This is a genomic window from Romboutsia sp. D33t1_170424_H2 (genome assembly GCF_015669105.1).
Classification (GTDB): Bacteria; Bacillota; Clostridia; order Peptostreptococcales; family Peptostreptococcaceae; genus Romboutsia_C; species Romboutsia_C hominis.
The window spans coordinates 1-57348 of sequence record NZ_JADOZQ010000015.1; the positions used below are offsets into that span (position 1 = coordinate 1).

Below are 57348 nucleotides of genomic sequence, written 5' to 3' on the forward strand. Positions count from 1 at the left end.
TTAAGATTTAATTAAATTTTTTAATATTTTTTTATAAAAAATAGAGGAATATAATAAAAGTTGTAGTATTATATAAATATGTGATAAATTAAAAATTTGTATTTTAGGTTTTTTTAATTAAAATTAATAGGGAAAGAGGTTAGATTCCTCTGCAGCCCCCGCTACTGTAAAGCTGATGAAACTTTCAAAACCACTGTAATTTATTATGGGAAGGGAAAGTAGTAAAATGAAGCTAAGCCAGGAGACCTGCCTATAATACTTAAATTATATTCTTCGGGGTGAAGGAAAATAATAAAGAATAATACCTTATTTTTAATAAATAGGTATTAATTAGAAAGTTATTTAAATCCTAATCCAATGATTAGGATTTTTTAGTTCGTGACAAAATCTATTTAATTTTGAATGTATATAGTTTTGATAACTTAATTTAAAATTAAATATATCTAATCAAACTAATCTAATTTTTGATTATGAATAATATAAATTTTAGACATCTAGTTAAAGCAAATCAAATTTCGTCTTTACCCATTATATACTTACATTAATTTATCACATAAAAATTTAATAAACTTTGAAAGTGAGGTATAAAGATGAATTTTTTACCACTATCATTAGTAGCAGGTGTGCTACTTATCATTTTAAATCCATTAAATGCTAGTGCTATGCATATTATGGAAGGATATTTACCCGCAAAATGGTCTATACTTTGGACAATAGTATTTATTCCATTTTTCATATATGGGTTAAAATCTATTAATACCATAGTAAAGCAAGATCCTAAAAAGAAGGTTTTATTAGCCTTAGCAGGAGCTTTTGTATTTGTGTTATCAGCACTAAAAATACCGTCTTTAACAGGTAGTTGTTCACATCCTACAGGAGTAGGTCTTGGTGCAATATTATTTGGACCAGCTGTTATGGCAGTAATAGGAACAATAGCTTTATTATTTCAAGCATTATTACTTGCACATGGAGGATTAACTACTTTAGGCGCTAATGCATTTTCAATGGCAATAGTTGGACCAATAGTGTCATATTTTATATTTAAACTTTGTAGAAAAAGAAATGTAAACGTTGGAATGAGTGTATTTTTAGCAGCAGCCTTAGGTGATTTAGCTACATATACAGTAACAGCAACTCAATTGGCACTAGCATTCCCTGACCCTAGTGGAGGAGTTATGATGTCTTTAGTTAAATTTTTAGGAGTATTTTTCACGACTCAAATACCAATAGCTATAGCAGAAGGATTATTAACTACTTTAGTATATAATTTAATAACACAAAATGAAGAAGGAGTTGAAATTAATGAGTACAAATTCTAAAACTAAAAACAAACTTAGAAATAAAAATTTAATATTATTAGCTTTAACCATAATACTTATAATAACTCCTTTATTATTAAATTCATCAGCTGAATATGGTGGTGCTGATGGAGAGGCAGAGGGCCTAATAACAGAGATAAATCCTGATTATAAACCTTGGTTTAGTAGCTTATACGAGCCACCTAGTGGAGAAATAGAAAGCTTACTATTCTCTACTCAAGCTGCCATAGGAGCTGGATTTGTAGGCTACTATCTAGGAAGAAAAAAAGGTGAAAAAAAATAAATGCTGGAAATTGATAAATGTGCATATACAAATGCTTTAAGAAATACTAACCCTATGGCTAAATTGCTTATTAGCTTTTTAGCCTTAACTATTTCTGTAATTATAAATAATATAATGCTTCATTTTTTGGTAATGTTAATAGTAAGCTTTTTAATCATTTTTATAGCAAAAGTTAATATTAAACTATATATAAAATGTTTAAGGATACCTATATATTTTTTAATTATAGGAACTATACTTAATATGATTAACATATCATTTGAAAATCAAGGCTTTATATTTAACATCAAAGTTTTTAACTTATATATAGGAACAACTTTATTTTCAGTTAAAAACTCAATTTATATATTACTAAGAGCTATAAGTTCAGTTATATCTATTTATTTTTTAATACTTACTACACCATTTAACCAATTAATAATTATATTAAAAAAATTACATATCCCAGATACATTAGTAGAACTTATGGTTTTGACATATAGATTCATATTCATATTTTTAGAAGAAATAAAAGATATTTATAAATCTCAAGAATTAAGATTTGGTTATATAAATCTAAAAAATTCTTATAACTCAACAGCACTACTTATAAAAATCTTATTCTTTAGAATGATGAGAAAATATGAAGATATGAGTATAACCTTAGATATGAAGTTGTATGATGGGAAATTTCATATATAGGAGATTATCATGTTTAAGGTAAATAATTTAACATATAAATATGAAAAAGAAAATAAAGCAATAAACAATATAAATTTAGATTTTTCAAAAGGAAATATGATTGGGATAATTGGAGCTAATGGTTCTGGTAAGTCTACTTTATTTATGAATCTAGTAGGTATATTAAAGCCCTCTGAAGGAAGTATATTTTATAACAATAAAGAACTTTCATATAAAAAGAAAGATTTGTACAATTTAAGAAAAGAAGTAGGTATAGTATTTCAAGATCCAGATAAGCAAATATTTTATTCAAGAGTATATGATGATGTTGCTTTTTCACTAAGAAATATAGGTGTACCCGAAGATAAAATAAAAGAAAAAGTACATAATGCATTAAAATTAGTCAATGCTTTAGATTTAATAGATAAACCAGTCCACTTTTTAAGTTATGGTCAGAAAAAAAGAGTAGCTATAGCTTCTGTTATAGCTATGGAAAATAAAGTGGTTCTTTTAGATGAACCTACAGCAGGACTTGACCCTAAAAGCACAAAAGCTATAGTAAATATTTTAAAAAATTTATGCGATAATGGAATTAAAGTAGTTATTTCAAGTCATGATATGGATTTAATATATGAGATTTGTGATTATATATATGTTTTAAATAAAGGTAGTATTGTTATTGAAGGTAATTGTATGGAAGTTTTTAAAGAAGCTAAGATTATTGAGGAAGTAGGATTAAATATCCCTTGGCTTGTAAAAGTTCATAAAAATATGAATCTGCCTTTATTCAAAAAAGAAGAAGATTTGTATAATTACTTTAATCAATGTGTAAATACTAATCAACTTACATCTCTTGTATAACATGTTTTATTTTAAACTTAATAAATAATTAAATGCTGGATAAGGCCCATTACCTTATCCAGCATTTTTATTATTTAATATTTTTTTCTATTGTACTTACTATATACTCTCTATTAAAAGTAAAGTATTTAACTAGCCCATCATAAAACATATAAGAAATATTTAACATACCTTGAATATTTTCTAAGTTGTTATCAAACTCTTCTTTGCTTAAGTATCCCACTATATAACTTATAAGCTTTTCAACTAAGCTATTAGCAATTATAGCCACATCTTTATTATCTTTAAGTTCTAATTGAACATAAGGTATTAAACTTGTGTAAGTTGCTATTTCACCTACTTCTACTTCATCACAGTTTTTTATATTTTCTTTTGTTTCTTTTTTTAATTCTTCCCCCATAGGTATAAAGTTTACTAAATCACATATAACGCTACAAACATAATTATTTAAATTTACTTCACTATCTTTAGTCATTCTTTTGAAGATATTCTTATCAAAATCATTTAATATGTAATTGTTTAAATCTACTAATTTCATATTTGCCCTCCATGAATTTCATATTAATAATTTTATCATACACAATTGTTATTTATTTTACAAGTTTTGTAAAACCATTGGCAAAATGGACAAATCAACCTTTTTGTTATTGAAACATAAATTAATAATAGCTATTTTAATCTATTTAAGTATATAATTTAATGTTTTATAGATTATTTTTTTATCTTTTGTCAATAATCTAATTATAATATATTCTAAGGAGGAATTATATGGATGACTATATAAATTATCTAGAAAAAAACTTAAATCTATATGACTATACCTTAATAAAAACTACTAGTACTAAAGCAGTAATTATTAAAACCTACTTTAAATATACTAAATGTATATATATAAGTTATATTGATGATTTTATAGAAATAAGAATAGATAAAATATTTGATTTTTATACTGTTGGCAATAATATAGAAAGACTTATAATACCTAGAAAAACATTTAATAATTTAGATGATTCTTTAAATTATATACAAAAAAATATAGCTACTTAAGTTAAACTTAAATAGCTATATTTTAAAAGTTTCAAACATGAAATTTATTTTACTAATCAGTTATATTCTAGCTTGCTTTTTTTGTACTATTTTTGCTTAAATGATTCTTTTCATATCTACTATATAATAAGAACGCTATTAAACCAAATAATGTTGGTCCTAATATCATCATTATTGTATCAAAGAACTTTCCATCTATTGCAGGTTGTACTATTGAGAATAAGTTAGCAAATCCAACCATTATTCCTATTATCCAAGCAGCAAGTGTTGCAGCACCTTGTTTCTTGTAAGCTACGAATGCTTTATCAACTTCACCATTTAATTGCTTTTTCTTGAAAGCTGGGAATGCTGATGATAAGAATAAGTATGGTATAGTCATAGCTACGTTAGTCATAAGAACTAATATATTAAAGAAGTCAGCTGCTCCTTTACCACCAAATGCTACTACTAATATTATAACTATAACTATTATAGCTTGAACTTTCATAGCGTTTACTGGCATACCATTTTTCATCTCAGCAAACTTACCTGGCCATATTTCTTTAGGTGAACCAGATATTAAAGTTTTAAGTGGTGAATATGTTAATGTGAAGAATGCTCCCATGAATGCTAAGAACATTGATAAACCAACGAATCTAGCTGTCCAAGCACCCATTTGCATAGCTACAGCATCAGTAGTTCCCATAGCATGTCCTAATTGGTATCCTAAGTTTTGCATTAAAACATATGCAACGTTACCCATGTGAACGCTCTTGTCTGATAGTATATCAGCCCAGTTAGTGAACATACCACATGCAAATATACCAATAGCATATCCTATAGATATAACTATAGCAGATATAGCAAGACCTTTAGGGAATGTTTTCTCAGCATTTTCAGTTTGGTCAACTAATCCTCCTAAAACTTCAAGTCCTCCAAATGCAAATATTGCAAATGTAACAAATGATAATACCATTAATGGACTTTGGTAAGCAGGGTTTGGAGAAGTTAAAAATGCATCTGCAAAATTGTTTACTGGTTGAGCTAATTCTCCACCGTTAAATATAACTACAGCTAATGCTCCAACTAATAATACTATGTTTAATAAGGCAACAAATGTACCACCTATAGAAGTAACCTTTGTTATCTTTTCAACACCTTTACTTGCTACTACTGTAACAAATACTATCCATAAAGCACCAAGTATTCCTATAGTTTGAGTTGAACTTAATCCAAATAAACTCCAACTTTGAGTTATATCTGCTCCAAATATGGCATTCGAAAACGGTATCCATATACCTGAAGATACGTTAACCATCCATATTATATAAGAAGCATACCACATGAATGTTCCTATGAATGCATACTTAGGTCCTACAGATTTTTCCATCCATGAATACATACCACCACTTTCATTTTTGAAAGATGATCCGTATTCTGCCATCATGAATGCATAAGGTATGAAGAATACTAATGCACTTAGTATATACCAAGGTATAGCTCCATATCCCATTAAGTAGTATGATCTTGGCATGTTAGCAAAACCAAACACTGATGTAAATATCATTAATATTAATGACATTAAAGTAAGTTTCTTTGCACTACTTGTGTTGTTTCCCATTTTTGCACCTCATAATATTTATTTTTGATTATTCCTTTTGTAATTTCATCTGTATTACTTAAGGGATGATAAAATTATAACATTCGACAAGCTATTTCGACAATACTCTGTAGTGTTTTCACAATATTTTCTATTTTCTAACTTATTTTATTTTTCTAAAAATTAATTTTTTATTAATTTTAATTTTCATTTTTATATATTTTTTCTTTGCATAAGTATTTGCCTTTTCAAAATTAACATATACTAATGCTACATTTTTCAATGTGTTTACTTTATTTTGATACTAGTATTTTCAAATCTTTTAATCATTTAATTCATTAATTATTTTTAATAACTTTTCAATTTTTGACTTTTTTGAATAATTGATTAAATTTTATTCAAACGAAAGATTAATAAGAAGATTTTAAAAAAATAATTTTTCTTTTATTTTTATTATTGTGATTACTTAATTTCTAAATTGATAAACTTTTAACTATAAATTTGCAATTGTTTTCTTCTTTAAAAATATAAAGTTCAATTTAAAATTACTCAATATTTTTATTATATATTAAACCACTGAAAATAGTTAAAAGGTTAAAAGTATAAGTGATATATAAAAAAAGATATAGAGGCTTTTACTAGCTTCTATATCTTTTATTTTACATATATTTGTTTATATTGTATTGTTTAAAGTTTTGTTTTTTGTATAAAATAGCATTAGTAGGACATCTATGTATACACTTTAAACATCCTATGCACTGATTTTTAAATGTCAATTGCTTATTATTCATAGATATATTATTAGTAGGACAATTTTTTTCACACATATTACAGTCTATACACTTATCTTTATCCAATGAAAATTTCTTTTTAGGAAATTTTTTAGTATATAATAAAAACATATCATAAACTATTTTACTGCTAAATACCTTTTTACTATAATTTATAATTTTTAAATTTTCTTCTAAAAACTTATTTACTATAGCCTCTACCTTTGGTTTTGCATTTACTATGCTTTGTTTTATTTCTTCTTCACTATCTCTTTTAAAGAAAGCTACATAGTAATTATTTGGCATAGAAATAGCTTCATCCACTAATACTTCAAATCCTTTTTTACTAACTACTTTACCAAGATATTTTCTTCCTTGTTTGTCTTCTTTATCTGCAAGTGTTGAATATATTATACATTTTTTATTTGTATCTTTTATATTTTTTATCCAGTCTATTAAAATATCAGGTATCATATCAGCATGTATTGGTCCACCAAATATATAAAAATCATACTCTCTATCTAATTTATTATGCTTTTGTATATCTATAAGATCTATACTTATATTTCTTAACTCAAAATTTTCCTTAAATAATTTTGCTACGTACTCTGTATTTCCTGTTCCTGAAAAATAAATTACTGCCCCTTGTTTATACAAATAATCGCCTCCTTTTTATAACTCATATAACCCTAATACAAAGCTTTATTTTGACTCTTTTAGCATTATATTTTCTAAGTTTATTATCATATCAATATTAAGTCCTTTAGAGTTTAATTTAATCTTTTCTAATTTTATATCTTTGAAGTTTTCTTTATGTACTATCACATTTCCTTCATTAAAATCTACTAATATACCTTTTTCCTTTGGGAACCAATCTTTTATAAAACTATTTAATCCCATATCTACTATAAAATTAGCTATCTTTAAATCAAGTAATTTTACTTCTTCTATATTTAATACTAAATCTTTATCCTTATTTAAAGATGGTATAACTTTAACTTCTATTGGAGTGGTTATATTTTTCATTATTTCATAATTTACTCTTGCTTTTATATATCCATCTTCTATATTTATACTTAATTTATTTATTTTATTATTTTTAGTTTTTTCTAGAAAATAATTAACTCCATTTAAAATAGCTTCTTTAGGTACTATAAATTCACCTTTTATACCTACTGGATTTTTTATTATCTCTACGTTATTTGCTTTAATTCCAGCCACTGACTCTAAAAATTCTATGCTTTCTGTTTTATTTGATACATTTTCTTCTTTTTTAGTAGGGGTTATAGTAACTTCTTTTTCTTCTTTCTTATTAAATATAAAAAAGCCACTTATGATTAAAACTCCTACTATGGTGCTTATTATAATTTTTTTTCTTTTGTCCATACCATGTGCTCCTCATTTTTTATTTGTCTATATTTAATATTCTACTACAATTTAAAATTATATAAACAAATTTATATTACATCTATATATAAATTTGCTTATATAAAAAGCTATCATTAATAGATAGCTTTTTATATTTCTATTGTTTTATTTTATATTAAATATCTCATAAACTAGATCTCTTATAAGTTTTGGAGCGACCTCATAAGAATAGTCTACTAATATTCTTTCAGTAAACTTATGAGGATCTCTTCCATGAGGTCCATAGTTTATAACAGGAAGATTTAATTTTTTAATATCTTCTAGCGGTAACTTATACTTATACCCAAGTGAAGGCATATTAGGTTTTAAAAAGTCTATAACATCATCTGCATCTTGTAGTGCAAAATAACTTAAATCAGATAGCCCTTGGAAGTATTTTTGTTTTTTAATATCTACGTTATACTCCTTCTTACCTTTTTCTATTATTTTATCAGCTACTTTGATAAGCTTTTTATCAAATTCTCTGCTCTCATCAAGTCCTACATGCGGATAATATGGTGGTGCAAAGAATATTATTATCATAGGATTTCTGTCTTTTGAAAACTTATGAACCTCTTTAACAATATTTGTACTAACATCTCTCTCATCTAAAGTTTCATCTTCTATCCATATATTTATCATTTCATCTAAGTGACTTTTAAAATCCTCACCATTATCTTTTAATACTTGACTATAAAATTCATCAAAAGTAAGAACTTTAACATCTAAATCCATGTCTTTTACTGGCAACTTACTTTTATTTTTGTATATTTCTTGATATTTCTTAACTTTATTATAAGCTTCATTTATAGATTCTTCACACACATCCCTAAATTTATCTATGGCTTCTTTAGGATTCATTTTGAATGTTTGTAAATTATAATATATTATAGAAGATATTGGAGTTTGGACATTATATAAATCCTTAGTGTCTTTATATTTTAGACAAGTTGGAGGCATAGTAACTTCACCGCTTACGTCTTCACAAAAATCTGTATTTACATCTAATCTACTTATAAGCTCACTAGCTATTAAGTTAGCATTTATTCCAGATAAACTTTCTCCAACATGAGTTTCTTTTCCTACTACATAAAAACCTGGAAGTAGTTTACCGCAAGTTCCTAGATATATATATTTATTGTCATCACCTGGATAAGATGCAAAATCTGGTTCACAATTAAGTACTGTTATAGCTTCTAAATTTTCTTTTTCTAATATTTTATTAGCAAAAGGAATGGCACTTATTGCACCTTCTGAGTTTGTTTCTTCATCTGGTACAGCAAGCAGCATTATATTTCCTTCAAAATCCTCTAATTTGCTAAAATACTCTATTAAAGACATTTGTATAGAAAGACCTGTCTTCATATCCATTATACCTCTACCAAATAACCATTCCCCAGATAGTAAATCTTTTTTGGAATCTTCGTCTAGATTATCTATATTATCTTTTAATCTTTTAGTATACTCATATGGTTTTAGTATATATTCCTTTAAATTACCTGCATCTTCTATTCCTACTGTATCCATGTGCGCTACTGTAAGTAATGTTTTTTTAGTCGGCTTTTTAGATTTCATAAGTGCACACACAAAATATCTATTTAAACTATCATTTAAAGGAACTAAGTGTAGATGATTTGGATTTTCTTTGTAATAGTCTAGTTCTGATAATTTTTTATACACTAACTTTGCCATATTTTCTTCGTTATTAGTTCCTGATACACTATTTTGACCTACTAACTCAATAGCCAAACTTTTAAGTTCTTCACTACTTAACCACATAAAAATTCCCCCTAATTTTATATATAAAAATTATAGTAATGCATTTAAAAATAAATCAGTTAATAACATTTAATCTAAACTTATTTATAATAACTATTTATTCATTAACTCTTTATTGTTAAAAAAGCTATCAGACTCTTTTTTAACTTCTTTTCTAAGTAGTAAAACTCCTATCATATTAGTAACTATTACTCCAGCTAAAGTAAAGTCTAATAATACAATTACACTTCTTAAATCTACTAAAGCACCTACCATTATAAATGCCAAGTAAACTATTCTCATAACCTTAGCAAACTTACTTCCAAATAAATATTCAGCTTGTTTTTCTCCGTAAAATATTATTACTATCATAGTTGAGAATACAAATAAAAGCATACAAATAGTTAACATTCCTCCACCAAAACTACTTCCAAATACAGTTTGCATTGCCATAGCTGGCATAGCTGCTGCCTTACTAGCACCAACTTGCGTCCATATATCTGTTGTTAATACTAAAAATCCTGACATAGTACATATTATTAATGTAGCTACTATTATTTCAAATACTCCCCATAAACCTTGTCTTGCAGGATGGTCAGTTATTGCTGCACTATGTGCTATAGTAGATGTACCCATACCAGCTTCATTTGAATAAGCTCCTCTTGCTGCTCCTGCTTTTATGGTAGATGCTACTGCTGAACCCGCGAATCCACCAAAGGCTGCTACAGGTGTAAAAGCACTCTCTATTATTAGCATAAATGCTCTAGGTATTTCAGTAAAATTAAGACCAATAACTATTAAAGCCATAACTATGTATAGACATGCCATTATAGGAACTAACTTTTCTGTTATCTTTCCTATTCTTTTTATACCACCATATACTACAAAACCTACAAATGCCACTAATAATATTCCAGATACAATAGGTGCTATATTTATGGTTTCTGCACTTTGAACAAAAGATGCTGATTGCGTTGCTATTGAAGGAGCTATTTCTATCATTAAGAAAAATGCAAATAAACTACCAAGCCAAGGCAATTTTAATCCATCTCTTATATAATACATTGGTCCACCTACATACTCTCCTTCTTCATTTTTCACCCTATACTTTATACCAAGTATTATTTCTGAGTACTTAAGGGCGCATCCAAATAATGCTATAAGCCACATCCAAAAAATAGCCCCAGGGCCTCCAGTAGCTACCGCAAGTGGAACTCCTATTATGTTTGATGCTCCTATAGTAGATGCAAGCGCTGAAGTCGCTGCTTGAAATGGACTTATAGTCCCATCACCATCAGTTTTAGCGAACATCTTCCCGAAAGTCTGTTTTAGTATAAATGGTAACTTAGTAAATTGAAAAAACTTAAGTGTGAAAGTCATTACTATACCACCACCTACTAATATAACTAAAACAGGATATGTCCATAGCCAATTAGTAAAACTTTCAAATAATTCAAACATTATACCAACTCCATAAATTTATTAAATAGAGAAGTTTCTATTTATTAAACAATATTCCTATACTATCTAATAAATGTATAAAGTTATTATTTTTAATATAATAAAAAACACTAATGTATAAGAATTTATAATTACCTATACATTAGTGTTTTTGTTTGATTAAATATTAATTTACCTTTATAGCTAAATCCTTTTTGTCTTCTCTAATACCCATGTTAGCAGATATTAAAGCTATGATATTCATAGCTATAAATATCACAAATCCTATTTTATACCCAAGTACTACATTACTAGCATTCATATCTATAGTAAAAGCTATAAATAAATTTATTATACCGCTACCGATAAATTCACAAGTATTTACAACGCTAGTAGATAATCCTGAGTATTTTTCTTCATTTTTATATTGAACATCATTAAATGCTTGTATATGACTCATATTTATAGTTCCCACTATAAAAAATAATACTGGAAGAGTGAAAATAGGTGGCTTGACATTACTTATAAGTATTATATAAGACCATATGAATATATTTATTATGTTGCCAAATTTTATAACATTAAATTTATTAGTTTTTATTCTAGCAAATACATAATCCATAAATAAAGCACCAAATACAAGACCATAAGTCAAAAATGATGCAATAAAAGCTGCTACACTCTTTTTAACTTCATAAACATCTGTAATATACGATACTATCCACAAACTACTAAATGCGGTAGTTATACCAACCATAGAAAACATAATTAAAGAATTATACCAAGTCGCTTTATTTCTAAATACAGACTTTAATCCTTTAAATAAATTTAATTTTTCTTCTTCTATAACTTCTATATCAACTTTAAATCCATATTCTTTTGGGGTATCTCTAACTACTAAATATATTACTATCCCACATAAAACTCCTATAATACCTATTAATATAAAAGAATTTCTCCAACCTATAATATCATTTAGAAATACTAATGGAAATGTTGCAAATACACCACCTAAGCACCCTATAAAAGAAAACTTAGCTGTAGCTGATGTAAACTCTTCTTTTTTAAACCAACTTCCTTGAAACTTTAACACAGAAAGTAAAGTTACAGATACTCCCGCACCTATCATTACTCTAGATAGATAAGCTACTTTTATCCCTTCTATAAATCCAAACAATATAGAACCAATTCCACCTATAAGCATACCTATACTACATACTTTTCTAGGTCCATATCTATCAAGAAGTATTCCCCCTGGTATTTGCATAAGTGCATATGCATATAAAGTAAATGATGCAATATTAGATATTTCTATATTACTAAATCCTAATTCTAAGGATAAATTATCAGATATAACTGCCGTAGATAACCTTAGAAAATAAGCTATTACAAAAGAAAATGTAAGTACAGACCATATACCCCATTTAGTTTTATTATAGTTTTTCATCTTACTCCCCTATCCTTTTACTATTTTTAATTATTTTACCTTACTATTTCAGTATACAAATATTTTACTTGTTAATAAACTATAATTTTTATAAAAGACTTTTTATTTTGCTAAAATGTAATTTTAATTATGCTTTTTTATTAAAACTACCTTTATAATAAATGTACTCTAAATATTTATAAAAAAAATGCCATATAAATGGCATTTATCTTAAAGAATTTATTCTTATTTTATCAAGTTCATCTTCATTAAATATATGATTATTATAAAGCACTAAATACTCTTCACTTACAGTGGAATCAAATACTATTAAATCATCAGTGTTTATACTTATATTTATATTTTTATCATATATTTTTCTAACTGGATGATTTTTTATATCATCTACTGCCCCTAGATATATATTACTAGTAGGGCATATATTTAATCTTATATTTCTTTCTTTTATCATGTCCAATACATAATCACTTTCAACTGCTCTAAATCCATGTTGAAGTTCATCTATATTAAGAGTTTCTATAGCTTCTTTAACATTTTCTGCACCTAAAAACTCTCCTGCATGTACTTTTAATTTTAGTCCATTTTTTTTAGCATAATCATAGTATATTTTATATCTATCAAATCCAACTATTTCTTCATCTCCATATAAATCTATAGACTTAAACACTTTACTATCTATAATTTTAGGTATTAGTTTTTCAAGATTTTCATCACTTATACTTTTAGCTATACCTATTTCTGGTCTAAAATCTATTTTATCCTTGTACTTATCAACTAAGCTTCCTATACAATCAAAAAAATCTTTATCATTTTCAAATCTTAATATATCATGACAGTCTACACTAGCTTCAAGTATTACTATATTATCATCTATAGCATCTTTAATAGTTGCTTCTATTGTCCATAGAAAATCTTCTTTAGTTTTTATATGATTCATATATTCATTAAATATAAAATCATCTAATCCTTTTATTCCCTTCATCTCTTTAGAAGGTCTTTTTATTTTACCTTTTGTATAGCTATGTATATTATCAAATTTCATACCTAAGCCACAATGATTGTGAAGTTCTGATTTTTTTATAGTTTTTAATCCTTTTAAGTCATTTTCTTTTAGATATCTCTTAAAGTTTTGGCTATTTGTCATATTTTCCTCCTTAGGCGTTTTAATCCATTATAACATATCATAGTTATTTTTCTTACTATATTAATTTTTTAATAGAATTTATTACTAAATCTATATCACAAAAATCATGAGTTGCCATTAGTGTAACTCTAAGTATAGCTTCTCCTTTTTTTACTGTTGGATATCTTATTGCTGGTATATGTATACCTTCTTCTAGTAAACTTTCACTTATTTTAATTGCCTTTTTTTCATCTCCTATTAATATAGGTATAATTGGTGTTTCTCTATTAATATCAAATCCAATATTTTTAAGACCTTTACATAGATATTCTACATTTTCTTTTAGCTTTTTGACTAAGTATGGATTATTTTCAATAATTTCAAAACTTTTAATTGATGCCCCTATAACTGCTGGAGAAAGTGCTGTTGAGAATATAAAGCTTCTTGATTTATTTCTTAAATAATCAATAATATCACTATTAGCACATACAAATCCTCCTTCACTTCCTATTGCCTTAGAAAGTGTTCCTATTGTTATGTCTGGTTTTATATTAAAATACTCACTACTTCCTCTTCCAGTTTTTCCTATTACTCCTGTAGCATGTGCATCATCTACTATAGATATAAGGTTATGTTTTTTAGCTATTTTAACTATTTCATCTAGTTTACATATATCTCCATCCATACTAAATACACTATCAGTAACTATTATTCCATGCTTTGGATTTATTTCTTTTATCTTGTTAGTTAAATCTTTAATATCATTATGTTTATATACTATAGTTTTTCCTTTTGATAATCTACACCCATCTATTATAGATGCATGGTTTAATTCATCACTAAATATATAATAATCTTCATCACATATAGCTGAGATTACTCCTATATTTGCCATATACCCAGTATTAAATATTATTGCATCTTCATACCCTTTAAACTTTGCTATTTTTTCTTCTAATTTTTTGTGTAAATCATAGCTACCTGTAGTTAATCTTGAACCTCCAGAACCTAATCCATATTTGTTAATAGATTCTATTGCGCTTTTTTTAACCTCTTCATTATTGCAAAGCCCAAGATAATTATTAGAAGACATTAAAAGTACTTTTTTGTTATTTATAGTTGTATATTTATCTTGTGGTTTATTTAAATATTTTATCTTTCTATAAAGATTATTCTCTTTTATTTGTTGTAGTTTTGCTTTTATTTTATCCATTATATCTCCTTATTTATTATTTAAATATGACTTTGTCTTTAACTATTACTTTGGTATTTTCTAGATATTTTATAGTATCTTCAAGTGTATATTTAGAATCTATAGTAGAGTCATATAAAAATATTCTTCCCCCTCTATCCTCACCTATGTCTTTCATATGTTTAACTCTTATATATCCAAATTTTTTACTTGCTATATATCCTGTTGTATAATTTTTATCATCAGAACAACATATTTCACCTACTATATTAGGAGCATTGCATACCTTAGATGATAAGCATAACGCTTCTATAAAATGTGTATTTTGAAGTAGCTTTTCATTTTTATTTAAGTTGTCAGTACATTCATATTGTTTATCTAACATATCTACTTTTGAATCTTCAAAATCCATATAAGTGGCTCTTATTCCTCTTAACTTATCTTTTTCTAGTCTTTTAAGATTATTAACATCAAGAAGTACTGCACCTCTCATATTTTTTATACTTTTAAATAAATCTATAATATATATAGCATTTTTACTATTTATATTTAATTTTAGTAAATTATTATATAGAAACTCATAGCTTTCTTTTTTATTTTTGGTATTTAAAGTTGTAACATAAAGTGGATCTATATATTTTAATTCTTCTTTTTTAACCTCTTCTATTTTTATATTAATATAATCACTTTTTCCTTTTGAATGAGTTAATGCTCTTTTTATTAAAACACTAACTGCATTTTGTAAATCTTTTTCACTTACTATACTTTCAGCTCCAGATATATGATTATGCTCTTTTGACCCTCTCATCTTTATACTATATAAATTCATTTGTTATCATCCTTTATATGATTTTATAGTTATAATTAAAATGCTATATTCAGATAAAATATTACTTCTGAATATAGCATTTTATATTTTAGTTTATGATTTACTAATCTCTAATTTATTTTTATAGGTTTATACTAATTCTTCTTTAATATTTACTACTGCATTTTCTTTTTTATCATACTTTTTTATAAATGACTTATAAGGCGTTACTTTTACTATTTTTTCTATTGTTTTATATACAAAATATGAAGACAGTAATGTGTAAATCATCCCGGGTAGTGCTGATAAAATTAATGCTTTAAACGGTGTACCTGTAATACTTGCCATTACTACTCTACCTACTGCTGTACCTACTATACCGGCTGTTGATACTACTATTATATTACTACCTAAAATACCTATTAGTGAACCTGCTACTACTCTAAATGTCATAGCTACTATTACATTTAAAATTGTATGAGTTCCCATAATAAGGTTTATCATACTAGCTATTATTCCTGCACTTATATATCTTTTAAATCCAAAAGTAGAACATATACCTATAGCAATTGGTGCTGACATTTGAAATTCTGTTCCTGGTATAATTCCTGGTAATTTAAAGGTTCCTGATATTGCTATTATTACTGATAATAATGCTACTAGTGTTATTTCTCTAGTTTTATTGTTCATATTATATCTCCTTATCAATAACTGGATTTTCCTTAAAGTATTTTATTATACTATCTCTAGCTACTTCTACCATAAAGTCTATTTCTTCTTTGCTTATAACATATGGTGGCATAAAGTATATTATATTTCCTAAAGCTCTAAGTAAAACTCCCTTTTCTAAGGCATTTTGATATATGTTGTACCCTACTCTTTTTTCACTTTCAAATAGCTCTTTAGTATCTTTATTTTTAACTAATTCTATAGCACCTATCATACCTATTTGTCTGTACTCACCAACATATGGTATATCATTTAATACACTTTCCACCTTTTTTCTTAAATAATCACTTTTATCTTTATTTTTATCTAATACATTCTCTTCTTCAAATATTTTTAAGGTCTCAACTGCTACACTACATCCTAGTGCATTTCCTGAATAACTATGACTGTGTAAAAATGCCTTCATTGTATTATATTCATCATAAAAAGCATTATATATTTTGTTACTCATTAAAACTAATGATAGTGGCATATAACCTGCTGTAAGTCCTTTTGATAAACACATTATATCTGGTGAAATATCACTATGCTCACAAGCAAACATTTTACCAGTACGCCCAAAACCTACTGCTATTTCATCAGCTATTAGATTTATATCATACTTATCGCATAATTTTCTTAGATGAACTAAATACTTAGGTGAATATATCTTCATTCCTGCCGCACATTGAACTATAGGTTCTACTATTATTGCACTTACTTCTTCATGAATTTCTTTTATAGTGTTTTCCATATTTATAAAACACTCTGCATTACAGGTGTCTCTATTTTTATCAAACTTACATCTAAAGCAATCTGGTCCTTCTACTTTTACAGTATCAAGTAACATTGGTTTATATATTTTACTGTATAAATCCATATCAGAAACTGCTAAAGCTCCTGTTGTTTCTCCATGGTAAGCATCACTAATTTTTACAAACTTTGTTTTTTTGCACTTTCCTATCTGTTGATGATATTGAAAGCTTAGTTTTAAAGCTATCTCTATAGCTGAAGATCCATTATCTCCAAAAAATACTTTATCTAATCTATCTGGAGTTATATTTATAATTTTTTCACATAGATTTATGGCTGGTTTATGGCTAAAGTTTGCAAATATAGTATGTTCTAAAGTATTTGCTTGATTGTATAAGGCCTTATTTATTCTTTCGTTTGAGTGACCAAATAAATTTACCCACCAAGATGAAACTGCATCTAAATATTTTTTTCCATTGACATCTTCTAAAAATACACCTTTACCTTTTTCTATTACTATAGGTTTAAAAGTTTCATAGTCCTTCATCTGAGAGCAAGGATGCCATATATATTTTAAATCTTTTTCTTGAAGTTTTTTCATACTCATACTTTTTCTCCCTTACTTTTATAAAAATCATCTATGTTTAATACAATTTTTACTCAAACAATGAAAGTATATTTTCTAAATCAAGTTTGTCGTATTCTTTACATATACTTTCTTTATTAAACTCTTTAATTTTATTTAAAACACCTAGTACCTTAAGGTTGGTTATTTTTTCTATCATTTTTATATTGTCATCTTCATAAAACTGATTATTGTAATTATTTATAAATATTCCTCTACATTTTATATTCTTAGACTTTAAAAACTCATAGGTTAATACACTATGGTTTATAGTTCCAACAGATGCACTTGCTACTATTACTACATCCATATTTAAGTCTTTTATAAGGTCATATAAAAAATAATCATTAGTTATTGGAACAACTATACCTCCAGCACCTTCAACTACAACATAATCATATGTTTTTAAAAGTTTGTTATAATGATTTATTATATTTTCTTTATTTATATATACATTTTCTATATTACACGCTAAATGAGGGGATACTTCTGTTTTTAGGCAGTAAGTATTCATAGTTTTATAATCTATTTCTAAATCACAAATATCTTTAATATATTTAATATCTGGCGGTATTATTTTTATATTTTCTTCTATACCTCCACTTTGTATTGGCTTATATGTTATTACATTTTTATTATGTTTTTTTAATTTATAAGTTATAGCTCCACTTACAAAAGTCTTTCCTATGTCTGTGTTAGTTCCTATTACAAATATACCTTTTCCCATATTTATCATCCAATCTTTTAAATTATCTAACTTCAAATCCTAATTTTTCTATCATTTTTATATCATCAGCTATGCTATTTCCACAAGTTGTCAATAAATCACCACTTATAGTAGCATTAGCACCACATTTAAAAGCTAATTCTCCATAGTTTGTTAGTAAATTTCTACCACCTGCTAATCTTATTTGAGCACTTGGGTTTATAAATCTATATATGGCTACCATCTTTAAAAAGTCTTCTTCCTTAATAGATTTACTATCTATTTTTGTTCCTTTTATATAATCTAGTGCATTAAGTGGTATCGACTTTATCCCTAAATCTCTAATCTCAAAAGCCATATCAATTCTATCTATTTCACTTTCTCCAAGACCAAATATACCGCCACTACAAACTTCTAGTCCTACACTTTGTGCGTCTTTTATAGTTTTTATTTTTTCATCATAAGTGTGTGTTGTGCATATATTGTCAAAGTAATTTCTTGATGTTTCTAAATTATTATGATATCTTTTGACACCAGCTTTTTTAAGTTTTCTTAAATCTTCTTTACTAAGTAAACCATGTGATGCGCATGTTTTTATGTCTACATATTTGTTTATAGCCTTATAGGAGTTTACTATTTTATCTATTTCTATATTGCTTAATTTTTTTCCTGATGTTACTATTGAATATCTTTTTATACCTCTATCTTTATGATATTTTGCATCTTCTACAAAGTAGTCTGTATCTTTTAATGGGTAAACTTCTATATCTGTAGTATGATAAGATGACTGTGCACAGAACTTACAGTCCTCACTACATTTTCCACTTTTACCATTAACTATTGAGCAAATATCAAATTCATTTTGTAAAAAATATTCTCTTATTTCATTTGCAAACTTTCCTAAAATTTCAAAGTCATAGTCTAATAGTTTTATTGCTTCTTTTCTATTTATTAAATGTCCATTTTTTATTTTATTTGTCATTTCATATAACATTTTGTACTCTCCTTTTATTACCTGGTACTAATTATATAGTAGTTTACTTTTTTATTTACGTCAACCTATTTTTTATTTTAGGTTTACATTAAATATATTTCTTATATAACTTAATTTTTTTATATAACTATTTTTTCATATTGACAAATTTGAAATTTATTAATACCATAATATAAATAAATATTAATCCATTGATAAGGGGTAGTAGTTAAGTTTAGGTTCGTTATAGAGAGCTAAGGATGGTGGAATCTTAGTATGAAAAAACTTAATGAATGGGCCTTTGAGGAGTAAAGGGAAATCTATTTAGAGAGTACTATTTACCGTGTCCTTCACGTTATAGAAGGTAGAGTATGTTAGTACTTGATTTAAGAGGCATTTTTATATTTAGTGTTATGTTAAATATATTTATATTTGATATCACACTGTATATAAATTGCAATTTAGGTGGCATCGCGGAGAAAACTTCGTCCTATTTATTTAGGACGGAGTTTTTTTATTTTATAAAATAAAATTTTATATACAAATACATTTAAGGAGGTGATTTCTATGGTATGAAAGATTGATTGTGATAATAACACTCATTGGTTAGATTTTATTAAAATATCAAAATTTAGGAGGTTTTTCGTTTATGAAAACAAAAAAAATAACAACAAATTCAATACTTTTAGCTATAGGTTTAATACTTCATCAAATCACCCCTACTTTAGGTTTACCTATGCAACCTGATTTTGCACTTGCTATGTTATTTATAGTAATGATGCTTAATAAAGATGATTATAAAACTTGTGTAATATCTGCAATTGTCACTGGAATATTTACAGCTTTAACTACAAAGTTTCCAGGTGGCCAAATACCAAATTTATTAGATAAAGTTATAACTGCTAATTTTATATATTTACTAATGTTTATGTTTTATAAAATAAAGCTTTTAGATAAATTTCTTAAAAGTAAAAAAGAAAGTGTATTAGCTATGATTATACTACCTTTTGGTACTTTAGTTAGTGGTACAATATTTTTAATCTCTGCTAAAGCTATCGTAGGACTTCCTGCTCCATTTTTACCTTTATTTTTAACAGTAGTACTACCTACTTGTATTATAAACTTATTTGTGGGTATATTTTTATATAATATTGTCAATTTATCTTTAAAAAGAAGTTTTAGAGCTTAAAATAAACAATAAATAAAGCTACCTATAATTTAGCTAATATTAGGTAGCTTTATTTATAATTTATACACTTATTTATCTTTTTTATCTAATTCTTCTCTTAACTTCTCCTCTGTCAAAACATAAGCATTTGCAATTATCTTATTGCAGAACCTGCAACTATATTCGGCTCCTCCTCAACAAGTTTTTACTTGTAGTCTGTTTTTACAGTAAGGACAATAATATGCTTTTGTCATATCTTCACCCCTTACTATACTATTGCATCTATCTACAAATCGTTCTTATTTATAACTTATATATCTGTAATTATTTTATTTATTTTAACTTTTTAATTAAGTTAGATGTATATTCTAATAAGTTCGTACATATATTAAGAGTTTCATTGTTTTCATCTAATATTGGATTAAATTCTACAAAATCCATAGATTTAACAAGTCCACTATTTATAAGTTCTTTTAATATAAGTTTTGTATCCTCTATGTTATATCCATCACTAACTCTTGTTCCTGTTCCTTTAACTATATCTTTATCCATAAAATCTATATCTAAACTTATATGGATTGCATCTACATTTTGTTTTTTACATTTTTCAATTATTTCATGTATTATCTTTTCAATTCCTAACTTATTAATTCTATTTTTGTCATACATACTAACTTTAGTATTGTCTAACAATTTTCTCTCTTCTATATCTATATCTCTTCCACCTATATGAAATACATTCTCTTCATGTAGTTTAGTTTTATGCCTATATAAGTTTACTAATCTTTCATCTCCATAACCACATAAGAAAGCTAAAGGCATACCATGAGAATTTTTGCTTTCTGATATTATTTCTGTGTTAAAGTCTCCATGTGCATCTATCCAAACTACCCCTAAATTTTTAAAGTATGAACTTGAACCTGATATACTTCCTAATGCTATACTATGATCCCCACCTATTATAATTGGAAAGTCTTTATTATTTAGAGATGTATATACCATGTGTGCTAAATTTAGATTAACATTATATATGCTATTATAGTACTTTATATTTTTATCGCTTAAAAATTTATCTTTCTCTCTAATATCTTCTACATAGATATCTCCCATATCATATATACTTAGTTCGCTTTTTTTCATTATGTTTACTATATTAGCTTCTCTAAGCTTTTTAGGCCCGTATTGAGCTCCATTTCTGTCACATCCATGATTTGTAGGTACACCTATTAAATTTACATTCATAAAAAATCCCCCTTGTAGAAATTACTTATTATAGTTAAAAATCTATCTTTACTAGTAATTATTTTATGATACATTTTTTAAGTTATTCTTAAGCTATTTTTATTAATTACTATTTAGCTTGTCCTTTTATCGTCTTATTTTTTAATAATAATCTAAATCCATCCATGTTATATAAAAATAGGGAGCTAGTTTTTAGCTCCCTATTTTTATATTATAATATTTATAAGCTACATCAAAGCCCTCTAATATTCTGATTAAACTTTAATGACCCAATCTTTTGGTCCTTGTATATCTTTATATTGTATTCCTCTTAATATATCATAAAGTTCATTAGTAACAGGTCCAATCTTATTATTTTGCACTATATACTCTTTATCTTCATATATAATACTTTTTATAGGCTTTATCATGTATTTAGTAGAACAAGTTCCAATTTCACAAAAGTTATCTATTTCATCTAAATATATATCTCTTTCTTCTACCTTCATATTTAAATAGGTTTTAGCAATATACATAAGAGAATTTTTTGTTATACTAGGTAGTCCTGTTGAAGATTTTAAACTTATAAACACATCATTTTTTGTTATAACAAAAAGATTTGTATTATTTATATCTTCAAGTTTATTATTTTTATTTATATATATAAGTTCTTTATCTTTTAAGCTTTTAGTACTATTACTGACTTCATCTATTCTTTTCCTATCTTTGGTTATTATAATATTTGAAAGATCCATATGTGTAGGTCCTACTGGCGTTACATATATAGAAAATATGTATTCTTTTGGTATTTTAAGGTTTGATTGGTTTGATACTTCACTTATAAATGGTCTTATATATAAGCTAGCTTTGCTATCATATGGTGGTACAAATCTTTCATTAGCTCTCACTACATCTTTTAATGCTTTTATAAACTTTTCTTTTGGTATATTTGGGATTAATAGCTTTTCACAATTTCTATTTAATCTCACTATATTTTCATAAGGTCTAAATAAGTATATATCTCCTTCTTTACTTCTATATGCTTTTAGTTCCTCGAAACACTGTTTTATAGAATTAACATCTAATTTTTTTTCATCTATACTTAGTCTATCTTTTTTTACTTTACCTTCATCCCAATCATTAGCTATATATCTAGATATATAACTATAATCTGTTTCTCTATATTTAAATCCTAGGTTTTTCCAGTCTAAATCAGCATACTCCATAGATTATCCCCCCTAGTTTTATATTTAATTATATATATGTTATTATTTTATTTTTAATACAAAACATATAAATTATAATCTATATATTCCTACAAGGAAATTTTTTGTTTTAAGTTTATAAGTAAAGAGGAACGAAACGTTCCTCTTTGTATTTAATATGTTATATTTGAATTGATTATATTTCTAACTTGTACTTCACTTATCCCAAACTTTCTCGATAGCTCTTTATAGTTACCATTAAAAGATTTTCTAATTATCTTATTTCTAATAGGTTTTAATACACTATTTTCACTAGGTATATAAACACTACTTCCACCAGCTAATTTTATAAGTTCCTTAACATTATCAAGTCCTATTACTTCTTCAATATCAATTAAAGACTCTGGTAAATCTTCTTTAGTTAAATACTTAAGCATAATATCCCTCCATATAATAGATATAGATTGTAATACTTATAATTATTTTACCACTTATATATACCTATATAAACGTTATTTATTCTGCTTATTTCAACATAATATTTATTTTAATCATATTCTCTATGCTTCACTATTATATTCAATTAGGTCTAGCTACATATTTCATTTATGACTAATAATTATCATATTTTCCCAACAATATTAAGTTTTGATGAAGATGGAATATCAGTTGAGTTTCCTGATTTACCAGATTATTTAACTAGTGGTGATTCTACTGAAGAAGCTATTAGTAGAGCAAAAGAAGGCCTTGAACTTCATCTATATGGTATGGAAGAGGATAATGATTTAATACCTGAACCTACTAATATAAAAAATTTACATTTAGAGTCTGATCAGATTCCTGTATTAATAGATGTAGTTATGTCTATTCATAGAAAAGATATAGAGAATCAAGCAGTGAAAAAGACTCTTACAATTCCTCGATGGTTAAATAAAGAAGCTCTTAAACATGATGTTAATTTTTCTCAAATATTACAAGATGCTCTTATGGATGGTCTTGGTTTAAATAAAAATTAAGCTCCTAATTATGCTAGGAGCTATTTTTATTTAAACTAAAAAATTATAGTTTACTATTAAACGTATTTACTATATCACTATAAGATTTAGGTAATGCATTTGCTATCATTCTATCAGATATATAAATTATATTTTTATCCATCTTCATATCCTTTACATTCCACATTGATGGATGAATGTAAACCTTCTTTTTGACTTTATCTTTCTCAACTACTATAAATTCTTCTTTACTTTCCAACATATTGCAACTATAACCGTCTAACTTCAATAACTCTTCAAGTGGATTAAATAACCTTAATTGTTCATCCATATCTAGTTTATTTGCTATTTTCCCACTTTGTCCCCATTCTAAGAGTTGTATTGCTAGCTTTCTATCTAGTTTATTTTGTACTCTTTGATTCCAAAAGTGATTCAAGCACTTATGACATGATTGTTCACAGTCACATGATTGTAATATTTTTAGTGTATATTCTAACAATTCATTAGTTTTGTTTGCAAGTTCTGAGCTGTATCCCGCTCCACTTGATAAACTATCAAATAAGAATATATCTACATATACACAATCTTCTCCTGCTCTTAAACGATATCCACTTCTTATTTCATTAAATTCAATATCTAGTAATCTTCCTGCAGCTAAAACCATTGCTTCTGCTAAAGTTATTGATGCTGAGTTTATCCATAGATCTTCTATATTTGTATTTATTTTTTTATTATCTAGTTTAAATTCAAATATAACCATGTCTGTCATAAATGAATGTCCAAGTACAACATTTTCATGTTCTCTATGGCTACATTTTATATTATTTCTTCTTGGATGCTTATATGGTCTTCCTATTTTACTATTTAATTCTTCTGAACCTACTACTGCAGCACCACAATCTTTACATACATTAAAGCCTTCGCCTTTCGGTCCTTTATTTAAAACTATTAAAGTTTGGTCTGCTCTTTTTGCTTTTCTTATATAACTATAGCCTGAGTTTTCCATGTCATCTTTCGATGGTGTAGTTGAATAACAAGGCTGTTCTGCATAAGATACTTCATTTTCTGCTTCTGATTCTGGTATACTTGTTGCATTCAGCGGTGCAAATCCCCATGGTTTAAGTAAGTTGTCTGTGCTTATGTCATTTCCTTTACAGAATGGACATTTATTATCTTCTGGTAGTTCTAGCCCAAACCATCCACAGGATTTATTTTTACAGTAATATAAGGTTTTAAAGTACTCATTACTCTCAAAATATGGCCTTGCTGGTTTTTCATAGAAGCCTGGCTTGAACTTAGAATGGTGAGTATATATACCACCTGATTTGTAAGTTTTCTTATCTACTACAACTACTCTTCCTGGTGCAAATTCACTTATAGCCATATCTAAGGCTCTATCTGGTTTTTGTTCTATTTTTTCTCCTTTTTTATCTTCTATATACAATCCAACTACATTCTTTGGGAAGGAGTATGTAGGTAAAATACTTTCATCGTACAATACATCTAACAACACCTTTGGGGTATCTTTTTCACTAGTGTATGCTTCCGGCATCTTTAAAACCTTTTCTCTTACTTTTGTTATTTGATTTATTAACGAATCTTTTAATGTTTCTATATTCACAGAAATTATATTTGGTATTAGAATATTTAATTTTTCTTCTGTGTATTGATAATTTTCTATAAATTTAATAAATTGATTATAATCATTTTCAAAAAACTCAACAGCACTTATCTTATCTATACTTTGGTTAATAATAGATAGATATTCTGTAATTAAAATCATGTTAAGATGTCTATAAATTAATTTTTTATTTTCTACATCTATCCATGGTGCTCTCACTTCTCCAGATATTATTTCTTTTGGATTTAAGAAGTAATGAGTATCATGTGGTCCATTATCTGTAAAAGTAACTATAGTTGATATTGCTGCACTTCTTCTTCCTGCTCTACCTGCCCTTTGTTGATAGTTTTCTCTCATTGGTGGTATATTTCTAAGTCCCACCGCTGTTAATGATCCTATATCTATACCAACTTCCATAGTTGTAGTACAACTTAAAATATCAATTGGCATTTCATCATTAACATGTACATCTTGGAATCTCATTTCATAATTCTCCGTGGTTGACCACATTTTTTGTCTTTGGTCTTTATGTGATAACTGAGCTGTATGCTCTTCTGTATTTATAGTTGTTATTAACTCATCACTTTCTAATGATTCTAATACTGGCTCTCTCCAGAATCTAAATCTTTCTAATTCTTTTTCATTCATTTCTTCTACTTTTTCATTTCCGCAGTGAGCACAATAATTCCATAATGTTGTAAAGAATACACCTGAACACTTTTTACAATGATACCAATTTTGATTTTCATTATATTTAAGTGTAATTAAATTTAAATTTAAGTACCTTTTATCACTACCTGTTGGTTTTTCCGTATATTTTAATAAGCACTTATGTATAACTTCTATAGCTTCCTTTGAGTAACTTTTCTTTAATATTTTTTGTATTACTTTAGGGATGTTCTTCTTGTCTTCTATTCCAAAACGTTCAAACTTGCTAGAGCTTACATTTCTTCTTACTTCATCATCTATTTGTTCACCTAATGCAAAGGTATCTTTCATTATAAAGTTTGCCCATGCTGAAAATACCATACAAAATTCATTCCAAGACATATTAATGTCTTCTTCTTCTAATTCATCTTCTATTTCATATTGTAAACTTCTATCACAAGGTTCAATATAACAAAGACCTATATCCGTTAATGAACGATAACTACTACACATTAATTTTAAAATTTGCTCATTATACAGATTAACACTCTCATTTATTCTTCTTTTTAAGGAATCATATTCAACTTCTCTTCCTCTTCTTAAAGCTCTTTCTAGTGCATTTTCAATCTGACTTATATGCTCCTTAAACACTTTACCTTCTTCACCATAGAATAATTGTAAATTATTTTTGTAGGCAATTTCTAAAAATACTATATATAATAAATCCATTGTTGGATTTTTTCTACTTTCTTCTGCCCAATCAGTTAATTGTTTACAAGCCATTACTACTATCTTTCTAGCTGCATCATCATCTGCTGCTCGTGTTAAGTCTTTTGCAAGACCTGCTGCACGCTGTCTACTATCTGAAAATAATAGTACTTTTCTTCCTGCATTTGGAGTTTTCTTAATTTGTTCTTCATCAAATACACTTGGTGGCTGCATCCTTAATTGTTCTGATACAAGGTTATAAAAAGGCTCATTTCCTTTAGTTACAAAGTCACTTACATTCAAGTGAGATTTACTACATTTAGGACAGTTATAGTAAGTTAATACACCTGGTCTTCCTTTTTGTTCCTTATCCTCATAGGAAACATATATAAATCCTTCTTTATCTCTATATCTATCATCTTCATATAATCTACCTGTTATTGAGTTTAAGTATCCCACCTTAGTGCTAGTAGATTTTTCTAACTCTCTGCTCTCTGGTATAATATATAAATGTACTTCTTTCATAGTGTTATCAAACTGTTCACCAATACTATTCCATATAAATCTAGGTTCACTATCATTTTGATCCATGTATGCTTTGAAGAATAGTGCTCCACATCTTCTATCATTTACTAATTCGTAAACTCTACTTCCACAGCATTCACAAGTACTTAGATTTTGATTTAAATATATTTTCCCTAAGGTAATTCCATCATAAGATACTATTTCTTTGCAGTTAGGATTACTACAAGCATATATTCCTTGTAATCCTCTAAACATCATATGTAGTCTTGCAGGGAACAATACTTGACCTTCTTTATTTTTAGCCAATGGTGCTATTCCCAATAATACTTGAGTAGCTTTTTGTGCTACTTCTGTATCTTCCTTTGGAAATACTTTTTGTGCCAGATTAGAGTACGATATTCCATTCCCTCTACAAGTTTTCATAATCTCTATCATAGGTTCTAATTTACTTAAGAATTCATATAGCTTTTCTTGTGCATCTTCAAAGGTTTTAATTTGATTTAAATCTATATTACTAAATCTATTTATAAAAGCTATTATAGCTTCTATTTTTATTGATTCTTCTTTTTGAAACTCATCTATATCTACTAAACTTAATTCTTTTGGATTAACTTTAATAATATTGTTGGTATCTACATTTTGCATACTTCCATGAACTATTTTAAAGTTACTATTATCACTATTTTGAGCTGTGAGATTACAGGCAAAATTTATGATATCATCTTCTTTATTTTTAGGAACACTGGCACTAGTTAGTATGAATCTTACTTTATCTCTTGTAATGTTTAATTTATGAAGTAGTCTTCTTATTAATAAAGAAACTTCTCCACCTGAAGCTCCTCTATACATGTGTGCTTCATCTATGATAATTAATAACTTATTATCCTCAGACTTATCTAACCATTTTTTAGTTTCTTGCCAGATACTTTGTTCTATAGGTCTCATTAACATATACTCTAGCATGGAATAGTTGGTGATTAGTATATCTGGACACATTTGTTGCATTTCTTGTCTTGTGATTAACTCAGCATCATAATCATGAGTTGTATGCCTACCTTGTTTTAAATTATCTATATATTCCTCTAAGTTATACTTAGCAGGATACTTTCCTATTTCTATCAATTTTGATTTAATTACTTCTTCTTTATTTACTAAGTCTTTATAAAGAGTTTGAGCAAGCTCTTTATCTTCCTTTTCATCTTTTTCCCCTGGATAAGGTGTTCTGCCTGTGTACATACCAAATTTAGGTATTCTAGCATTCTTAGATCCAACATTTTTATAAAACATATTTCTGAACTTACCTTCTGTATCCCCAATCATACGCCTAAGTCTTCCAAGTTGGTCAGATACTAGTGCATTCATAGGATATAACATTAAAGCTCTTACACCTTTTTGCTCCCATGTATTTGAACTACTTACAGCTTCACTTACTATACTACTTATCATAGGCCACATAAAACATTCTGTTTTTCCTGAACCTGTACCCGTAGCTATAAATAAATCCTTACCTTCATAAAATCCTTCTAAAGCATTCACCTGATGCTTAAATGGATTTTTAAATACACCTAGTCTATTATTAGACATTTGTGATAATATATCTTTTACTTCTTTTGGTACATTGGAATTTATTATTCCATCTTCCACTACTTCATAGGCTGGATTTGCCTCTATGTATGGCTCTTGAAATAATATTCCTTGTGCCTCTATAGAATTTTCACATGCTTCTATTAATAATTGATTTTCTGCTAAGTACTGAGCCTTAATATAATCTATTAATTTATTTTTTATAGCACTATGAATTTTTGATACTCCGTATTTATTCATTAGTCAATCTCCCTCACTACAATATTCAACTTTTCTAAAATAAGTTTTATTAAGTCCCATATATGTATGCTAAATATTAAATTCATACTATCTGCGATTGAAGTTTTAGGCCATCCTAATGATAGTAGTATATTTTCCTCCTGACTAGGAAGTGCACATTTTAGGTTTAATTCTACACAATCACTTCTATCAATAAATTTATAGTATGCCATGACACTGTTATTTACTTCAGACTTTAAACCATACATAAATCTTCTTACTTCATTATTTTCTACTAAATAAGTATTAAATTGACTTGTATATATTTCTCCATTAACTTTTTTTATTAAGCCATAATCATTGAAATTTTCTCTATATACAGAAATTTCACCTTCTTTTAATTTGTAGTTATTTTCCCAACTATTATAAAAACTCACCTTGCTATATTTATTAAAAATATCACAAGTAATATTCTTTCTATTTTTCCATTGAGAATTAACTACATATTGTTTTAAGATTTCCTTTGCTGTAAAGTTATCTAATCCATGAAACTGTAATATATCCTCATTATTTATTTCCTGTTCTGCATTAACCAGTTCAATTTGAGTTAGGCCTGAATGTATTTTTATATTTCTTGAATTAATGCCTCTAGTTGATTTTACTCCTCTATTTACCAAACATTCTTCGTATAATGGAATCGCTAGATTAGTATTGAAACCTGACTTTATTAACTCCCCAGATTTTATTAGTCTTTCTAGTATAATATCTTGTGGATTTTTATTTGCTTCTTGAGAGTAAAACCAAGGTTTTAGGCCAGGATATAATTCCAGTATATTTTCTAAAAATACTTTCCCTACTATAGATAAATGTTTTCTACTTTGGCCTATTCCTTTTTTATCATCCTCTAAAATATCACCATCAAGAGTAGATATCTTCATCCATAAAGCTAGGGCTGAATAAACAACTCTAGCTTTATAAGTTACATCATCTTCTTCACTATACTTTGATATCTTTAAATCGTTAATAATTTCTTTGAATACTTCATCTTTAATATGCATATTCTTCTTCCATTTCTATAAATATTTCTAAATTCTTAAGTTTGTCGTTATCAAAGTTTTGCTTATTTATAAACTCTTCTAATTTATCTAGCTTTTCTTGACCTTTACAGATCATTCCTAGTGAAAATAGTATCATATAATAAATTCCTATATCTCTATTTGAATCATTGTCTATGTTATTAATAATATTTATAACTTCTAACATTTTAAGCTTTGAGATATTTCCTAAATCTACAAGCTTGTTTAAGCTATTTGATAGTTTAGATTTTCTAACTTCTCTTGTTTCTGTATTTTCTAGTAAATCATCAGATACCCTACAAGGATAAAGTTCATCTATAGGCTCACTTTCTAAAATTGAATCTAAATCTACAGCCATAACATAATTGAATATAGCTTTAGGTAATATATTTATGTTTTCACTTGATTCCATTGAGAATATTAATATTTTATCTTTATTTTCCTTTATTAATGGCATATATACACTATCAGCTATGTTATCTATTGCATTTTCAATTAGCACAACCTTGCTTTCTAAGCTACTTATCTTATCAATAAGTTCTACAACATTAGAGTGTCCAGGTGGGATTACAATTTTATCTGCTGTTGAATTATTTACAGTATAAGATATTGCATCTGCAATTATTCTCGCATTATATCCCACTGCTAGTAAGCCCATATTATTTTTAATAGTTGCATAAGTATATTTTGCAAAATCATAGGCATAATCCTTACCTACTCCAGCACATTCAAAATTATCAGCTAATTCATTTATAAACTCTGATACATCATATATTTCATCAATTTTACCTTCAGTCTGTTTACTAGGTGTGTGATAAATACTGCTATTACTTTCTTTTGGTACTTCAACATTTATCATTGATTGTGTAGCTTCACTTTTTCCTATTCTATTCATAACATAAGTTATGTGATTTATAAAAGCCTCTGACTTATCTTCTAAGGTAGTAATTGATGTTTCAATTTTTTCCTTTTCTTCTGTTATAGAATTTATTTCTTCTTCTAGCTCTATTTTATTAATCTTTAATTCATTTATATTGTTTTCAAGTTCTTTAATTTGTGTATGAAGGTTTTGATTTTCTTCATCCCACTTTTCTTTTGCAAACTTATCAAAGCTGCTACATTTATTTTCTAATAGATTTAATAATCTTTTATTTTCTTGTTCTCTTTTATCATATAAATCTAGTATCCTATTTTTATCCGTGATATAGCTTTCAATCTTTTGGTTTAATTCACTTATTTTAGAATTTGATTTTTCTACCTCTCGTGTGAATTTCATCTCTATGCAAATCTTATCTTCATTTAAGTTAGCTATTTTCTGATCTTTTTTTATTACAATATCATTTAATTCACTACTAAGATCTTCTATTTTAGTATTAAGTTCTTTAATAGCTTTATCTTTAGATTTTATTTCCTCTGCATGTTGTTTTTGTATTAATTTTATCTTTTCATTGTATTTTGTTATAATTTCTTCTTCTAATTTTAATAGTTCTTCTTTTATTGCTTTTTTTATCTTTATTTTTTCTTCTATATAAAGCTTAATTTCTTCACTTAATTCTATATCTATAGCTTTAAAGTATATTATAATATTTTCCTCGAAAGGAGTATTTAATAGTAAAGCTAATAGTTTATCTAATTTTTCATGATTATAATTTGTTAAATTAACTTTTAAATCTTCTATATCAAATTCTGACCTTATTATATTATTTGTTTCAGCTAAGTTAAATTGAATTAACTTAATTAAATATTTACCTAATAAAAAATCTTTTCTTTTATATATTCCTTTATAATAGATTTCTTTAAGTTTATTCTTGTCTAATTTATCTATTCTCCAACCTTTAGTATCTTTGCTAAATTGTTTACTATTTTTCTTAATAAATTGAATTAGTTCTTTATTATCTATTAAATTAATTATACTATAGAATTCTTCTTCACTATATTTTTCAAATTCCTTTTCAATTAAGTCTGTATTATTAATTGGTTTCATTTTTCCTCCTACTTGCTATTTGATTTTCTTTAAAATTCCCTTTGCTCCTATCGGTATCTTATTAGTTACTATATAAGATTTTAACAGACTATACGTTTTTGGGTATCGTTTTATATTTTTTAAGATTGATTTTGTATATGCATCTACTGGCTCATAATAACATTTAAGATTTCTTAGCCTTCTATATATTTCAAAATCATCAAAGGTTTGATTAGATTCTATTTTGTTTTTTTCATATTCTAAAATAGTTTTATTTTTTAAGCCTATTTTTATTGATAATCTATCCCCAAATTTAATATCTTCTATTACGGTTTCTAAACTTTTAATTTTATAGTTTCTAAATAATATATCATTTCTATAGTGTAATAACTCTATTTCAGAATTAGAGTATAATTTCAACTTTCCATCTATAGGAAGTTTTTGATATTTTCCTTGTTCTATTACCTTTTCATCTATATCTTTAATTAAAATTTCATTATTGAAACCTTTTATCTCTTCATTATGTTTAGATACAAATAAATATTTTGAGTTGTATTCATCATTTATGTTAATAGCTTTTTCAATAGAGCTTGGTAACATCTTTATTAAATATTTGTTTTTATCTATATTTTCAATAAGCATTTCTACATAGCTATTCTTTTGGTGCCTAAAGGCTCTTGTATTTTTTTCAGTAGAGTTTATTAGTAATAGATTATACCTTTCATAAAACATTTCTACTTTATTGTTCTTTTTTACCATCGGAGGCCATAATGATACTATATATGATGGTTTATTAACTAAACTCACTTTAAAGCTTTCTCTACAAAATTCAGATATTAATTTCGCTTGTTTTCCTATTAAGCTAAATCTTATTTTATATACCTTATAGCTTCCATTGGAGAATACAATATCACCATATTCTTCGTACGTTATACCATCATAGTATCCAAACATATTACCATATTTATAAATACAAAGGTAATCTGTATCTGCTTCAATTTCTTCATTAATCCTTATTTTTCGTCCACCATTTTCACCATATTTAAATAATGCTCCATTTGTATTTATACCTTCTATTTCTTCTCCCCATTTTTCATTGACTAAAGCCTTTGTTTCTTTTGAGGAATATTCTAGGTTATATTTCGATGATATAAAGTTTATTGGTTTTAGAGTGGTAGTATTTGAGAAGAAATTTATTTTATCTATATAGTATTCCTTTTGATAACTAGATAAATTTTTTGCAGGTTTTATAGTTATCTTTGATTGTTTTTCTCTTAAGTCATTTATTGTTTTATCTCCTAATGAATAAAATCCTATATATAGTTGGTATTTGTTATTATTTTCTTTCTTTAGATATAATGGTAAACCTACTCTTTGATACACTGATAGTTGACCTTGTGAATCTATTCTAAGTTCACATTGTTTAGTTTCTTCAGTAGTATTAGTGTGTCTAAAAAAAGTTTTTCCTTTATTTCTGTAGACATAGGTAACATACTCTCCACAGTTAGTGCAAAAGAATTTTTTTTCTTCAAATGATATAGATCTTTTATATGTATCTTTTATATAGTCTGCGGATACTATTCTTACTTCTCCTATTTTATAATTTTCCTTAGCTCTATCCATACATCTCCTTAAGCATTGCTATTATTATTTATATATTTTTCATAATTAATTTTATCACACTAAATAACTAATTTTTCTATTTTTTTTAATATTATTAAATTATAGCTTATACATATCCAAATAATTACATAAAATTTATGTATTATAATCAGCCTTTTAAATTGAATCATTTAAACACTTTAAATAATTTAATTTGCTCTATATCAATATTCTTTAGACATAATCAATCCAATTAACATATCTAACTCAAACTGGTACAAATTCCACTATGAATTTAATACTATAAACTATACAAGTAAAATCTAAGGTGGTTACACCACATGAAAACAATACTAGAAGTAAAAAACCTCTACAAAAACTTCTATAACAAAGAAGGTGAAATAGAAGTCCTAAGAAACATTAACTGTACTCTAGAAGAAGGATAAATTTTAACACTGCTTGGACTATCTGGAAGTGGTAAATCTACAATACCAAACATACTAACAAAACTTCTAAAACCACCATCAGGTGAAGTAAATATCAATGATAATATAGGCTATATGTTTCAAAAAGATCACTTATTAGAGTGGCGAACTATAATAGATAATATAACTATTGGACTAGAAATACAAAAAAATAAAACCCCTGAAAATATAGCTAGAGTTGAAAATCTTTTAAAAACTTATGATCTATGAGATTTCAGAAATAGGTATCCAAAAGAACTTTCTGGTTGTATGAGACAAAGGGTTGCTCTTATTCGTACATTATCTGCAAATCCAGATATACTACTATTAGATGAACTGTTCTCTGCACTTGATTATCAAACAAGATTATTAATTTTAGATGATGTATACAAACTCATTCGAAATGAAGGTAAATCTGCTATTCTCGTGATGCACGATCTTCCAGATGCACTATGTATAAAAGTGCGACTTTAGAAAATGATGATATAATAGATCTACCTAAGATAGATATAAGTACAACTCAAGAACTAAAAAACATTGATCCAGTAGATATAAACTTAAACGCTCATGAATTTAAAGAAGATACATTTGGAGATAGACTTAGAAAGTCTAGAATTGAGTTAGTATTATCAATTTCCGAAATCACAGAACTATGCGGTGTTACTAAATCTGTTATTAGTGGCTATGAACTTAATAGATATGTTCCAACTAAAGAAGTTCTTAATCTATTATCGTCTAAGTTTGATATGAATTATATTTGTGTGGAAGGTTACACAAAACTATTATATAATTTTGATGAATTTTTAGACAAGCTTAAGCTGCGGATAGATAAAAATAATTACACTAGGTTAAATGCTGCAAATAAATTAAGCATATCTCCTAGCTTATTTAGATTTTGGTTTAATAGAGGTACTATTAGCATAAGTACATATAATAGAATAAAAAATAACTTAAATAAATTCCAATTACTGTGATAATCATCATTCATATTGATACGTATTAATGTACGTTCTATAATCATTTTAGGAAAATCAAAAGATGAAAACTTATCTTTCCATAATAATAATTAAAAGTATTTTAAAAAAATCAAGCTCCTAACTAACGCTAAAAGCTTGATTTCTTATTTTATTATAGGACTATATTTTAAATTATTTAATATATATAATGGTTACTTTGCTATTTATATTGCTTTATTTTTTCTATACTCTTTTTATATAATACCTAATCTATTCTTTATATTAGGTAATTTTTTTGTAAATACAAAGTAAAAATTCTCTCCTTCATCTATCTTAATACGATAAAATTCATCTAATAAAATTTCATTTATTTCCTTGATTTCGCTCTCATCTCTTACAAACTTTAAACGGAAAGTTAATGCCTTAATAAATTTATGCCACTCTAAAATAAATTTCTTATTTTCATCATAGTTTTCAATTCCTACCCACTTTTTAACCTTAACATCTTTTAAATTCTCTTTAGGGCAATTTCCTACCTGTAAAAAGTACTTAAAATCATCATCTTTGTACACTCTTCCAAGAGGGAATAAACGACAAATATTTGGACGTTTAGCATGAATAGTACATCGCCCTTCTTCGTTTAAAAAGCTACATCTTTTATTCTTATCATCTTGCATATTTAAATATGGTAATAAAATTTTGTTGTTTTCACGTAATTTAATATTATTTCCTAGTAACTCATCAAATCCTACACCTAAATAATTCACCATTTCATATATATCAAAAGGTGTAAGCACTACTAGTTCTCCAACATCACAACAACAATCACTACATCCATCGCAACCACATGTATCTGCTTTTACTGTGTCTTCAATGTCATATAATTTTCCATCTGATATTTCTTCTAGTATATTTATTCGTTTCATATATTTCTCATCCTCATTTATTATTTAGATTTTATTAAATTTCAAATAAGATATTACCATACTAAAAATATTCTTACAACTTATCATCATCCTATATTATATAGTCTAGTTTTTATATAAAAAAATCCTCTTAATCTTAAAGAGGACTTTGTGTTATACAGTAAAATAGTAAAACTATTTTCATAAGATTTTCACAAAGAAAGTGTTACAATATGTAGCATTTAATTAGTTTCTATATTGACAGTTTTTAAATAAAGTTATAATATCAAAAAGACTGTAGTTTTTTATAGTACATAGAAAATTATGTTCATTTTAAAACTATTATTAAGTATAACTTTTTATATTTATATAATCATAAAATTAAAATAAAGGATGATAAAAAATGACACAACAAAATTTAAACTTGATTGATGAGGTTAAAAGAAGAAGAACCTTTGCAATCATTTCCCATCCCGATGCAGGAAAGACTACATTAACTGAAAAGTTTCTATTATATGGTGGTGCCATTCGTGAAGCAGGATCAGTTAAATCAAGAAGATCTCAAAAACATGCAGTATCTGACTGGATGGAAATTGAAAAACAAAGAGGTATATCAGTTGCATCAAGTGTTCTTCAATTTGAATATAATAACTTTTGTATAAATATTCTTGATACTCCTGGGCATCAAGATTTCAGTGAGGACACTTATAGAACTCTTATGGCAGCAGACTGTGCAGTAATGGTTATTGACTCTGCTAAAGGTGTTGAGGATCAGACAAAGAAATTATTCCATGTTTGTAAAATGAGAGGAATTCCAATATTCACTTTTATCAATAAAATGGACCGTCAAGGAAAAGATCCATTTGAGCTAATTGAAGATATTGAAAATGTCTTAGGAATTCGTTCTTGTCCAGTAAACTGGCCAATTGGTTCTGGTAAAGAATTTAAAGGTGTGTTTAATCGTCATAAAAATCAAGTTGAATTATTTGATGATGGTAACCATGGACAATCTATTGCTAATTCTATAACTGGAGATGTATCTGATGAAAAATTTAATACTTTATTAGGTGATGCTCTTCATTCAAAATTATTAGAAGATATTGAACTTTTAGATATTGCTGGAGATAATTTTGACTTAGATAAAATATTAAATGGTGAATTAACTCCTGTGTTCTTCGGAAGTGCCCTTACTAACTTTGGTGTAGAACCATTCTTAGAATCGTTCCTAGAAATAACACCACCACCAACTCCTCGTAGTAGTAATTTAGGTGATATTGACCCTAGTTCGGATAACTTCTCAGGATTTATATTTAAAATTCAAGCCAATATGGATAAATCTCATAGAGATAGAATTGCATTCCTTCGAATTTGCTCTGGTAAATTTGAAAAAGGTATGACAGTAAATCATGTACAAAGAAAGAAAAAGATAAAACTTTCTCAACCTCAACAGTTTGTAGCACAAGACCGTGTTATAATAGATACAGCTTACCCAGGTGACATTATAGGTATACATGACCCAGGTATATTTAACATTGGTGATACATTAAGTGAAAAGCAATCAAATTTACAATACAGTGGTATACCACAATTTGCGCCTGAATATTTTGCAAGAGTTTCTACAAAAAATGCTCTTAAAAGAAAGCAGTTCGTAAAGGGTATTACACAGTTATCAGAAGAAGGTGCTATACAGGTATTCAAACAACCTAATTCTGGTATGGAAGAACTTATTATAGGTGTAGTCGGAGTTTTACAATTTGAAGTTTTAGAATATCGTCTAAAACAAGAATATGGTGTTGAGATGTTAATGAATTCACTACCTTATCGCTATGTACGTTGGATTGAAAATGATCTTTCCAAATATGGTAAGCTTTCAATGCCAATGGATACATTATTAGTTGAAGATAAAAATAGCAACCCAGTAGTGTTATTCCAAAATGAATGGTCTATTAGAACTCTAATTGAAAGAAACGAAAATATAGTTTTAAAAGAAACTTCTTTATAAAAAATTCGCTTCGCTTGAGCCACTGTGTGGGCGAATAATTTCATGTCGCCAACGACTTCGTCCGTTGCTAAAAATAAATGTTAATCCCCCTACGTCTATTTTTAAACGTAGGGGGATTAATTGCATATTAAAAGCTTCATAGTTTTTTTCTCTGAATTTTAAATGTTTATCTCATACTATTACTATCTAATAATTTTTCTAGATAATACTACTAAAAAATAACTCATCGTAGATACTCCAAAAAATGCTTGTACTAATACAATCATTTTTGTAAGTTCATTTAATGGTAATATATCTCCATAACCAACAGTAAAGAAAGTTATACCACTAATATATATATAATCTATAAAACTCGTAGCATTTTCAAACTTAAAATATGGACATGTAAAGTACAATATAGCAAATCCTAAAATCATAATAATAATTAGTATAAACATTCTTAAGGGACATGTTCCATAATCACTTACTAACCAGTTAATATAATTTATTAATTTACTACTCTTTTTTTCAGTATAGAATTTATTTTCAAGTTGTCTATATTTTGAATAGCATAGATCTTCCGATATATATTGACCAATGTTTTTGAAATTTTCCTTTAACATTAATAATTGTTCTATATCTTTTGTTTCACTTACTCTACTAACAATAATAGGTAATACTTCTTTAAAATTACGTATGTGAATTTTACCATTATTTAATGTTTTATCAAATTCTAAAGTCTTCGGTATTTTATCAAAAGTTAACTTCGTATCAGAATTTATAATACAATTTTTTATACTCATTTCCACATCATTAAGAGTATGAATTTCTACTAATCCATTGAATTCACATCCAAAAATAGATATTTTATTTGCTGTTAATTCTCTTGCATCTATTTTATCAAACTCACAATGGTCTAAATCTAATGAATCTATTTTTGCCTTAATAAAACAAACTTCTTTAATTGTCCCTATAGGGTTACCTATCCTCAATTCAGTATTAGCCATATCTGCTAGTAAAAAACTTATATCCAATTCATTTCTTATAAACTCAAACCAGACTTTAGAATTGTTATACTGTGTATAGTTGCACGATATAATACCATTATTGTACAGACCTTTACTACAACTCGCTCCAAATATAGATAACTCTGATTCATAAAATTTTGAGTTGTCAAAATATAGTCCACCTTTCAAAACTTCAATATTGGCTAAATTCATTAGTGTTTTAAAAAATATTGAATAATTGAAACACATATCTCCATTTTCAATACTCAACTGAAGTAGACTTACTAAATAATTTTCTTTTTCTTCTGCATTCCAAAAAGAACAACGTGCATTAAAACTTCTTATTTTTTTCAATGCATCCCTTTCAATTTCATATAGCTTATCTGTTCCATACCAAGAGAAATTATCTATATAAGTATAGTTTAGATTTATATCTTCCCCCTTCTCATATTTCTGTCTAAGGTCTTCATAGTCTATATACGCTAATTGTGCTATTTGTATTTCTTCTCCAGCTTCATTAATTGAGTAAACTGCAACTGTATTAATAATTTTAATATTAGTTATTGGTGATCTTAAAATACCTATATTACTTTTATTTGAATTATCTTTTTCCATTATCCAAAATGTATCATCTGGATTTTCAATTACTTTAGTGTATACTTGTTTCATATTTCTCCCTCTAGAATCTATATACTATAATAAAAATTAATCATAGGCATTAACCTATGATTTAAAATTCCCTTTAATTAGTTACCATGTTCATTTAATTATATCATTAATTCATATGTACCTCTACTATTTGCATTGTTCAGTTTCTTCATACTTTCCGCTTAAAACATCTTTAATCCTATAATCTAAATCTCTCCAATTTTCTATTCTATAAAAATCATTTACATTATCTAATATAAGTACTAATTTTTCTCTCTTTAATAAACAATTCTTAAAAGTAACTAAATATATAATCCACTTATTTAATTTACTTCTAATCCCTATATATAACCCAACTTGTTCATATAAAAGATACCATCTAAAATAAAAAATAAGTGGTATTGATCCTGATATACATACTATATCTATAGATATACTTTTCCAAAACACTATATCTTTTATATCATCTATATTAGCAATAAACCCTTTAAATCCATAATAAATCATTACCATAGATATAATTATCAATCCACCATTGAATACTTTTTTTACATAAGGTGATACATCCTTATAATCACACATAACTAAACATCCTGAACATATAACTGCTAATGGTATTATCAATAACTCTCCTATTAAGCTCATAGTGTATGAATTAATTATAAATAAAGGTATTATACTAAATTTAATTATATCTTTAATTATATACTTTACTGTTATAGTTTTATAATTTTCTATTACTCTAAATATTACTGGTAAAAGCCCAAATAAAACCCACCATATATAATCTTTTATTATAGTTGATTTTAAATATCCTAATTTATATAGTAAAAAACCAAATGCTAATATGTAAATAACCATAACTATTCCTGGAATAGTTACAAGAATCTTTTTTATTGATTTCATTAAACCTTTTATGCTGCTTCTTATTTTTTTATCCCTTATAAAGAATATACAAGCAATAATACACCATATTATCATTGCTTGTTCCCTTGTTGTAAATATTTTACTTATTGTGTCTATTATGTTTATAAAAATCACTTCCTTATTTTTAATATTCTATAAGAAAAAGAGAGTAATCTAGTACTCCCTTTCTTAAAATTATAATTCTCCATTAAATGCTCTTTGCATAAGTGAATTAAAATTATTTTTCAATTCTTCCAAACTTTCTTCTATTTTTAACTTCATTTCATAAACTTGATTAACAAACGCTTCAAATTCATTTTGAAGTTCTATTGGTGGAATTATTGCCTTTAACTTTTTTATTTTACCTTGGAATAAATTTGCTTGCGATGATTGATTAATTGATCTTAAAATTTGTTGTTGAGTATAATTCGAATCAATTAGCCATTCCATAAATGTTGGATTGATATTTTCCTTAAGTTTTAATATTGCTACACTTCGTACCATTTGGAATTTAATATCTTTAGGTACTTTACATACTCTTCCAACACTTCCTGAACATGATATTAATATATCATTTTCTTGTGGAATAATTCTTTTAGAAATTCTTTCGTATTCATCTTCTCCGATAAAATCAACATTATCTAACTTCAGACAATGATTATGAATATTTCTTGCAGATAGTAAATATATACCTTCTTCACATCTTTTAGGTGTAGAATGCTCACCGTCTGTTATACATCTGCAAATGTCTTCATAATTGCTTACAGACCACATATGAGGATTAGTAGCTGGATTTCCAAACATCTCAATAAATCTTGATTTGACTAACTCCTCGAGCAACCTATTACTTTCTTCTCTCTTACAAATAGCATCCTCAGCTCTTTCTAAAATAGAAACAATTCTTTCTTGTTCTTCCAAAGGCGGTACATTTATCTTTTGTTCAAGATAACTCTTTGTTTGTAAATTTCTTATCCCTGTTGTTTTATTTTGGAAATACTCAGTTATACCTTTCCTATGTATATCAAATAATACATATAATAGATATTTTGAATTTATAATTTCAGGGTTAGCTCTTAATATTTGTGTAAAGTTATTACATAAGTATATGTCTTCACTTTCTATATTAAAATATACCACTCTTCCTACTGGTTGATTTTCACTTCCACCTGATTTTTCAAGTATTATATCGCCATATTGAAGTTTTTTCTTATCTACTTTCTTTTCTTCAATATTTCTTTTTACAACTTCATCTAACTTTAATTTTCCCTCATTTGTGAAATTAGTAGTTCTTAGAACGTAAACACCTTCATTTTCATTCTCACATTCTTTTCCCCATTCACCTGATATCTTATCTATCAAAACATCATCTATACTTAACTTTTTCCATCCTTGTGGCAACTTATTACTCATGTCCATTCACCATCTTCTTTAAAGCCTTAATATCCTCAAGTATACTCATCTCAAGCTTCTCAATCTTCTCCATAATCACATCTGGATCCTCATAAAGTACTTCCTCATACTCAATCTCTTTATACTTATTAATACTTAAATCATATCCATTATCAACAATCTCACTCTTATCAACAAAGAACCACTTATCTTCCTTACTTGGCTCTAAACTCTTATCATCCATACACTTTTTAAAGCTCTCTATAATATCAGGTATATCATTAGCCTCTATCTCATTTCTCTTATCATCTAAACTATACCCATCATTTTGCATATCATAGAACCAAACCTTATCAGTCATACCACCCTTAGTAAATATTAGAATACCAGTAGATACCCCAGCATAAGGCTTAAACACACCACTAGGCATAGAAATAACTGCTCTTAACTCACACTCTTCAACAATCTTTTTTCTAACATCTTTATGAGCCTTAGATGAACCAAATAACACCCCGTCTGGAACTATTACGGCACCTCTACCACCCATATCAAGTATTCTATCTATAAGTGCTAAGAATAATAATTCAGTCTTTTTAGTTTTTACAACACTTCTTAAGCTCTTGTTTATATCACCTTCATCTATACTTCCCTTAAAAGGAGGGTTAGCAAGTACTAAAGAATACTTATCTTCTTCATCATATTGACTAGATAGGGCATCAACTTGAGTTATTTGTGGATTTTCTATACCATGAAGCATTAAGTTCATTGCTGCAATTCTAAACATAGATGGGTCAAATTCCGTAGCGTTAAACATCTTATTTTTATAATGTTCCCATCCATCACTATCTATCATATCACCTATCTTATCGTGAAGTATTCCATCTTCATCAGTAAATACACTATCCTTATCTGTATACTTTCTTAGTATATACTCACTAGCACTTACTAAAAATCCTGCTGTACCACAAGATGGGTCTGTTATTACGTCATTTATATCTGGATCCATAAGCTCCACCATCATATTTATTATATGTCTTGGTGTTCTAAACTGACCATTTACACCTGCTGTTGCTAGTTTTGATAATAGATATTCGTATAAATCACCATTTGTATCATTATCATCTAAGTTTATAGAACTTATTAACTGAACTGCTTCATATAATAAACTTGGCTTTTGTATTAAAAATACAGCATCTTTCATTTGGTCTGCAAATATACTATCATCATCCGAATATGACTTTAAAAATGGAAATACTTTGTCTTGCATATTTTTAAACATATTCTCACTATCATAGTGAACAAACTCCGACCATCTTAAATTATCTGCATTTAAGTTAAGTCTAGTTACTTCGCTTTCGTCCATGTCATTTATGTACTTTTCAAATACAGTAGTGTATGGTCTTCTTATTCTTTTAGCTTTCTTTTCTTTAGCTATTTCGTTGTCATCTAATTTTTTTATAAATAATAGATATGAAACTTGTTCTACAACAGTTAGGGGATTTGATATCCCCCCTGACCAAAATCCATCCCATAGTCTATCTATTTTACTTCTTATTTCTGAATTAAGCATATTCTGTCTCTCTTTCTATAGTTGGTATATATTGTCCTAATTCTTCACTTAGGAATTTACTATCTTTTATAATCCATCTTTTAAATGATGGATACTTTGACTCTGGATGAAGAGCTCTTTTTATCTTTCTAATTATTATATTTAAATCGTCAGGATCACCGTCTTCATATTTCTTTATATTTATATACTCTATTATCAGTTCTCGAAACTCCAATATAGTATTCATTATTTCTTCTCTTATATTTTCACTATCCAATTTCTTTAATTCAGTTGTTCCATTATAGCATTTCTGTAACAAATCAACTGTTTGCATGGTTTCAAAATCATCACTTAAAGGATATATATATACTTCTGCTCCTGGAAAAGCATCCATTTTATATCTTATCTTTGATTCTACATCTTCTTTTGTGCAATCTAATATGTCATCATAAAATTTATTCTTTATGTTATTACAATGACCACATGCTAAAAATAAGTTGTCCCAATCAAACTTTAAATCTATATCTCCTTTATGAGATTTTAAATGCTCAACTTGAAAATTATTAGTATTAGTTTCACATATATAGCACTTCTTTCTTGAATCATTTCCAAGTTGTCTGATTACATCATCACACTTGTAACTTCCATCTTTTTTTATTCCATTTAATTCTTTGTTTTTTTCTATTTCTAATGACTCTGGAGCTGGATAACTTCTTTTTATATTAATCATTAATTTCCATATTCCTTATCTTACTATCTTCTATAGGTTCATTTATTAAGTCTATGCTACTTAATAAACGTGGTCCAATATTCATACCAATTTGTTTGTCATCAGTTTTATAGTTTTCTGATTTTCTAATCATTTCAAGTTCTAAGAACTTACTTCTAAATTCTGGGGATACAGATTTAGGTATAGTTTTGAAGTATTGTCTTAAATCATACATTTCTTCCAGGTCATCATCATTTTTATTTTCTTTGTTTATTAAAGTCTCATATCTATTTAATTTTTCTTTTATCTCTTGAGAATACTTATCTACACCAAAATAACTCTCTACTATTCCTTCATAAGAATATCCACTTAAGTCTTCTACTTTTATTTTTTTCTCTAAATCATATATTACTGCATCATTTATAGAGTTTAGAACAAATGGTGAATGTGTAGTAACTATAAATTGAATATTAGGGAATAAGCTAGTTAAAAACGGCATTATTTTCTTTTGAAGTGATATATGTAAATGAGTTTCTACTTCATCTATTAATACTATTCCTTCTAAGTCATATGATCTACTTGCTTTTTTCTCCATTCTCATTATCAAATCCATCACTATATCAAGTACTGCCGAATATCCATCTGATAATTCATTAAATCCATAAGGTTCTTTATTATCTTCTATTATATTAAAGTTATAATTTTTATAATCAAATTTCAGTTTTAAATTAGGCTCATTCATTAATTCTTTTAATGAACTTTCAAAACTTTTAAACCATGATCCTATTTTTTCAGCTTCTTCTGGTTCTCCTTCTGTTATTGCAAATGATTGCTGTGTTTTTAAGTCTACTAAGTACTTTAAAAATTCCTTTGCAGGTTTTGTATCTATTTTATATTGTTCACTTAATTTAACTTTATCAACACCCTTAGGTATTATAACATCTGAGTTTCTTTTTGCTCCGAAATATGAGAATATAAATTCTCCTTTTCTATATATATTTTGTATTAATTCATTTTTAAATATATCTAAATCTACCCAGTTTCCATACTTTCTAATAAAATGCATATGATTTTCTAAATTTTTTTCATAATTGTTTATTATTCTTACTTTTTCATCATTTGAGATTGAGCTATTATTTTCAATTTGTGCTATATTTTGTTTAATTCTTTTTACCTCTCCAGATGCTTTTATTCTATTATCATACCATTTATCTTCAATAGATTTTAAATAATCTTTAACCGCCTCCAATAGAGTACTTTTTCCACTACCGTTTTTGCCTGTTATAATTAAATGCTTTTTTTCATCTTCATCTATGTCAATTCTAATATCTTTAAGGTGTCTAAGTTCTTTTATATCTATAGACTTTATAAATATATTATTCACATTATTCCTCCTTATAATTATGCATATATATCATCTTCTTCTGCTCTATATGGTTCTATTAAATCAAATACTTCATCACAAAGTTTTTCGTCAAATACTCCATCTATACCATCTTTACTTAAAGTAGTGTACTTTCCTTCATATAGAGATGCAAATGAAATTCCTCTGTTTTTTAGTATATCATCTTTTATCATTTTAATCATATTCATTTGCTTAACGTTCATTTTAGAATGTTTTGCATTTATAAATTCTTCAAACTTGCTATTTAAGTCTTCTTCATCTACACCTACAAACTTTCTAATTATACCGATAACATCTTCTTTGCTTACATGAGCTTTCTCTGATAATTCATCTAAGCTAAAGTCTACCTTACCAGATTTAAATATGTCATATATCATATCTAATTCTTCTTTAGTAATTTCCTTGCCTTTTCTTATCTTTTGAATAACTAAGTTCATGCCCATTTCTTTTTCAAGCGAAGTCTTTACCCTTTCTATATAAGCATCAACATTTACTTGTCCATAATTATCACTTGTATCTATGTCTTTTATCACTATATCACTATCTTTTATATCTATTTCTACAAAGGACTTTGGATTTTTAGATTTATACTTCATTAAATCTCTTAAAAGTATTCTTATTTCTTCTAATTCTTTATAGCTTAAACTTCCCCATTTTTCTATTTTAAGAAGTTCCTTCACATAATCACGCACTCCATTAAACTGATTCATACTTGTGTTAAGCCTAGATAAATCGCTCACTACCTTAGATACATGAGTTATTATTTTAGGGTCATCGTTAAGCTTTAGTATTTCCACTTTATACATTGAGTTGTCAAATAGTATCGCATCTCTATGCTCACTTACATCTACCCAACCCATTAGTGGTGCTATGTTTTTCATTAATTTATCTATTAAATTTTTATCTATGACTTCCCATACTTTATCAGGTTTTAATGAGTCTATAAGTTTCTTATTTTTTCTTATTTCTACTGATTTATCTGGTAATGATTCTATATCTTCCCTTATTAGCTTTACAATACTATTTACTTCTTCATCTAAGTTTTTAGATTTAAGTATTTCTAAAAGCTTTACTCTACTTTCAAATCTAGTTTGAAGTGATGATTTAGCTTCTCTTGGAACTATACCTTCTGGCTTTTCCTCAAAGAACTCAAAGTTTTGCCAATGGTCAAATATATAGAATTCTTCTTTATCTTCACCTTCACCAAATAGGTTTGGACAAAGTCTCGTTCCTCTACCTATCATTTGTAAGAACTTAACCTTTGAATATATTGGCTTTGCAAATACTAAGTTTACTACCTCTGGAACGTCTACTCCTGTATCTAGCATATCTACTGATATAGCAATTTTAGGTCTTTCTTCTTCTTTAAATTTTTTAAGTACATCATCTTTATTTTTTATATCTGAATGTATTATAGCTGCTAAATCACCGTTATACTGAGGATACATTTCATCAAATAGTTTTAAAAGCAATGTTGCATGGTTTTTGTTTTTAGCAAATATAATACTTTTACCTATTTCATCTTTTACTTTTATTCCATTTTCCATTAAGTTTTGTAGTATTTTTCTGTTAGTATCTTTATTACTTACAAACTCCTCTAATGCATTTTTATCAAAGTCTATTTGTTCTTCATCTAATCCATTTTCTTCTAAATCTCTTTTTTGTTCTTCACTTAAGTTTTTCCACCTTATACCTTTTCTTAAAAACTCTGTTGAAGCATCTTTTGCTCTATATTTTAATAGATATTGTGGTTTGTGATTTACAGCTTCTTCATAAGAATATGAGAATGTTGGGTCTTTATCGCCACAATCAAATAATGTAAATGTATTTCTATTTATAAATCCTACTGGTGTTGCTGTAAGTCCTACTATGTAAGCATCAAAATAGTTTACTATATCTTTATATACTTTATATATACTTCTATGAGCTTCATCACATATTATAAGGTCAAAAAATCCTACACTAAACTCATGATAGTAATTTATCATTGTTTGATAAGTTGAAAAATACAGTACTGATTCTCTATCTTGTGATGTTTTTGATGTTATCCTCATTTGCGGAGTATTAGGCATAAATGTTTTAAAACTACTTTTGTCTCTACTTGCTTGTTTTACAAGTTCATCTCTATCTGCTAAGAATAATACTCTTTTAACATGATTTGCTTCTATCATTCCTTTTGTAAGAGATATTGCTGTTCTAGTTTTTCCACATCCTGTAGCCATTACTATTAGAGATTTTCTATGTCCTTTTTCAAACTTTTCATATACACTTTTGATACCTTCTATTTGATAGCTTCTACCACTTATACTTGTATCTATTTCTACCTGACTTAGAGGTCTTTTATTTTTATTTTTAAACATTTCATATTCTAAATCTTCTAAACTATAAAATCCCCATACAATTCTTGGAGCACTGTATTTATCGTCCCACATATGAGTTTCATATCCATTGGTGAAATATATGATAGGTCTTATACCAGTTTGAGCTTCTATGCCATCAGCATAAGACTTAGCTTGCTGTTGACCTACGTATGGATCTACCATAGTTTTTTTGGCTTCTACTACTGCTATTGGGTTATCTTTTTTATCAAGTAGTACATAATCAGCATATCCGACTTTGCCCTTTTCTCCTTTGTAGTTTTCTATCTTATATTCTTTAGCTACTTTACTACCTGACACTTCCCATCCTGCTTGTTCAAGTAAAACATCTATTAGTTTTTTCCTAGTTTCGGTTTCATTTAAATCTAACATGTCTTCTACTTCTTTTAGTTCTGTATAACTATCTATTATAGAAGTTTGTTTTGTTTCTTCTTTTACTTGTATAATTTCCTTTTTATTATTTTCTTTTACACTTTCTACTTCTTTTTTATAATCTTCTATATTATATACTTTCTTAGAAGATGTTTTTGGCATTTTAAATTTAAGTGGAAGTATAGACTTGTCCTTAGTTACATTTATATAAAACCAAGCACTTATTTTATGCATTGACATTAAGGCCTCTTTAGCTTTTTCTTTATCATCCATAGCTTCATGCATTGCTTTATTACCGTGTAGTCTAACTATGTTAAACCAATCTGGTATAGATTGATTTATATTTAAAGTTCTTAACTTTTTTATTTTGTCGTCTTGAGTTGCAAATCTATCCATTTCTATTTTAAGTGCTACTAATACTAAATCTATTAATTGTTCTCCTAATATTCTAGTTTTTAGCATTGAAGCATTTGGATCTGCTATTATGTATCTTTCTGCTTGCATTCCTAATTTTTTTAGATTGGGCCATTTATCTAAAAAATAAAAGTTTGACATTTTTCTTTTCTCCCCTTCTAATTTGATATATATGTATAATTATACCATCTATAAACAATATGTGTTAAATATGTTTATACTACATTTATCTAAAAGTAGCTTGAGATAGTGGAGCAATGGTTTTATCCCAAGCATCATACCAAACACTGTATCTCCTTACCGACACCAACTAATAACTACGACATCAAGGCATTGGGCAATGGGGCAGTGAATGGCTGTCACTCTAAAGTATACCTCCATATAATCAATTCACTATCCGTGCCGTATAAAACTTTTGATACCAGAGATTTTGAGTCATTGATTGAAGTGGAAACCCTTTTGACTTCTCGTTAGTCAAAATATTGAAACTAAAAGCATGGTGGCGTAGCGAACTCCACAATTTCAAAGACTTACGACTTATGAAAAACTTTCAAAAACCTACTAGCAATAGTTGACAATTTCAAAGGCAATATCTACGTAACTATCACTTTTTTGCATATAAAAGGTTAGGCAAAATGCCTAACCCATTACATTTTTATCATATACATATTCTAAGCTATCATTCTTAACTAAGCATTTTTTATCCTCTTTCTGCTCCATGGACATGGTAAAATTAGATCCTTAGATAAATTAACCTTCTTCATAGATATTTTTACATTATATCATAAATTTATATAGTAGTTTTTACTTCATATTTTTAAATAAGAATAGAAAGTTATATAAATTTAATTATTCATATAATATTCATGTAATTTGAGATATAACTTGTGATATTGTTTAAATGTATTACGTTTTTGGAATTTATATTTATGTATACTATCATTATTTATGTATTTCTTAGGATTAATATACATATCATTTTTACTAGCAAAATCTCCTCCAGTAACTCTAGATATTGTAATTTCCGTTATCGAATTAAAAAGATTAAATTCTAATAACTCCTCTACTTCGTCCAAAATTTCAATCAATTCTGAATCTATATACATTCCATACGACTTATATAATGAATTTATTTTATTACTTAATTTTTTATTATTAATATTTAACTCTTCTAAAAAAGGAATTTTTTCACCATCATTATTCATACTATATCCCTCAGAAAATAAATCTATCTTATCAGAAATATCTTTTATTAAATCAATATTCATCTCTTCCTTATCAATATAGTAATTATTTAATAAGTAATACACTTGCTTATTTGGGTAATCTAAAAGAATAATAATATCCAGTACTTTTGATTTTATACCTTTCTTTATATTAAACTTTTCTTTTTTTTCCGGTAAATAAACTTGCATTATATAAAATATAAATCCTCCCATATAAGATAAACTTAAATCTTTTGATAAGCTATAAATAAACTTTCCATATGGAATTACTTCTGGCATATCTTCCGTAAGTTTATATGATATCACAATTATAAATGATATAAAAAATCCTAGACAAAGTCCCTTATTTTTACTGCATAAAATATATACTTCATCAAGTAAAGATATTAATTTATTCCTCAATAAATACACAATAATTAATATAATAAAAATACCTAAAATACTGAACTTCATATTATCACCTCTTGAATAGTATACATTGATTTTATAATTTTACCAATACTATACTAACGTAGCATGCTTAGTTTGGCATCACAGGTTATAGCACTCTTTGATCCACCACGTGGGCGAACTACTTTTGCTATAGTCTGTAATGTCAGACTTCCCCCATAGCTTTTGGCCATAAAATACAAATAAAGATAGTTGATATATGAGTGGTCTTTGCTCATATTTCAACTATCCTCCTAAACTATCTTAAACACTAGCAGTTCTTATCATCTACAATATGTCTAACCTGAACTTCACTTATACCAAACTTCCTAGACAACTCTTTATAATTACCATTAAAGCATTCCTTCATAATCTTATTCCTAACAGGCTTAGTAATACTACTTTCATTAGGAATGTACAAACTACTCCCACCAGCAAACTTAACAAGCTTCTTTAAAGAATCTATCCCAATAACATCAGCCAAATCTTTAATAGACTCAGGTAAATTCTCCTTAGTTAAATACTCTAACTTAAAGTATACTTTAATTCTTAAGTTTTTTTATATACTTATTTCTATTTCAAATTATAAAATTTACCTAAAAACTTAGGAGGAAAATAATATGAAATGGTACTTAGACTTTGGACATGGTGGCAAAGATCCAGGAGCATTAGGAACTAACTCAACAAAAGAAAGTGATACAGTGTTAAAAATAGGAATGATAATAAAAAACAACCTAGAAAAAGCTTTTGAAAAAGTAATAACAACTAGAGAAACTGATAAATACTACTCTCTAGACTACAGAAGTCAATATGCAAATAAATGTAACTGTGACTACTTTATAAGCCTTCACATGAACTCATCAACTAACAAATCAGCAAAAGGATGCGAAGTATGGGTATATGATAAAAACAGCAAAGTATACCCCCTAGCTAAAACCATATGCTCAAACCTATCAAAAACTATAAATACTCCTAACCGAGGGGTTAAAATATCAAAAGACTTCTTTGTACTTAGAAAAACTAAAATGCCTGCTCTTTTAATAGAAATAGACTTTATATCAAATTCTACAGTAGAAGATAACTTAACTTCTCCTAAATACATAAAAGATATAGCAGACTCCATATCATCTACACTACTTTCATTTGTGGATAAATCAATAATAGATGATAATGCACTTTATAGAGTATGTATAGGAGCATTTAAAGATAAAACTAATGCTATAAACCTTAAAAATAAAGCAATATCCAAAGGCTTTAATGACACTTATATAATATAGTACCCCCTACGTCGCATTTTCAGCCCCGGGTATTTAAATATTTTCATAAAAAACTTTAATATCTTTAAAAACTAAGTTTACCTATACTTATTATCAAGAAGTATAAAACTTCAATAAAAACAAAGGAGGAATACTTATGGCAGTAACTGCAACTAAAAATCCATCAGGATTAAAAATAAGATTTGACTGTGGGCTTGATGATGAAACTGGAAAAACAAAGGTAAAAAGTAAAACTTACTCTAATGTAGATCCAGAAGCAACAAATGATGATGTATATGCCGTTGGAGCTGTTATAGCATCACTTCAAAACAATACACTACTTGAAGTAGCTATAATAGACAACACTACATTATCAGAATAAAATTCGCTTAGCTTGAGCCACGTGTGGGCGAACTACTTCATTTCGCCAACGATATGACATTCGCATACGCTTTGAGCAACGTGTTGGCGAACTACTTCAGTCACATCCGTTGCTCAAATTTATTAAATTATATGGAGGTGTATTATGGAAGTTTCAAAGAAATTGTTAATGAGCTTTATGACAACATCAGGAAAAAGAGTTTCTATATCAGTAGATGACCCTAGGGAAAATTTAACTGAAACAGAGATAAAGACAGCTATGACTACTATACTTTCTAAAAATATATTTAAACCAGCTGGAGAAAACTTTGCATCTTTAGTAGAAGCTAAGGTTGTTGAAACTGGAACTACTGAGTACGACTTGGTTTTATAGTTAATAAGGCTATGCTATTTTTAGCATAGCTTTTAATTTATTGAAGGGATGTGTTTTTGTGAATTCTGAATTACAAACTCTTATAGCTTCTGTTGGCTTTCCTATAGCCCTTAGTATGTATTTACTTGTAAGGATTGAGGGAAAGCTTCAGGTTCTATCTGATAGTATTAATGAGTTATCTAAAACTATTATAGGTATAAAATAATTTTTATAATAAATGTATAATTATTCCATTTTAGGATATACTCTAGATATTCCATTAAAATAAATCCAATTTATACTTTTTATCTTTAAAATAATTTACTAAATCAAAAGACAGGCAACGGAGGCCTGTCTTTTTTATATTCCTTAAGTTTTATATATTATTCACTTATTGTTATTCCTAAATCAACTATTCTATTATATAAGTAGTTCATTTGTACTTCATCAAGATTAGCTTTTTTAAAAGCATTTAATATCTCTCCTTTTGTAAGAATACCTTCTTTTTTACCTTTTTCTATTAAATCAGCTAGATCTCCTACCATTAATTTTTCTATGTATTCAATCACTTTTTTCATTTCACCTTTATCAAGTTCTTTAAATAAATTTATAAATTCATCCATTACTTCTTGCTTTGATTTTTCGTTCATTTTAATCTCCCCTTATGTTTAGTCTATATATCCTAATTCTAATTATAACAAATTTCAACCTATAATTATAATTTTATTTTCCATATATTCTAAAATTTAATTTCTTTCCAATAATCTTTACTAAATAATTTTTACTCATTTCAATAAGTCTACTACCAATAGCCTCATCAATACCTATAAGTTCCTCAACACTTTTTTCCGAACTAACAATAAGTGGCAAATTATTAAAATACCTATGATTAACAATCTCAAAAACTATATTAACATCACTATCACTAATCCTGCCCTTAAACAAATCATCAATCAAAAGCACCCTAGCATTTTTATATCTGCTCATCACCCTATTATAATAAGCCTCATCCATAATATTTTGCTTCAACTTCGTAATAACATCTCGATACCCCATATACACAACACCTACCCCCTCATCCATAAGCTCATTAGCTATGGCCAGGGAAAGATGGGTTTTACCACACCCAACTTGTCCCATAAACATTATAGAGTTACATCTATCCTTTTCAATTTCTTTAAAGTTTCTTGAATAATTATAAGCTTCTTTATAAGCATATATAATTTGTTTTTCTATATCATAAACAAAATTACTAAACCTCTTATTTCTAAACTCTTCACTTATACCACTTTTTCTTAAAATCTCTTCAGCTATCCTTACTTGCCTACATGCACAAGGAATTGCAACACCTTCATCTATAATAAAGGTCATATCTCTACACTTATCACATACATACTCACTAACTTTAGTTTCTAAACCTTCCAAACTCTCGTTCAACTTCTGCGATTTCTTCTGGTGTTGGCTTTCTATAAATGTCTTCATTCTCTCCTTCATCATATGTGGCATATTCATTGTTTCTATAGTTGTTACTACACTTTCCATATTTATCTCCCCTATTTTTTAAGCTTTTTTCATATGCTAATAAATCACTATAACTTTTTATGTTGTTATCATTCCATTGCTTTATTATTCCATTTACATATCCTTTGTTACATTTACCTCTATCTGTAGCAATCTCTATAGCTCTTTTAAATAATTCATAATCTATAGTTTCTGTAATATCTATTAACCACTGTGCTACTATACCGTTTATAAGTCCTATATTTTCTTCATATAATTTTTTAAACTTACTTAAAGATGAAGAATACGATAAGTGTTCATTTTCTTTTTCTTTTTCTTTTTCTTTTTTATTTTCTTTTTCTTTTTGCCCACCTATGGTAGATATACTATCCAACGAATCGTTATACGTATCGTCTATATACTTTTCAAACTCTCTTTTTATCTCTTCTTTATCTATATATTGTGCTATATAAGCTAATAGGCTCTTATCCTTAACTTCCTTGACTTCTTTTTTTACACAGTCTATTATTGGCTTTCCACCTTTTACTAAATTGTATTTTCCCCATCGTCTTATGGCTAATTCACGTGTTTGTTGATTATATCTTATAATTTTGTAGTAATTTTCAAATCTATCTATAAGTGTATTTATACTTTCTACTGAGTACCCCAATTCAAAAGCTATTTGCTTTTTAGGTATTTTATATATTCCTATTTGCGTTGTGTTTGTATTGGTTAAAATATATAAGAAAAATAGCTTGTCCTCTGGTGTCATCTCTTCTAATACTTTTTCATCTTTCCAAAATTCAGTTCTTACATGTCTAAATATTGCCATATAAAATCCCCCTTAATTTAAACTTTCTCCTTCAATTTCTATAGCATCTAGTGAATTATCTACTAGCAACATATCATTATCAATACTACCTTTAACTACCCCTACGTCTAAAAACTCGACCCCCTCTTTTTTACATAATCTAATTATTGCATCTCTTGGATTTGAGTATCCTAATGCCCTTGCTATTGGTATAGCCTCAAAATATTCTTTTTTATTTATTACTACTACATTTATTTCTCCAAATTCTTCATTTGAAAAAATCTTTAAATCATTCATTTGTATCCCCCTCATTTCTATATCAGCATATTTTAAAAATTTTTTAGCTTTTTGGTAATTTATTAAAGAAAAAAATATCATTAGCTTCATCAAGTGTTAAATCCAAACATTCAATTACTTTTAATATCTCTTCAACAGTAAACACTATTTTGCCATTTTCCTTAAAGTTGTATGTCTTATGAGATATACCCATCTTCTCTGCTAGCTCATATTGATACAAGCCTTTAAGTACCCTCTTTGATTTAAGTAATCTTAATTTCAATTTTATCCCCTCCATAACTTTACTGCCTTTCTGTAATTTAATATTAACTGGAAGTAATATCCATAGTCAAGAAAAAAACTTGACCATTTGTATAAATTTATACTTTAATTTACCATTTAGTAAATATATATTACTTTATGGTAATATATATTTGTATCTTACCATTTGTTAATTTTTCTTTCCTTACTGGTAAATATATACTATAATATTTTTAGAGGTGATATTAATGGAAAGCATCGGAGAAAGAATAACAAAGGCAAGACGTTATTTAGGTATGAATCAGAAAGAATTGTGCGAAAAAGCTGAAATAAATGAAGCAACTCTATCAAGATATGAAAATGGACTTAGAGAACCTAAAGCTGCTACACTTTCAAAATTAGCAGAGATTTTAGAAGTATCTACTGACTATTTACTTGGTATAACAGATATTAGAAATTATAAGACTTTAAAAGACGATATGAACAAAAACGTTGAAAGTATATATGAAAATACTAAAGAAATGTTAAAACAAGACGGTTTAATGCTTTATGGTAAACCTGCTACTAAAGAAGATATAGATCACATACTAAAAGCTATGAAGGTTGGTATGTTAATGGCTCTAGAAAAAGATAATGATTAATTTTAAGTAGGTATGTATATATTTACATACCTACTTAAATAAAGTCATTATTAACATAAATTATATAACCAACATATAGCTTAAGATAAGTAAACTTATATATATGGATTATAAAGTGGGAGGACTTTTAGTGAATATAAATCATATAAGAGAGGCAATTAGAAGAATTACATACTGTTATGATACTTCTGATCCAAAAGAACTTATAGATGCAATGGGGATTAAATTAGGTTTTTTACCTAATGATACAGATATAAATAAATTAAAAGGATGTTATGGCATGATTAATGGGGATAAAGTCATTCTTATTCATCCTGATTTAAATGATGAATGTCGTCGTGAGGTTTATGCTCATGAGTTAGGACATGCTATACTTCATCCTACTACTAATGCTTTATTTTTAGCTACTTATACATATTTTAGACTTGGTACTCTAGAAATAGAAGCTGATACCTTAGCTTCTGAGCTTTTACTAAGTGATGATATATATTATAAATATATGGGTAGAAACAATGGATTTATAGCAAGTTGTGAAAAAGTTCCTGAAAGATTTGTTGAACTTAAACTTAATAATTTTAGAAAAAGATTAAATAAATTTTGGTAATAAGATAACAATAATACTGTAATTAATTATTTTTTTGCCTTTTTATAGAACATAGGTTTGTTTTTTATTAATTATTATTGCTTTAGTCTTAAAGGTATAGAAAACATGTTTTAATATCCCTCATATATTTTTAAGACTAACTACTTTTAGTAATAACAAATAAATAGCGGCATGAGTTCAATTGAATATGAAACACATGCCGCATAAGCTTTTTTTATGAGTCTCTACCTGATAGTGTCATAAATATAAATATGTGGAGAATATCTATAAATTTGTGTATCTTATTTAATTCATCTTTTATTATTTGAGTAGATGTTTTAAATGTTTCATAATTAAACCTATTTCTCAATATTATGCACTGTGTCCAATTATTATTATAAATTAAATTATCAATATTTTCTAAGCTTCTAAATGATATTATTATAATTTTTTTCATTTAATATATCTCCAGCTTACTATTTATGTGCTTATCATAGTTATATTTTTAATATCTATTTTTAAATTTTTAAATAATTTTTAAATTTTTGAATAATT

General features: G+C 27.1%; 52 protein-coding genes, 1 pseudogene, 1 riboswitch and 1 other annotated feature. Of the genes and pseudogenes, 16 read left to right on the plus strand and 37 right to left on the minus strand.

Annotated features, from left to right (window positions below; genetic code table 11):
• Positions 1-88: 88 nt before the first annotated feature.
• Positions 89-268: riboswitch (cobalamin riboswitch) on the plus strand.
• Positions 269-590: 322 nt separating this feature from the next.
• The 4 genes from I4U66_RS12640 to I4U66_RS12655 are packed head-to-tail and all read left to right on the plus strand — an operon-like array spanning position 591 to position 3123.
• Entirely contained in the window at positions 591-1319 is a 729-nt protein-coding gene (locus tag I4U66_RS12640; protein ID WP_166505325.1) for an energy-coupling factor ABC transporter permease, read from the plus strand.
• Complete coding sequence (locus tag I4U66_RS12645) at positions 1303-1602, plus strand: energy-coupling factor ABC transporter substrate-binding protein (protein ID WP_195929079.1); 300 nt, start codon at positions 1303-1305, stop codon at positions 1600-1602. Before I4U66_RS12640 ends, I4U66_RS12645 begins: the two co-directional genes overlap by 17 nt.
• On the plus strand, positions 1603-2283 hold the full coding sequence (gene cbiQ, locus I4U66_RS12650; protein WP_092926068.1) for a cobalt ECF transporter T component CbiQ: 681 nt from the start codon (positions 1603-1605) through the stop codon (positions 2281-2283). It begins immediately after the preceding gene.
• A 9-nt stretch (positions 2284-2292) separates the two neighbouring features.
• A complete protein-coding gene (locus I4U66_RS12655) occupies positions 2293-3123 on the plus strand; it encodes an energy-coupling factor ABC transporter ATP-binding protein (RefSeq protein WP_092926070.1) in 831 nt (276 codons plus the stop codon).
• Positions 3124-3193: 70 nt separating this feature from the next.
• On the opposite strand, the gene I4U66_RS12660 is transcribed toward I4U66_RS12655, so the two are convergent.
• Positions 3194-3661: a hypothetical protein gene (locus I4U66_RS12660; RefSeq protein ID WP_195929081.1), complete on the minus strand. Its 468-nt coding sequence runs from the start codon at positions 3659-3661 to the stop codon at positions 3194-3196.
• Between the two features lie 230 nt (positions 3662-3891).
• Here I4U66_RS12660 and I4U66_RS12665 point away from each other — a divergent pair, with 230 nt between their 5' ends.
• The gene (locus I4U66_RS12665; protein WP_092926074.1) at positions 3892-4170 is read left to right on the plus strand and encodes a hypothetical protein; all 279 of its coding nucleotides are present in this window, start codon (positions 3892-3894) and stop codon (positions 4168-4170) included.
• 67 nt (positions 4171-4237) lie between these two features.
• On the opposite strand, the gene yjeM is transcribed toward I4U66_RS12665, so the two are convergent.
• The 13 genes from yjeM to bioB form a co-directional block, all read right to left on the minus strand.
• Positions 4238-5770: a glutamate/gamma-aminobutyrate family transporter YjeM gene (yjeM, locus tag I4U66_RS12670; protein ID WP_092926076.1), complete on the minus strand. Its 1533-nt coding sequence runs from the start codon at positions 5768-5770 to the stop codon at positions 4238-4240.
• 638 nt (positions 5771-6408) lie between these two features.
• Entirely contained in the window at positions 6409-7176 is a 768-nt protein-coding gene (locus I4U66_RS12675) for an EFR1 family ferrodoxin (RefSeq protein WP_195237633.1), read from the minus strand.
• 45 nt (positions 7177-7221) lie between these two features.
• Entirely contained in the window at positions 7222-7905 is a 684-nt protein-coding gene (locus tag I4U66_RS12680; RefSeq protein WP_195237624.1) for a hypothetical protein, read from the minus strand.
• A 147-nt stretch (positions 7906-8052) separates the two neighbouring features.
• Positions 8053-9705 (minus strand): M20/M25/M40 family metallo-hydrolase, encoded by a 1653-nt coding sequence (locus tag I4U66_RS12685; RefSeq protein ID WP_195929083.1) that lies wholly within the window; start codon positions 9703-9705, stop codon positions 8053-8055.
• A gap of 93 nt (positions 9706-9798) precedes the next feature.
• On the minus strand, positions 9799-11145 hold the full coding sequence (locus tag I4U66_RS12690; protein WP_166505318.1) for an alanine/glycine:cation symporter family protein: 1347 nt from the start codon (positions 11143-11145) through the stop codon (positions 9799-9801).
• A 166-nt stretch (positions 11146-11311) separates the two neighbouring features.
• Positions 11312-12571, minus strand: coding sequence for an MFS transporter (locus tag I4U66_RS12695; RefSeq protein ID WP_195929085.1), 1260 nt, complete (start codon positions 12569-12571; stop codon positions 11312-11314).
• 205 nt (positions 12572-12776) lie between these two features.
• The gene (locus I4U66_RS12700) at positions 12777-13715 is read right to left on the minus strand and encodes a hypothetical protein (protein ID WP_195929087.1); all 939 of its coding nucleotides are present in this window, start codon (positions 13713-13715) and stop codon (positions 12777-12779) included.
• A gap of 55 nt (positions 13716-13770) precedes the next feature.
• Entirely contained in the window at positions 13771-14907 is a 1137-nt protein-coding gene (bioF, locus tag I4U66_RS12705) for an 8-amino-7-oxononanoate synthase (RefSeq protein WP_195929089.1), read from the minus strand.
• Positions 14908-14923: 16 nt separating this feature from the next.
• Complete coding sequence (locus I4U66_RS12710; protein WP_195929091.1) at positions 14924-15715, minus strand: 6-carboxyhexanoate--CoA ligase; 792 nt, start codon at positions 15713-15715, stop codon at positions 14924-14926.
• A gap of 129 nt (positions 15716-15844) precedes the next feature.
• Positions 15845-16384: a hypothetical protein gene (locus I4U66_RS12715; RefSeq protein ID WP_195237614.1), complete on the minus strand. Its 540-nt coding sequence runs from the start codon at positions 16382-16384 to the stop codon at positions 15845-15847.
• A 1-nt stretch (position 16385) separates the two neighbouring features.
• Positions 16386-17762, minus strand: coding sequence for an adenosylmethionine--8-amino-7-oxononanoate transaminase (bioA, locus tag I4U66_RS12720; RefSeq protein ID WP_330617333.1), 1377 nt, complete (start codon positions 17760-17762; stop codon positions 16386-16388).
• A 49-nt stretch (positions 17763-17811) separates the two neighbouring features.
• Positions 17812-18507 (minus strand): dethiobiotin synthase, encoded by a 696-nt coding sequence (gene bioD, locus I4U66_RS12725; protein ID WP_207743635.1) that lies wholly within the window; start codon positions 18505-18507, stop codon positions 17812-17814.
• A 22-nt stretch (positions 18508-18529) separates the two neighbouring features.
• Complete coding sequence (gene bioB / locus I4U66_RS12730) at positions 18530-19480, minus strand: biotin synthase BioB (protein WP_195929095.1); 951 nt, start codon at positions 19478-19480, stop codon at positions 18530-18532.
• A 182-nt stretch (positions 19481-19662) separates the two neighbouring features.
• Positions 19663-19955 (plus strand) — a binding site (T-box leader).
• A 153-nt stretch (positions 19956-20108) separates the two neighbouring features.
• Between bioB and I4U66_RS12735 the strand changes: the two genes are divergently transcribed.
• Positions 20109-20648: a tryptophan transporter gene (locus tag I4U66_RS12735; RefSeq protein ID WP_195929097.1), complete on the plus strand. Its 540-nt coding sequence runs from the start codon at positions 20109-20111 to the stop codon at positions 20646-20648.
• 312 nt (positions 20649-20960) lie between these two features.
• On the opposite strand, the gene rocF is transcribed toward I4U66_RS12735, so the two are convergent.
• The 3 genes from rocF to I4U66_RS12750 all read right to left on the minus strand — a co-directional run bounded on the left by rocF (position 20961) and on the right by I4U66_RS12750 (position 23490).
• Positions 20961-21869 carry an arginase gene (gene rocF, locus I4U66_RS12740; RefSeq protein WP_195929099.1) on the minus strand — a complete coding sequence of 303 codons (909 nt, stop codon included), beginning with the start codon at positions 21867-21869 and terminating at the stop codon, positions 20961-20963.
• Between the two features lie 254 nt (positions 21870-22123).
• The gene (locus I4U66_RS12745; protein WP_195929101.1) at positions 22124-23074 is read right to left on the minus strand and encodes an aminotransferase class IV; all 951 of its coding nucleotides are present in this window, start codon (positions 23072-23074) and stop codon (positions 22124-22126) included.
• A 152-nt stretch (positions 23075-23226) separates the two neighbouring features.
• A complete protein-coding gene (locus tag I4U66_RS12750; protein WP_092926106.1) occupies positions 23227-23490 on the minus strand; it encodes a Mor transcription activator family protein in 264 nt (87 codons plus the stop codon).
• Between the two features lie 171 nt (positions 23491-23661).
• Here I4U66_RS12750 and I4U66_RS12755 point away from each other — a divergent pair, with 171 nt between their 5' ends.
• The gene (locus I4U66_RS12755; RefSeq protein ID WP_195929103.1) at positions 23662-24069 is read left to right on the plus strand and encodes a type II toxin-antitoxin system HicB family antitoxin; all 408 of its coding nucleotides are present in this window, start codon (positions 23662-23664) and stop codon (positions 24067-24069) included.
• 43 nt (positions 24070-24112) lie between these two features.
• Here the strand turns inward: I4U66_RS12755 and I4U66_RS12760 are convergent, their stop codons facing one another.
• Genes I4U66_RS12760 through I4U66_RS12775 form a run of 4 tightly spaced genes read right to left on the minus strand, consistent with a single transcriptional unit; the run spans position 24113 to position 34015 of the window.
• Positions 24113-29374: a DEAD/DEAH box helicase gene (locus I4U66_RS12760; RefSeq protein ID WP_195929105.1), complete on the minus strand. Its 5262-nt coding sequence runs from the start codon at positions 29372-29374 to the stop codon at positions 24113-24115.
• Positions 29374-30411 (minus strand): hypothetical protein, encoded by a 1038-nt coding sequence (locus I4U66_RS12765; RefSeq protein WP_195929107.1) that lies wholly within the window; start codon positions 30409-30411, stop codon positions 29374-29376. Before I4U66_RS12765 ends, I4U66_RS12760 begins: the two co-directional genes overlap by 1 nt.
• Complete coding sequence (locus I4U66_RS12770) at positions 30401-32413, minus strand: hypothetical protein (RefSeq protein WP_195929109.1); 2013 nt, start codon at positions 32411-32413, stop codon at positions 30401-30403. Before I4U66_RS12770 ends, I4U66_RS12765 begins: the two co-directional genes overlap by 11 nt.
• Positions 32414-32428: 15 nt before the next feature.
• On the minus strand, positions 32429-34015 hold the full coding sequence (locus tag I4U66_RS12775; protein WP_195929111.1) for a hypothetical protein: 1587 nt from the start codon (positions 34013-34015) through the stop codon (positions 32429-32431).
• A gap of 434 nt (positions 34016-34449) precedes the next feature.
• Between I4U66_RS12775 and I4U66_RS14990 the strand changes: the two are divergent.
• Together I4U66_RS14990 and I4U66_RS12785 are read left to right on the plus strand one after the other, a co-directional pair.
• Positions 34450-34932, plus strand: a pseudogene (locus I4U66_RS14990) (ATP-binding cassette domain-containing protein).
• A complete protein-coding gene (locus I4U66_RS12785; protein WP_195929113.1) occupies positions 34911-35432 on the plus strand; it encodes a helix-turn-helix domain-containing protein in 522 nt (173 codons plus the stop codon). Before I4U66_RS14990 ends, I4U66_RS12785 begins: the two are co-directional and overlap by 22 nt.
• 236 nt (positions 35433-35668) lie before the next feature.
• On the opposite strand, the gene I4U66_RS12790 is transcribed toward I4U66_RS12785, so the two are convergent.
• Positions 35669-36340, minus strand: a complete 672-nt coding sequence (locus I4U66_RS12790; RefSeq protein ID WP_195929115.1) for a YkgJ family cysteine cluster protein — start codon at positions 36338-36340, stop codon at positions 35669-35671.
• A gap of 382 nt (positions 36341-36722) precedes the next feature.
• On the opposite strand from I4U66_RS12790, the gene I4U66_RS12795 reads away from it, so the two are divergent.
• A complete protein-coding gene (locus tag I4U66_RS12795; RefSeq protein WP_195929117.1) occupies positions 36723-38321 on the plus strand; it encodes a peptide chain release factor 3 in 1599 nt (532 codons plus the stop codon).
• Positions 38322-38503: 182 nt separating this feature from the next.
• Here the strand turns inward: I4U66_RS12795 and I4U66_RS12800 are convergent, their stop codons facing one another.
• From I4U66_RS12800 to I4U66_RS12840, 9 genes are all read right to left on the minus strand, one after another.
• On the minus strand, positions 38504-39976 hold the full coding sequence (locus tag I4U66_RS12800) for a potassium channel family protein (protein WP_195929119.1): 1473 nt from the start codon (positions 39974-39976) through the stop codon (positions 38504-38506).
• 126 nt (positions 39977-40102) lie between these two features.
• Positions 40103-40936 (minus strand): hypothetical protein, encoded by an 834-nt coding sequence (locus I4U66_RS12805; RefSeq protein ID WP_207743636.1) that lies wholly within the window; start codon positions 40934-40936, stop codon positions 40103-40105.
• A 120-nt stretch (positions 40937-41056) separates the two neighbouring features.
• Entirely contained in the window at positions 41057-42271 is a 1215-nt protein-coding gene (locus I4U66_RS12810) for a restriction endonuclease subunit S (protein ID WP_195929123.1), read from the minus strand.
• Complete coding sequence (locus I4U66_RS12815) at positions 42264-43820, minus strand: type I restriction-modification system subunit M (RefSeq protein ID WP_195929126.1); 1557 nt, start codon at positions 43818-43820, stop codon at positions 42264-42266. The genes I4U66_RS12810 and I4U66_RS12815 overlap by 8 nt, the downstream gene beginning before the upstream one ends.
• Complete coding sequence (locus I4U66_RS12820; RefSeq protein ID WP_195929128.1) at positions 43813-44529, minus strand: HNH endonuclease; 717 nt, start codon at positions 44527-44529, stop codon at positions 43813-43815. The genes I4U66_RS12815 and I4U66_RS12820 overlap by 8 nt, the downstream gene beginning before the upstream one ends.
• On the minus strand, positions 44522-45892 hold the full coding sequence (locus I4U66_RS12825; protein ID WP_195929130.1) for an AAA family ATPase: 1371 nt from the start codon (positions 45890-45892) through the stop codon (positions 44522-44524). Before I4U66_RS12825 ends, I4U66_RS12820 begins: the two co-directional genes overlap by 8 nt.
• A gap of 17 nt (positions 45893-45909) precedes the next feature.
• Entirely contained in the window at positions 45910-49218 is a 3309-nt protein-coding gene (locus tag I4U66_RS12830) for a type I restriction endonuclease subunit R (RefSeq protein ID WP_195929132.1), read from the minus strand.
• A gap of 704 nt (positions 49219-49922) precedes the next feature.
• A complete protein-coding gene (locus I4U66_RS12835) occupies positions 49923-50756 on the minus strand; it encodes a hypothetical protein (protein WP_207743637.1) in 834 nt (277 codons plus the stop codon).
• Positions 50757-51003: 247 nt separating this feature from the next.
• Positions 51004-51216 (minus strand): Mor transcription activator family protein, encoded by a 213-nt coding sequence (locus I4U66_RS12840; protein WP_195929136.1) that lies wholly within the window; start codon positions 51214-51216, stop codon positions 51004-51006.
• A gap of 136 nt (positions 51217-51352) precedes the next feature.
• Here I4U66_RS12840 and I4U66_RS12845 point away from each other — a divergent pair, with 136 nt between their 5' ends.
• From I4U66_RS12845 to I4U66_RS12860, 4 genes are all read left to right on the plus strand, one after another.
• On the plus strand, positions 51353-52009 hold the full coding sequence (locus tag I4U66_RS12845) for an N-acetylmuramoyl-L-alanine amidase (RefSeq protein WP_195929138.1): 657 nt from the start codon (positions 51353-51355) through the stop codon (positions 52007-52009).
• A gap of 136 nt (positions 52010-52145) precedes the next feature.
• Positions 52146-52370 (plus strand): DUF1659 domain-containing protein, encoded by a 225-nt coding sequence (locus I4U66_RS12850; RefSeq protein WP_195581066.1) that lies wholly within the window; start codon positions 52146-52148, stop codon positions 52368-52370.
• Positions 52371-52514: 144 nt separating this feature from the next.
• On the plus strand, positions 52515-52742 hold the full coding sequence (locus tag I4U66_RS12855) for a DUF2922 domain-containing protein (protein ID WP_195929140.1): 228 nt from the start codon (positions 52515-52517) through the stop codon (positions 52740-52742).
• 58 nt (positions 52743-52800) lie between these two features.
• The gene (locus tag I4U66_RS12860) at positions 52801-52947 is read left to right on the plus strand and encodes a YvrJ family protein (RefSeq protein ID WP_195581064.1); all 147 of its coding nucleotides are present in this window, start codon (positions 52801-52803) and stop codon (positions 52945-52947) included.
• 157 nt (positions 52948-53104) lie between these two features.
• On the opposite strand, the gene I4U66_RS12865 is transcribed toward I4U66_RS12860, so the two are convergent.
• From I4U66_RS12865 to I4U66_RS12885, 5 genes are all read right to left on the minus strand, one after another.
• Positions 53105-53371 (minus strand): RNA polymerase sigma factor region1.1 domain-containing protein, encoded by a 267-nt coding sequence (locus I4U66_RS12865; RefSeq protein WP_195929142.1) that lies wholly within the window; start codon positions 53369-53371, stop codon positions 53105-53107.
• A 73-nt stretch (positions 53372-53444) separates the two neighbouring features.
• Positions 53445-54158 carry an ATP-binding protein gene (locus I4U66_RS12870; protein ID WP_243278806.1) on the minus strand — a complete coding sequence of 238 codons (714 nt, stop codon included), beginning with the start codon at positions 54156-54158 and terminating at the stop codon, positions 53445-53447.
• Positions 54127-55053, minus strand: a complete 927-nt coding sequence (locus I4U66_RS12875) for a DnaD domain protein (protein ID WP_195929146.1) — start codon at positions 55051-55053, stop codon at positions 54127-54129. The genes I4U66_RS12870 and I4U66_RS12875 overlap by 32 nt, the downstream gene beginning before the upstream one ends.
• Positions 55054-55065: 12 nt before the next feature.
• Positions 55066-55329, minus strand: coding sequence for a BRO family protein (locus I4U66_RS12880; protein WP_195929148.1), 264 nt, complete (start codon positions 55327-55329; stop codon positions 55066-55068).
• Positions 55330-55372: 43 nt separating this feature from the next.
• On the minus strand, positions 55373-55591 hold the full coding sequence (locus I4U66_RS12885; RefSeq protein WP_242871327.1) for a helix-turn-helix transcriptional regulator: 219 nt from the start codon (positions 55589-55591) through the stop codon (positions 55373-55375).
• Between the two features lie 226 nt (positions 55592-55817).
• Here I4U66_RS12885 and I4U66_RS12890 point away from each other — a divergent pair, with 226 nt between their 5' ends.
• Both I4U66_RS12890 and I4U66_RS12895 read left to right on the plus strand, forming a co-directional pair.
• Positions 55818-56210, plus strand: a complete 393-nt coding sequence (locus tag I4U66_RS12890) for a helix-turn-helix domain-containing protein (RefSeq protein WP_092926145.1) — start codon at positions 55818-55820, stop codon at positions 56208-56210.
• A 130-nt stretch (positions 56211-56340) separates the two neighbouring features.
• Positions 56341-56814: an ImmA/IrrE family metallo-endopeptidase gene (locus I4U66_RS12895; RefSeq protein ID WP_195581059.1), complete on the plus strand. Its 474-nt coding sequence runs from the start codon at positions 56341-56343 to the stop codon at positions 56812-56814.
• A 214-nt stretch (positions 56815-57028) separates the two neighbouring features.
• Here I4U66_RS12895 and I4U66_RS12900 read toward each other — a convergent pair whose 3' ends face one another.
• Positions 57029-57250, minus strand: a complete 222-nt coding sequence (locus tag I4U66_RS12900; protein WP_195929150.1) for a hypothetical protein — start codon at positions 57248-57250, stop codon at positions 57029-57031.
• Positions 57251-57348: the final 98 nt, after the last annotated feature.

Excerpts from the sequence above, each read along its gene's own strand:
- I4U66_RS12640 (WP_166505325.1), top strand. The coding sequence starts at position 591 with ATGAATTTTTTACCACTATCATTAGTAGCAGGTGTGCTACTTATCATT.
- I4U66_RS12645 (WP_195929079.1), top strand. The coding sequence starts at position 1,303 with ATGAGTACAAATTCTAAAACTAAAAACAAACTTAGAAATAAAAATTTA.
- cbiQ (WP_092926068.1), top strand. The coding sequence starts at position 1,603 with ATGCTGGAAATTGATAAATGTGCATATACAAATGCTTTAAGAAATACT.
- I4U66_RS12655 (WP_092926070.1), top strand. The coding sequence starts at position 2,293 with ATGTTTAAGGTAAATAATTTAACATATAAATATGAAAAAGAAAATAAA.
- I4U66_RS12660 (WP_195929081.1), bottom strand. The coding sequence starts at position 3,661 with ATGAAATTAGTAGATTTAAACAATTACATATTAAATGATTTTGATAAG.
- I4U66_RS12665 (WP_092926074.1), top strand. The coding sequence starts at position 3,892 with ATGGATGACTATATAAATTATCTAGAAAAAAACTTAAATCTATATGAC.
- yjeM (WP_092926076.1), bottom strand. The coding sequence starts at position 5,770 with ATGGGAAACAACACAAGTAGTGCAAAGAAACTTACTTTAATGTCATTA.
- I4U66_RS12680 (WP_195237624.1), bottom strand. The coding sequence starts at position 7,905 with ATGGACAAAAGAAAAAAAATTATAATAAGCACCATAGTAGGAGTTTTA.
- I4U66_RS12685 (WP_195929083.1), bottom strand. The coding sequence starts at position 9,705 with ATGTGGTTAAGTAGTGAAGAACTTAAAAGTTTGGCTATTGAGTTAGTA.
- I4U66_RS12690 (WP_166505318.1), bottom strand. The coding sequence starts at position 11,145 with ATGTTTGAATTATTTGAAAGTTTTACTAATTGGCTATGGACATATCCT.
- I4U66_RS12695 (WP_195929085.1), bottom strand. The coding sequence starts at position 12,571 with ATGAAAAACTATAATAAAACTAAATGGGGTATATGGTCTGTACTTACA.
- I4U66_RS12700 (WP_195929087.1), bottom strand. The coding sequence starts at position 13,715 with ATGACAAATAGCCAAAACTTTAAGAGATATCTAAAAGAAAATGACTTA.
- bioF (WP_195929089.1), bottom strand. The coding sequence starts at position 14,907 with ATGGATAAAATAAAAGCAAAACTACAACAAATAAAAGAGAATAATCTT.
- I4U66_RS12710 (WP_195929091.1), bottom strand. The coding sequence starts at position 15,715 with ATGAATTTATATAGTATAAAGATGAGAGGGTCAAAAGAGCATAATCAT.
- I4U66_RS12715 (WP_195237614.1), bottom strand. The coding sequence starts at position 16,384 with ATGAACAATAAAACTAGAGAAATAACACTAGTAGCATTATTATCAGTA.
- bioA (WP_330617333.1), bottom strand. The coding sequence starts at position 17,762 with ATGAGTATGAAAAAACTTCAAGAAAAAGATTTAAAATATATATGGCAT.
- bioD (WP_207743635.1), bottom strand. The coding sequence starts at position 18,507 with ATGGGAAAAGGTATATTTGTAATAGGAACTAACACAGACATAGGAAAG.
- bioB (WP_195929095.1), bottom strand. The coding sequence starts at position 19,480 with ATGTTATATGAAATGACAAATAAAATAAAAAATGGACATTTAATAAAT.
- I4U66_RS12735 (WP_195929097.1), top strand. The coding sequence starts at position 20,109 with ATGAAAACAAAAAAAATAACAACAAATTCAATACTTTTAGCTATAGGT.
- rocF (WP_195929099.1), bottom strand. The coding sequence starts at position 21,869 with ATGAATGTAAATTTAATAGGTGTACCTACAAATCATGGATGTGACAGA.
- I4U66_RS12745 (WP_195929101.1), bottom strand. The coding sequence starts at position 23,074 with ATGGAGTATGCTGATTTAGACTGGAAAAACCTAGGATTTAAATATAGA.
- I4U66_RS12750 (WP_092926106.1), bottom strand. The coding sequence starts at position 23,490 with ATGCTTAAGTATTTAACTAAAGAAGATTTACCAGAGTCTTTAATTGAT.
- I4U66_RS12755 (WP_195929103.1), top strand. The coding sequence starts at position 23,662 with ATGACTAATAATTATCATATTTTCCCAACAATATTAAGTTTTGATGAA.
- I4U66_RS12760 (WP_195929105.1), bottom strand. The coding sequence starts at position 29,374 with ATGAATAAATACGGAGTATCAAAAATTCATAGTGCTATAAAAAATAAA.
- I4U66_RS12765 (WP_195929107.1), bottom strand. The coding sequence starts at position 30,411 with ATGCATATTAAAGATGAAGTATTCAAAGAAATTATTAACGATTTAAAG.
- I4U66_RS12770 (WP_195929109.1), bottom strand. The coding sequence starts at position 32,413 with ATGAAACCAATTAATAATACAGACTTAATTGAAAAGGAATTTGAAAAA.
- I4U66_RS12775 (WP_195929111.1), bottom strand. The coding sequence starts at position 34,015 with ATGGATAGAGCTAAGGAAAATTATAAAATAGGAGAAGTAAGAATAGTA.
- I4U66_RS12785 (WP_195929113.1), top strand. The coding sequence starts at position 34,911 with ATGTATAAAAGTGCGACTTTAGAAAATGATGATATAATAGATCTACCT.
- I4U66_RS12790 (WP_195929115.1), bottom strand. The coding sequence starts at position 36,340 with ATGAAACGAATAAATATACTAGAAGAAATATCAGATGGAAAATTATAT.
- I4U66_RS12795 (WP_195929117.1), top strand. The coding sequence starts at position 36,723 with ATGACACAACAAAATTTAAACTTGATTGATGAGGTTAAAAGAAGAAGA.
- I4U66_RS12800 (WP_195929119.1), bottom strand. The coding sequence starts at position 39,976 with ATGAAACAAGTATACACTAAAGTAATTGAAAATCCAGATGATACATTT.
- I4U66_RS12805 (WP_207743636.1), bottom strand. The coding sequence starts at position 40,936 with ATGATAATATGGTGTATTATTGCTTGTATATTCTTTATAAGGGATAAA.
- I4U66_RS12810 (WP_195929123.1), bottom strand. The coding sequence starts at position 42,271 with ATGAGTAATAAGTTGCCACAAGGATGGAAAAAGTTAAGTATAGATGAT.
- I4U66_RS12815 (WP_195929126.1), bottom strand. The coding sequence starts at position 43,820 with ATGCTTAATTCAGAAATAAGAAGTAAAATAGATAGACTATGGGATGGA.
- I4U66_RS12820 (WP_195929128.1), bottom strand. The coding sequence starts at position 44,529 with ATGATTAATATAAAAAGAAGTTATCCAGCTCCAGAGTCATTAGAAATA.
- I4U66_RS12830 (WP_195929132.1), bottom strand. The coding sequence starts at position 49,218 with ATGTCAAACTTTTATTTTTTAGATAAATGGCCCAATCTAAAAAAATTA.
- I4U66_RS12835 (WP_207743637.1), bottom strand. The coding sequence starts at position 50,756 with ATGAAGTTCAGTATTTTAGGTATTTTTATTATATTAATTATTGTGTAT.
- I4U66_RS12845 (WP_195929138.1), top strand. The coding sequence starts at position 51,353 with ATGAAATGGTACTTAGACTTTGGACATGGTGGCAAAGATCCAGGAGCA.
- I4U66_RS12850 (WP_195581066.1), top strand. The coding sequence starts at position 52,146 with ATGGCAGTAACTGCAACTAAAAATCCATCAGGATTAAAAATAAGATTT.
- I4U66_RS12855 (WP_195929140.1), top strand. The coding sequence starts at position 52,515 with ATGGAAGTTTCAAAGAAATTGTTAATGAGCTTTATGACAACATCAGGA.
- I4U66_RS12865 (WP_195929142.1), bottom strand. The coding sequence starts at position 53,371 with ATGAACGAAAAATCAAAGCAAGAAGTAATGGATGAATTTATAAATTTA.
- I4U66_RS12875 (WP_195929146.1), bottom strand. The coding sequence starts at position 55,053 with ATGGCAATATTTAGACATGTAAGAACTGAATTTTGGAAAGATGAAAAA.
- I4U66_RS12880 (WP_195929148.1), bottom strand. The coding sequence starts at position 55,329 with ATGAATGATTTAAAGATTTTTTCAAATGAAGAATTTGGAGAAATAAAT.
- I4U66_RS12890 (WP_092926145.1), top strand. The coding sequence starts at position 55,818 with ATGGAAAGCATCGGAGAAAGAATAACAAAGGCAAGACGTTATTTAGGT.
- I4U66_RS12900 (WP_195929150.1), bottom strand. The coding sequence starts at position 57,250 with ATGAAAAAAATTATAATAATATCATTTAGAAGCTTAGAAAATATTGAT.